The following is a 57671-nucleotide window of genomic DNA, read 5'->3' as shown; positions in this document are numbered from 1 at the left end:
CTGCTCTGCTGTTTCTCGTTTTTGGTTGGCAAGATATTGGTTTGATATTTCATTATATTGCTGAAAATAGTGTTGCCATAAGGGTAGATTTTCCGCAAGTTGTGCATGATAGGCGTGTTGTGTTAAGTCGTTATTTAATTGATTAACTTGTTGTTGTGTGGTGATTAATTTTTTCTCGGCTAACTGAGAATGTTGCAGATATTCAGCGCATATTTTTTCTAATTTATGCTTGTGTTGGTTATTAGTACTAATTTCTTGTTGTAACAGCACCAATTGATTATCTAAAGGCAGTACCTTCTCACGAATTAACTGTAAAGTGTGCTGTTTTTTCTCATGATGCGTTTTTAATTGTTCATGAAAGTCTGCCAATTTTTTATTGATAGGTAGGCTTTGTTGTTCAATAGCCTGTTTTTCTGTTTTTAAGCTTGTTAACTGTGTTGCTAAATAGTTTTGCTCTGTAAGACGACGATTTTTTTCATCATAAAGAGGGCGAATTTTTTCTGCTGGCTCATTTTTTTCTAAGCGTTGAATATCGGGTTGAGCAATAATTAATGCCTGTTGAGCCTCATTGAGTCCCGCTTGGGCTGATTGTTGTTGTTGCTGAATTTCTAGCGCTTTTTCTTGCCATTGCTTAGCAACTTGGTATTCCTGTTGTTCTTTTTGTAACCTTGTTACTTGTGCTTGAATATTGGCTTGTTGTGTTAATAGCTCTTGGCGTGTTGTTGCATCCAATAATGCCATCATTTGAGCTTGTTGTTTTAGCGTATTTAAAGCCTGCTCTTCTTCGCGCCAATGTTTAAAAATTGTTTGTGAAATATGGCGATAGATATCTGTACCAGTAAGCTCTTCAAGTAGCTCTGCACGAGATTTGTCATCAGCGTTGAGAAATGCAGCAAATTGCCCTTGTGATAACAACATGGATTTAGTGAAGCGATCGAAATCTAATCCGGTGATCGAGATTATTTTTTCTTTTACTTGGCTAATTTTATTGGCTAAAACTTTATCTTCACCGCCTAAACGATTAATTTTTGCTAACTCAGCCTGTGGGGCTTGTAAGTTTCCCTCTTCTTTATAATTAGCACGACGTTGTTCCCAAAATGCCCGATAGGCAACCCCTTTAACTTCAAATTCCACTTCAGCTAAACATTCTGCAGTGTGACGAGTCATTAATTCATTTTGAGATTGGGTTACTTTATCTAAGCGTGGCGTTCTGTGATATAAGGCTAAACTAATTGCATCTAAGAGCGTGGTTTTACCCGCACCTGTCGGGCCTGTAATGGCAAATAGCCCATTGCTAACAAAAGGCTCTTGATCAAAGTTAATTTTCCATTCGCCTTTGAGTGAGTTAATGTTTTTAAAGCGCAGACTTAAGATTTTCATCGTGCGTTGTTATCCTCTTGCTCTGCCATTTCAACCGCTTGCTTAAAGAGTGTGGTTAACCGTGTTTTGTCTTCCTCGGTTTCAAACTGGTGTTGAGCTAAGCGCCTTTCAAATACATCATATACAGTCAGTTCAGTTAGGGTTTCTTTCTCATTTTGCATCAGTGCTTGACGTTGTTTTCTCGCTCTTCTTAATACGATCACTTCAAAGAGTGGCGATTGAGTTAGCTCTTGAATACGGGTTTGAATATCACTGAGATAATCTTGAGTTGAAACTTCAATATCTAGCCAAATCGTGGTATCCATTTCATTATATTGTGTTGCTAACTTTTCGAGTTGTGTGGCAATTTCTTGTAACGAGCCTGAAAGAGTGCGTAATAGCTGAAACTCAGGGATGGGTAATAGTGTCATTTCCGCTAACTTATCTTGCTCAAAATCGATAAGACAAACACTTTTCTGTTGTGCACTTTCATCAAAACTTAATGGAATAGGTGAACCACTGTAGCGAATATGACCCGATTTATTGACGCGCTGTGGGCGATGAATATGACCAAGGGCGATATAGTCAAATGGAGGAAATAGGGTTGCGTTAAAGGCTTCTAATGTGCCGATATAAATTTCACGTACCGAATCGCTAACACTGGCGCCAATCGTTGTCAGATGCCCTGTGGCAATGATAGGGATGTTAACATTGAGTTGTTTTCGTAAGTCGAGCGCGGCTTGATATTGGCGTTGATAATAATCTGCGATCGCTTCTTTTAAAGCGCCCTGTTTGTCTGCTCCCGATTGCCCACTTTTGCTATTTATCATATCTCTAGGGCGTAAATAGGGGATTGCACAAAGTAATGCTCCAGGTGTGTGATTTTTTTGATAAAGAATAATAGGGGCTTGTGGGGTTTCAGTGTGAACATTAGCAATGACGGTGGTATTTAAACACGCTAACAGTGATTTAGATTCATTTAGCGTTGCCACAGAATCATGATTACCCCCTAAAATAATCAGTTGGCACTGAGTATCTCTTATTGCGACGACAAATCGATTATAAAGCTCTCGGGCATAACTGGGGGGGGAGCCAGTATCAAAGATATCCCCTGCAACAATAACTGCATCAACTTGTTGTTCACGGATTTGCGCTAATAGCCAATCGAGAAATTGTTGGTGCTCTTGGGCGCGAGTTTTTGTAAAAAAATATTGTCCTAAATGCCAATCTGAGGTGTGAATAATCCGCATTGCTATCCCTTAATGTTAACTGCCGTCAGTATAGCGCACCTTACTTTTTTAGTGAAAATCCACCTATGAGCTACGTATTTTGAGTGAAATTACACCAATTTTAGCCTTATTTACCTTAACAATGACACTGTATTCCAGTATTGTCATAGTCAGTCATAAATCTGTCATAAAAGTGCCTCATAATCATTATGACCCTCTATATAAATAACACAGGATAGAGTATGGCAAGGCGTATTCTTGTTGTTGAAGATGAAACCGCAATTCGAGAGATGATCTGTTTTGTATTAGAGCAAAATGGTTTTCAGCCTATTGAAGCTGAGGACTATGATACTGCATTGAGTTTTCTGATTGACCCTTACCCTGATCTGGTTTTATTAGATTGGATGATCCCCGGAGGCTCGGGTATCCAAGTGATTAAACAGATGAAGCGTGAAATTAATACCCGTGATATTCCTATTATTATGCTAACAGCAAAAGGGGAAGAAGAAGATAAAGTCAAAGGTCTCGAAACAGGCGCGGATGACTATGTGATTAAACCTTTTTCGCCTAAAGAGCTGGTGGCTCGGGTAAAGGCTATTTTACGACGATTGTCACCGATGTCGGCAGAAGATGTGATTGAATTTAATGGATTAAGTCTTGATCCTGTTTCACATCGAGTTACCAGTCAAGATAAACCCATTGATATGGGGCCTACCGAATTTAAACTTCTCCACTTTTTTATGACCCATCCCGAACGTGTATATAGCCGAGAGCAGTTGCTAAACTATGTTTGGGGCACCAATGTTTATGTCGAAGATCGTACTGTCGATGTACATATTCGTCGATTGCGTAAAGCTATAGAGCAAGATGGCCATGACCGAATGATACAAACGGTACGAGGAACGGGATATCGTTTCTCTGCTCGATTTTGAGTTGATAAGGGAGTAATTAACTGGTGTTAGAACGACTCTCATGGAAAGCCCTCGTGTGGGGGCTATTTCTATTTTGTTTACCTGCCTTTGTATTATCACTATTTATCGGCCACCTTCCTTGGTTGCTCGTGGTCTCATTACTGAGTGCCTTGATATGGCACGCCTATAATTTAATGAAATTATCTAAATGGTTATGGCTCGATAGATCGGTATTACCCCCAGAAGGAAAAGGGGGCTGGGAGCCTATTTTTTATGGTATACGACAAACACAGCAACGTAACCGTAAACGCCGTCGAGAATTAGGTGATTTAATTAAGCGTTTTCGTAGCGGGGCGGAGAGCCTACCAGATGCCGTTGTGATGATCACTAATGAAGGAAATATCTTTTGGTGTAATAGTCTTGCTCAGCATCTTCTAGGCTTTCGTTGGCCTGATGATAATGGACAAAATATTTTTAATTTATTGCGCTATCCCGATTTTTTACATTATTTCACCGTCGCCGATTTTAGCCGCCCTTTAACTATTGCATTAAATAATGGTGCTATTGTTGAATTTCGGGTGATGCCTTATGCGGATGATCAACGTTTAATGGTTGCTCGCGATGTTACCGAGAAGAATAAGTTAGAAAATTCGCGACGTGATTTTTTTGCTAATGTGAGCCATGAATTAAGAACACCTTTAACGGTTATTCAAGGCTATCTTGAGATGATGGAAGAGAATACCGCAGAAAACCCGGCTGAACATAAAGTGATTAAGACCATGCAAGAGCAAGCAAAGCGTATGGACTTATTAGTACAACAACTGTTACAGCTTTCACGTATTGAATCTGCGCCTCATATTGATTTGAACACGGTTGTCGATATGCCTGCGCTATTAAGCGTGCTTGAGCATGACGCGCACTCATTAAGCCAAGAACAACAAAATATCATCTTTGATATTGACCATAAATGGGCTGTTCGTGGTAATGAAGAGCAATTGCGTAGTGCCGTATCTAACCTTGTCTATAACGCCATAAATCATACCCCTGAGGGTACGACTATTCGCGTGAGTTGGAAAAAAGTACCACAAGGTATGTTGTTTAGTGTGTCAGATAATGGGCCGGGTATCAGTGCTGAACATTTAACGCGCTTAACTGAACGTTTTTATCGTGTAGATAAAGCGCGCTCCCGCCACACCGGTGGTACAGGGCTTGGATTGGCGATTGTCAAAAAGTCCTTACAACATCATCACTCAATACTGAATATTGAAAGTAAAGTCGGTGTAGGAAGCACTTTTTCTTTTATCATGCCGCAAACATTGTTAACAGAAAAAAAATAATTTCGTTTTTATCCTTATTTTATTAGTACCTTTATTACCTATTTTTAAAAGAGGTGATAAAGGTATTTTTGTCATATACCCATCAAATCAATATCAATAAAATCTAATATCGTAGCGTTAAATTTTAATATTATTAATTAATGGGAACTTTAATTGATGGCTAGATTACTGTTTGGTGAGTAAAAAATATACAAATCATATCGGGGATAATTGGCGATATATAACAGTTATCACTGGCCTGAAAAAATACTTTAGATGATTATTCTGCTTTTTAGATCAGCTATTGCCTTTTTTCATTATAAAAGTTTTACTTGTGAGCAGTTATCGGCGCTTTTTTCTATTTAATATGTAATTGCTCTGTGTAAAATGATTATTCTTAAATATTATTCTGAATAACCCATCATGAAGCAAAATAGATACTGCTGATATTTTTGTTGTATTTACTTTATATAGTAAATGTAAATTAACCATCCAATAACGATATATTAACAAATCTTATGGCACATCGATTAACTTCCAGAGACATTCTGGCATTAGGTTTTATGACTTTTGCTCTATTTGTTGGAGCAGGGAATATTATTTTTCCTCCGATGGTGGGGTTGCAATCAGGGGAGTTTGTTTGGACTGCGGCCATTGGTTTTTTGCTAACCGGAGTTGGCTTACCTGTGCTAACAGTGGTGGCATTAGCGAAAGTGGGAGGGGGAATTGAAGCATTAAGCACCCCCATTGGTAAATCTATGGGACTTTTATTAGCAATAGTCGCTTATCTTGCTGTCGGCCCTTTATTTGCCACCCCTCGAACCGCAACGGTCTCTTTTAAAGTTGGCATTGCCCCTTTAGTGGGTGATAGTGATATTGCCTTACTTATTTATAGTGTTATTTACTTTTTAATTGTTATCGGTATTTCACTGTATCCGGGAAAATTACTTGATAGTGTTGGTCACATTCTGGCACCGATTAAAATTTTAGCCTTAGCTGTATTAGGTTTAGCTGCGCTATTTTGGCCAGCAGGAACGCCGATCCCCGCTACACAAGCATATCAAGATATGGCATTTACCCAAGGTTTTATTAATGGCTATCTTACCATGGATACGTTAGGCGCGATGGTCTTTGGTATTGTTATTGTCAATGCGGCCCGCTCAAGAGGGATTGATAATTCGTCTTTATTAACACGTTATACTATGTGGGCGGGAATTATCGCGGGTGTGTTATTAACGGCGATTTATCTTAGTTTATTTAAGCTTGGTTCTGCTAGCGGCAGCATTATTCCAGAAGCAAAAGATGGCGCAGATATTTTACATGCTTATGTGCAACATACTTTCGGTAATTTTGGTAGTTTCTTTTTAGCTCTGCTTATTTTCTTAGCTTGTATGGTGACAGCGGTAGGTTTAACTTGTGCTTGTGCGGAGTTTTTTAGCCGCTATTTGCCTATTTCTTATCGTACATTAGTATTGATTTTGGCTGTATTTTCCGCGGTAGTCTCTAATCTTGGTTTAAGTAAACTGATTGCGTTCTCCATTCCTGTTCTGGTGATGATTTATCCTCCTTGTATTGTGATTATTCTGATGAGTTTCACTTTACGTTTTTGGCATAATCCAAGCCGCATTATTGCCCCTGCAATGGCAATAAGCTTATTTTTTGGCATTTTTGATGCCATTAAAGCATCTGATCATTTAAAACATTTATTACCGGATTGGGCGGCTAAATTACCATTAAGTGAGCAAGGATTAGCGTGGTTAATTCCTGTATTAGTGACTATTGTTGTATGCGCTATTTACGATAAAGTAGCTGGCTCACAACATAAAAAAGTGATCCACTCTGGGATAAACAAATAAGCTAAAATACATTAAATTAAAATCTAAAAGGGAAACTTCCGTTTCCCTTTTTTACGAAATTAAAGTAAGTGTTGATTTTCTTTTAGGCGATTAGTAAGCGTTTTATCAATATCAGCACGAACGGAATTTGAAACGCCATACTCTTTAGCTAACGATGAGAATTGACTAATAATATCAACAGTATGATGGATATACGTTTGTGCTTGTTGCCAACTTTCAAAACCAGCTATTTCTGCAAGATGTTTGATTATGTTTAATGGTGGTTGTTTACCATGTTAGCTTAAAATTCATCTTGTAATACCTCTTCAATGGTTCTTGGTATACGAGGCTTATTGGCTTTTTTAGGGTCAACAACGGCATAAAGGTTATTTAAATCATCAAGACACTGCCAAAGTAACAGTAGTTGTCGTAATGAAATTTTGCCTTGTAACTCAAATTTTTTAATTGTTGATGCAGGGACGGTACTGCGCTCGGCAAGATGTTCCCGAGACCATTTTTCTTTTTCTCGTCGTTTTCGTAAATGAGTAGCAAAAGCTCGACTAACATCAATATCGGTAAGTAATGAGAGTTTCATTATTAGCTCTAAACATAAAATGGACACTATAATGTCCAATTATAGCATAATATGGCATAATTGGACATTATAGTGTCCATTTTTACAAGCTAACTTCTGTGAGGATTTTTACTAATTATAAGCATTCAGTAAAATTATTCATTGCAACGGGGTGCTGTTTTTCATCTAAATAGTAGTAAGTACTCACCACAATATTATCTTCATCTATAAAAAGTTATATTAAACATAGAGAGTAATACCAGCGAATATATTTTATTGGTAAGTTGCTAAATAATCATCACCCATGTTGTTTCTAATACACTCCATTAATACCTATAGTAGGTTACTTGTATGTTTTTTTATCATAATACTATACTAGCAGTATTGCTTTAGAGTGTTTAAAACTGCTCATAATCAAGGTGAATTAATCATGGCTAATAATATTTACTTACGTTTAAATGGAAATAAACAGGGCTTAATTTCAGCAGGGTGCTCTACTTGGGACTCAATAGGAAATAAATATCAAGAAAACCATACTGATGAGATATTAGTAATAGCTTCTTCATTCAATATAAACAGAGCCCAAAATCTGAGCCACCATCCAATGTCAATTACCAAACATGTCGATAAATCAACGCCTTTACTCATTGTCGCCATCACAAATAATGAAATATTAAGATGTGAACTTGATTACTATCGAACCTCCGCTACTGGTTCACAAGAAAAATATATGACTGTTGTTTTAACTAATGCATCAATTGTTAATTATTCCCAGGTGAATGCCAGCACAATAACTCAAAGTGATTCATTACCCAGTGAAATAATTACAATACACTATGAAAGTATTACATGTAATCACATCATGGCTGGTACGTCGGGATATAGTATCTCAAGTACAATTTAAGAGTTTATACAAGGCAGAATTATGTCAGCGATAATTACTCCATTGGTTATATACCAAACTCAAAGACGTATGGATGATTACAGTGCAGATGATATGCGTTACGGAGATTTGAGTGGAGATCAGCTACGAAATCAATTTAATTTGCGTGATGTTTCAATGAGAGTAAATCCATACACTTTCCAAACAATAGAAAATGATGGATTTTTTAATAAAGTCTATGATGCGAATAATCATAACATAGTGATATCAAAAATAGGAAAAGCTGAATGTGCACAAATCTTGTTTGATGAATTTCGCCATTTATCATCAATGTTTGCCTTCCGTAGTCCTTATGCGATCCTTATTAATAAAATGATAACTCATATGCAATTTAATGATGGCGCACCTTATAATGATCCTTTATTAAACGATGCTATCAGAGAGCAAATTTTAGAAGATGATTCTGATAATAGTTCATTACTGAAAATAAGAGACGTTTTTAATAAATCTATTAATTGGAATACTCGAAGTATAAAAGACCGTATTGATATTCACTTGGTGCTAAAAAGTTATATAGGCGATAGCGTGCTTCCTAAATTCGATCGTCTTGAGGATAGAGTGAATGGATTGGGGATTACCGTACATGACACTTGGTCAACGACCATTACTTTACAAAAGCTAGAAATTTACAATGATTATTGTGATGCAATTATTCATTATAAAATTCAAGATCATTTTGGTTTAGATAGTAATGATATTATGTCTGCTCTTTATCATAATTTCAGATTTTTTAGAATTTGGTTTGTATTACAGCGATATGACAAATTAGGCTTTAAACCGTTTATGACCAATATGGAAGCGACTATTAATATAAAAATTCGGAGTCCAAAATAATGGCTTTTAAATATAAAATAACAATAATCATATTTTTGCTATCTTTTATTTTTTTTGTAGTGTATGAGTTTTTTATTCCCGTTAAAGTTATGGGAGTACATAAAGATACGTATACCACCTCTATTCTGGTTGAGGATTTTCCGATAACTGATTATGGAAAAATAATATGGTGGAAAAACAATCAAGATGTTTTAGATAAAAAGTATGATTTATTTAAGAATAAAAATAGTTTATTTTTGATTTCTATATGGAATTACGGTGATGGATATTTAGAAGAAGGAAAATACGATCGATTATGTTTTACTGAAATTAAAAGTAACAAAAAATGTATAGAAAAAGATAAAGTGATGTCAATAATGTATTCTTTAAATGAAGAGGAAATTAGGATCGGTAATTCTGCATATATTAAAGATAAAAATGGTTCTTTTATAAAGAAAGACAAGGATGCTAATACAACTATCACAGTAGTCCCTAATGCATAACTTGGTCACAAGTGGTGATAATAGCTTATTCACATTTTATGCTTAAAAATATATTTTGCTGTTTATATCAAAAATATAAAATATAACTCTAAATCTTTGTGAAACAATGCGACGTTATCGTGTTTCGTCTCCATATTTGCCCAATAGCTTCTATGAGAATTTTTTATTAATTATTGAGTTCAGTAATATTATCCATTGCAACAGGGCGCTGTTTTTCATCTAAGTAGTAGTGAATGCCGGCCTCAATATTATCTTCACCTTCATAGAAAACGTTAAAGCGGGTACGTTTTCCATCGTGATAGGCAATCACAGCGCTACCGCCTTTTCCTAAGCAAAATTGCTGAAGATGCCCTGTTGAGATACACACGCTGTTATCCCCAGATACAGAGAGTGTGCAGTTATCACCTGTGTTGATAGCAATGGCGTTATCGCCAGTAACAGTAATATGTGCTAAATCACCAGTATTGGTGACTTTTGTACGGGATTGAGTCGCATTAATAAAGTTTCTTATACCACTATTGGCAATATGCGCCCCTTGACCAGAAGCGTAAATTTTAACATCGTTGCCACTATTACAAATACGAGAGCGTCCTCCTAAGCTACCAATACGACATTGATCTGCCGTATTACTGATCTTTCCAGCAAATCCGCTGTTGATTAATTGGTTACTATAACCAGTGTTAGCAATACTGTTTTCATCACCGGAAAAGGCGACAATATTATCACGACCACATAATGCGAGGGCGGTATTAAATTGTTGGCTTTTGACAATCAGTTGATGCCATTCGGTAGAAAACTGAATGTTTTCGTCGCTAGATTGCGGTTGGTGATAGGGTAAACGTTGTAATGTCACACCGGTTTGTTTTTCATTGCCTAACAGGGACAAGATGTTTTCTATCACTTCTTGTTCCTGTTTGGCAAAAGAGGACTGACTAAAATGACGCAGATAAATATATTGAATTAAGCTTTCTATCCATTGTGTTTGACGTTGTTTTATCAATTCATTATGGATAGCACGGTAAGTACCTCCATGGGGAAAATAACGCAAAAACCAACGATAAAGTGAACTTGAAACATGCAGTTGGCGTAAGTCTTCTTTGGTTAGTGTGATATTTTCCTGTGAAGGGACTGACATATAAGCTCCTTGAACCATCTATTTATTAGTGTCTATGGTAGCCGTCAACCATACTGCGAAAGGTTTGGAATGGCGTTCTTCCGGTGGTACACAGGTAAAGGTGACCAAAGATAAAAAAGACACTACACACGGCTAGTATTTGGTGAATTATTAATAACCAAGCTTTAAATAGCACAGCATCAGCAGGGATAAACATGGGATTTTGCAGTAAGATCCCCGTGATTAAAAGTAATGGTACTAATGCATACATCACACCTAAATAAGCCATTTGTTGCAGTGGATTAAATTTAACCTTGGGAGTGGCTGGAAAAGGATGATCTTCCCCCTTAATAATGCCGTAAAGATAAAAACGTGTTTGCATTAATACTCGTTGCAACCAGTTTTTACTGTCAATACGGTAAAATTTACCATTGCCACCAACAAGATTAATTAATACAAAGGACAACCAGCATACTAAGAGTAGATAACCACAAATTTCATGCACATTGACGAGTAACGCCGTGTCATGTGCCGAGAGTAGGGCGAAATGGTTAATCCCGCCACTGAGAAGGAGTAAGATAAATAAAGTTGCATTACTCCAATGCCATAAACGTACCGCTTTTGAGTAAAGATAGAGTTTCTCTTCTTGATGATGCTCTCCATGGGGTGTGGCAAAGCGGTAACGTAAAAAACCATGAAGTGCGAGTACAAGTAGCATGCCGACAAATAATACGCCGGCAACAATTAACCAAAGTGGTAAATAGTCCGGTGTATAGATTAAGACATACTGTTTGAGTGAGGCTTGAAATTGTGCTGCATTTGGCATGATATTTATTGCACTCATACGTTATCTCCCCCTTGTACATGAGGTCCAACACGTCGATAAAGATGCGGTTTTCCTACTCCATCAAGTTGATAGAGATAGTAGTCATGTGTTTTTAGCCATTGCTGAATTTGTGGGCTATCTTCTCTACCAAAGAGTAGGGCGTTTTGTGGGCAAGCGCTGACACAAATCGGTGGGAACCCTTTTTGTAATCGAGACTCAAGACAAAAGTCACATTTATCAGCAACATGTGTTACGGGATTAAGATAACGAACTTGGTAAGGACAGGCTGATATGCAATAACTACAGCCAATACATTTCTCTTTATTAACGCGAACAATACCATTGCTTTCATCGCGCCAAGATGCGCCCGTAGGACAAACCGAGATACAAGGAGCATCTTCACACTGCTGACATGAGTGTCTAAAAAAATGGTACTTATCGTTATCTTCTTTTAAGCTTAATGGAATGTGTGCAATATCCATTCGCGCCATTCCGGTTGGTACTTTATTTAATCGACGGCACGCTGTGGCACAAATATTACAGCCATTACAGCGTGTTTCGTCATGGATCATGGCATAGCGTATCGGTTTTTTATCTGTGGCTGCCGCTAAGGCACTACCCAGTGGCGCACTGAAAAAGATCACAGTACCTATACCTGCTACAAATTTACGGCGAGAAACATGCATTATTTTTGCTCCTCAATCTGATGCTGTTGTAATACCCACAGAACATTTCGTCGACAGGGTGGAGCATTAAGGATTTTCATATTGTTCTACCTCCAGCCATTCTGTTAACCCTCTCGCCTTGCCATAACTCATTAGGGTGCTACTAAATAGGTAAGGGGCATTGTTAGAGGCGAATATTTGCTGAATATCTTGAAAATCAGGGTGAGTTTTCATCAGCGTCAATGCATCGTCTATTTCTGCAGCGGTGTAATAAAAAGGCTCCGACATCAACATGCTTTGCTTCAATGGACGAGGGTAGGTTTCGCATTCAAAGCGAACTAAACCTGCAATGGCAGTACAAATATCGGTATATCTATTGAGAAGCTGTAATTGTGCATAGTTATCTGACATAACAGTGTCAGAATAGAAATAATCCTCACCATTATGTGTTAAATAAGTAATATCAACGAAAGCGTCCTCGTTCAACGCGACTCTTAATTGCATTACCTCTTCTTCAGAGAGTGAATAAGGCGCATCATACAGCGTGGAAATAGCTAATAGTTCACCTTCTTTTGAACATTGACGGATTGCATTGGCTAGGTGTTGTTCAGCCGATAATTGCGCGATATCTTCAATTTGCTCTTCTGTGGTATCCGTTAAGGTGTGAGTACCATGCCCAATACCTCTCTCTGATAACGGCAATAGCCAACGACGAAGAGAAATATCCGGTTGTTCTAAAGTAATATCAGCATCATGAGCAATATCAGGTGGTATAGAGGCTGATGCATTCTGTTTATTCATCATGATCTCCTTTACCTATTAATTGGGTAATAAGCCACGTGATGCTAAATCGTCAGCAACATCTTGTAATCCAAGGCGTACTAAAGTTGCTTTTGTTGGACAGCCTAATTGTGGATCCCAGCCCATTTCTTCATAAAATAGGGTGAGAGAGAGTTGCATATCTTCTCTATCCATTTTGTCTGTCCCTTCCGTAAAGACAGGAATATCAGGATCTTTATCAAATACCCATGAACAGATTTGGTCATGCTCATTACGCATATCCATTGTGTTCATTAACTTAACCGTGTAAGCACGATGTAAAGTGAAGATGCGTTCTGAGGCTAAATCAAGATCTTGAGAAGTGGTTGGTTCACCGGTAATGGCAGTGAAAAATTTTGCTTCCATATCTAAATCGCCACGATAGTTGCGGCTTTTATGAGGTGATACGGTCATTGGCCATACCCAGTTACATAATGTCACGGCATCATGTAGGCAACTACGCAAAATGGTCCATTTGGTATAGGCGATTTTTGCTTTATTAATCGGCGTGTAGTTTTTGGTTTCATCAAAAGCATCACCAGAACCAAATAGTTCACCTGCAATCTCTTTTTGTAATTTTAGCGGTAAACCACTACCGATATAGTTGATATGAGTATGTGTCATCGCATCGCGGTTAAACATACAGTTGACGATGGAGCCTACTTGAGCAGAAGCCTCATTTGCATGGTGAATAGGGAAACCCATCGGTGACCAAAGTTTATTTTTCTTATTACCCCAATATTCCTCACCTAAATTCCAGCGTTGTGCAATTAAATAAGAGCCATCAGCAAGGTGACTAAATTCACCTTTACGATGGGCTAAGCGGTAATAGAAATCTTTGATAAATGCGGGATCACCTTCTTCAAGTTTATCCCAAGGAATATCGTTATACTCTTCTTCAGAAAGAACGCGTTTAAAAACTCCGTGGGTATAGCAATAAGTAAAGTCACGATGAAGCTGACCGTAGTTGCACCATAAGCCCATATCATCAAAAATATTGAGGCCGACAAGATTACCAACAACATTGGCATCGCCTTTTTTCTCAATATCTTTCGGGCCATTAGGGAAAATGGTGGTATGAACAAAGTTGGCGACACAAGTGTTTCCGCCTGTTTGAGGTACGCCAAATTTTTTCGCTTGCGGGACATTAAGTTGTGACATACAGCGAATAGGACATGAGTGGCATCCCCCCATTTTTACCGTGTATTGTTCTGCTTCAGGGCCAAGATCGAAGGTTGATTTCATGGTTCTAAAGCCGACAGTATTGGCATTGCCCGGTGGGATCTCCCCTGTTTCAATGGGGCCACCTTCAGCTGCTCCCCAATAAAGCCCTTTACGTGCAGTCCAACGTGAACCCGGATGTGAATACTCTGCCCAAGATTGTGGGGTACTTGGTACGACGTGATTATTATTTGCGCCAATAAGTTGTGTCATCATATAGTCGTTAAGCTCTTTTAACGCTTTACGATCGGCAACATTAACGCCACGGCTTCCTTCAACCACAATCGCTTTTAATTTTTTAGCACCAAGTACGGCACCAATTCCAGCACCACCACTGTGGTTACGACTATTGATAAGTCCTGAAAGAGGGACAAGGTTTTCACCCGCAGGGCCAATAGCAGCAACACACGCTTCTGGGCTTGTTTGAGCACAAAGTTCTTCTGTTGTTTGACGAGTTCCTTTTCCCCATAAAAAAGAGGCATCTTCAATGGAAACTTGGTCATCATCAATATGGATCCACACGGGGTTATCTGCCTGACCTTCAATGATCAACGCATCATAGCCGGCAAATTTCATCCATGCGGCAAAAAAGCCTCCCATATGGGCATCAACCACTAAATTACCGCGAGTAAAGGTTGAAAGAGAGGTGATATTGACGCGAGAGCTACAGGGTGCGCCTGATCCTGTTAGCGGGCCTACCGCAAATACCACTTTGTTTTCTTCATCAAAAGGTTTTACACCGGGTGCAACTTCTTCATACATAATTTTGTAGCCAAAGCCCATACCACCAATTAAGGATTTGTATTGGCTTGAGCTTTCGCGAGAGATGGCACCGGTAGTTAAATTAATTCTTAGTATATTGCCAGTCCAGCCGTTAATCATAATATTGCTTCCTAATCTAAAGAGGGGTCAATGAGGTGATTGCTAAGAAAAATCAAACGGTAATTTCTTTCCATTCAATAATGTGCAATGCCCCTGTTGGGCATGCTGAAGCGCATTCACCACATAAATTACATTTACCGGATTTTTTCGTTTGTGGATTGACGGTTGCCATCATCCACGGGCAAGCTGTTGTACAAGCGGCACAGCCGATACAACGACGAGTATCAACGACAATACAGCCAAACTCTTCTTGATAACGGATAGCTTTTACTGGGCAGACGTTCATACACTCGGGTGTTTTGCATTGGCGACAAGTATCAGTGGTAAAGTTTAAGTCGCCATATAAGCCCCCTCCAGAGCCAATGCCTTTATCACCAAAATAGAAATGACGATGGATTTTAGTACGGGAGAAGAAAGAGCCAACGCTACCATCATTCCATGTTGTACATGCTGTTTCACAACGATGACAGCCAGTGCAACGGGCACGATTAGTCACTAATACACCTTTAGGTGTGGTTGTCAGTTGAATAACGCCACTGTCTATTTCTTCTTGCTTACAACCTAAAAGAGAAAGTAGTGCGGGTGCTATGGTGATCCCTGCCAGCCCTTTACCGGATATTCGCAGAAACTCTAGTCTTGATAGTCCAATATCTAATATAGGACGATGATGTGTATCAGACATTAATATTTATCTCCGCTTAACTAATTTAAATAAGAAATAAGTTGTGATGATAAATGTGTTCTTTTCTCTACTTGTTTTTCGTTGTATATAAAATATAATAACGATTGGTTTAGAATAGATATAATAGTTATCAACACTTTTTATTACTGAAAATAGCTTGTGGTGAATTGTTAAATATTTGTATTTACAATATGTTACATTCGGTTTTTACGTATTTTTCATTAACCATTATGATATTGTGGTTATTAAAAAATTTATTCTGTGACTGCAATCATAGAAATAAAATTAATTATCGTTAGTTAAAAAATTAAATTAAGTGATTATTGTTCTTATCTGTAATTACGAAGGATAATTAATATTGTTTATATATATTCTATTATTTAAATAGAATATAAAGATATTTGTTCTTATATTACGTTTGAAATTATTGTTTTAATGATGAATTGATATTTAATATTAATTATTTATTTAATGAAAAATGAATCTTGATTATTATTAATAAAAAAAGATATTAATAAATTGTAAAACAGTGACGAGATCATTTTCATAAAAAAAGAAACCTTGTCTAATAAAGAGAAGGTTTCTTTTGCCAATGGTATTATATAATTTTATGGTTAGTAGCCCACGGCTTTACCTGCTGGACGTCGAACATCATTTGAACCATAAAGATAACCTTCGCGTATCGCCCCTGAAACAGCAGAATCATTACCTGACGAAGCAGGGATCACTCCTTGTTCTCCTGGAAGGCCGACCATAATCAATTCAGCCGCGCCCCATGGCGTTTGTTCGACCATTTTATATCCCATGGCAGAAAGTTTTTCTAAGGTATCTTTTGATAATCCTCGTTGTTCATAATAAACCTCATCAGGTAGCCATTGATGATGAATTCGAGGGCTATTGACGGCTTCTTGGGGGGACATACCAAACTCAATAATATTAAGTGCCGTTTGTAAGGTGATTGAGATAATACGAGAGCCTCCCGGTGAGCCTAATACAAGAAAGGGTTTGCCATCTTTAGTCACAATGGTTGGACTCATTGAGGACAGTGGACGTTTTAATGGGGCAATACTATTTCGTTCACCTTGTACTAAGCCATAAAGATTTTTCTCGCCAACTTTAGTTGTAAAATCATCCATCTCATTATTGAGGAAAAAGCCAGTCCCCGGTGCGATAACGACAGCACCAAAACGACCATTGATGGTGTAAGTGGTTGAAACGGCATTACCATCTTTATCAATCACCGAATAATGTGTGGTTTCAGGGCTTTCATGAGGTGCAATACCGGGTTGTACCTTTTCTGATGGGGTGGCTTTATTCGGTGTAATTTGTTGGCGAAGCTCTGCGGCGTAGGCTTTACTTAATAACTTTTCTGTTGGATTGTTTATAAATTGCGGATCGCCAAGAAAGGTGTTTCTATCCATATAAGCATGACGCATAGCTTCTGTGAGCGTGTGAACATATTCGGCAGAGTTAAAACCCATCGATTTCAGATCGTAGCCTTCTAAAATATTCAGTGTTTGGCAAATAGTGACGCCCCCTGAACTGGGAGGAGGAGCAGAGATAAATTCATAACCTCGATAAGTACAGGTAATGGGAGGTGTTTCGGTAATAGTGAAGTTCGCAAAATCTTCTTTGGTTAATAACCCATTATGCTGTTTTGAAGCTTGTTCTACTTTTTTAGGGATTTCCCCTTGATAGAAAGCATCAGCACCTTGGTTGGCGATAAGTTCAAGTGTATTGGCTAAGTCTGTTTGAATGAGGCGATCGCCAGGCTGCCATGGTGTTCCATCAGGCTTTAAGAAAATTTTTGCTGATTCAGGATCTTGTTTAAATCGCTCTGTGGTGGTGTCTAATACGTCAGTATCAGCACGGGTTAAAATATAGCCTTCTCTGGCTAGTTTAATAGCGGGAGCCATCACTTCTTGGCGTGAAAGAGTGCCATATTTTTCTAATGCTGCATCAAGTCCTTTCACTGTACCCGGCACCCCTGAGGCAAGATAGCCGTATAGGCTTGCCTCTTTAATCAAGTTACCGTCTTTATCTAAATACATATTTTTAGATGCTGCCGTAGGCGCCGTTTCTCGAAAATTAATAAAGGTATTGGTGCCATCAGCAAGGTGTATAGTCATAAAACCACCACCGCCAATATTTCCACAACAAGCATTTACCACAGCTTGTGCATAGCCAACAGCAACAGCTGCATCAATGGCATTCCCTCCTTTTTGCAAAATATCTTTTCCTACTTGTGAGGCTAAATGTTGTGAAGAGACCACCATACCTTGTTGTGCTTCAACCGCTGGCTCATAGGCGGCATAGAGTGCAGGTGAAAAAAGTGTGGTAAGTAACAGCAGGTGCGTTTTTTTTATAGTAATCATGATTATATCCATTAATAACAGTGGGTTAGTTTCAATAGAGATAAGTGAAAGTAGGTGTGTATACGCTAGTATTAATGTGGTTAACAATTACGTAACAATAAGTATAGAGAGAAGTTATTAATGACGAGAATTTTTTTTGAAGAGATGATCACAAAATCATCTTTAAGCGAATAAATAATAATGTTATGTACAAATAGTAATCTTAATAAATTGAGTTGAAAGGCAAAAGAATAGATGGAGTATTAATAAAAAAGCCTGTTTTCACAGGCTTTTAGCAAATATTTGTTTAGCTTACTGGAATATTACAGTTTGCCTGAGTTCGCTTTCAGATATTTAGCAACACCGTCTGGAGATGCGCCCATACCTTCTTGGCCTTTTTCCCATTGTGCAGGGCAAACATCACCGTGCTCTTCGTGGAATTGTAGTGCATCAACCATACGGATCATTTCGTCAATATTACGGCCTAATGGCAGGTCGTTTACCACTTGGTGACGAACGACACCTTCTTTGTCGATTAGGAATGAACCACGTAGTGCAACACCCGCTTCTGGATGTTCGATACCGTATGCTTTAATGATATCGTGTTTGATATCAGCAACCATTGGGTATCTTACTTCACCAATACCGCCATCATCGATAGCTGTTTTACGCCATGCGTTATGTACGAATTCTGAGTCCATAGAAACGCCGATGATTTCAACACCACGTTTTTGGAACTCTTCAAAACGGTGATCAAATGCAATCAGTTCTGAAGGGCAAACAAAAGTGAAGTCCATTGGCCAGAAGAAAATAACCGCAGGTTTGCCTTTGATAAATGAATGCAGGTTAAAATCATTAACAATTTCACCGTTACCTAAAACAGCAGCTGCTGTGAAATCTGGGGCTTTGCGAGTAACCAGAACCATAATGTACTCCTGTAAATTGAAAGAGTTTATACTCGTCATATTTCAAGTTGTCGCGTTGTTGACTGCGTTCACTCGAACTATTTAGAGTAAATTTAGGGGATACCCTGTTTTTAAATTTAGGGTGATGCCCTGTTTTTAAATGATGTATACAGCATAAATAATCAATCGTTATTGATAAAATCATACAGAACAATCTATTTGATAGGTTATAACGATGAACTTTATACAACAAAAATGACTTATTTATGACTCCTTGTATAACTATCTATTCTAATCAACTTTATAAATGAATACTACGCTTGTTAACGGATCGTTACCAATAAAAAGATAAATTGACGTAGTCTCTGTTTGCTCGATTCAATGTAATGCTTAACCATGACAAACAGATGAATAAAAAGAGCCTTAATGTATCAGTCATCCAGCTGATGATGTTGTGCTCTTTCTAACAATTGTGGATAAAATTGCCAAAAAATCTCACTTAACTCTTTATAATGCGTTTCTAGTGCAATATAAGAGCCTGCAAGCGCACTTAAACGCGGTCTTCTTTTTGCCATGCCTTTTAACGTCTGTGCTATATAAGTTTTATCAGCATAACGAGTCAACCACGCTTGGGGCCATAAATATTCATTGAGCTCTTGAAATTTTTCCGGAGTTCGCCATAAATCCGGTTCAATGGTATTGCGCACATAAGTAACAAATTCCAAGAGCGGTATGTCAGGTTCAAATTTATCCCAATGTAGTGAGAGAAAATGATCCCAAAATATATCCAAAGTAATGGGTGCAACGCGGCGGTATTCATTCGGAAAAAGTTGTCGAGCTTGTTTAACTAATGGATGAGTATCAGTCAGCACATCAATACGCCTATGCATGCGAATGCCGTCAATTACCGCTTGGCTGTAATCGTTACTCGGCGTACCTTTTACATAGTCCGCCATCATATTGCCTAATAAGGAGCTTTTCGCTCTAAAGGCGAGGTGTAAGTGAGCAAGATAGTTCATTGTACTATCATAGCGCTTTTTAAATAAAAAAGTGCTTCTTTGTTGCACTGATTAACATGCAGCACTAGACTAGTGCGCCTGTTTTTTATGAAAGTAGTCGTTTAATTATGCGTGTATCCGATTTTAGATTTGACCTGCCTGAGTCCTTAATTGCTCACTATCCTCACCCCCAACGTAGTGGGTGCCGATTATTATCCCTAGAGGGGAAAACGGGCAATTTATCTCACGGTGTCTTTACGGATGTATTAGATAAACTCAATGCCGGTGATTTACTTGTATTTAATAATACTAGAGTGATCCCCGCGCGTATTTATGGTCGTAAAGCCTCCGGTGGCAAGATAGAAGTATTAGTGGAGCGTATGCTAGATGAACATCGTGTGTTAGCCCATGTTCGTGCATCAAAATCACCCAAAGAGGGCGCATCACTGATTTTAGGGGAAGACGAAAGTGTACAAGCAACCATGATTGCACGCCATGATACACTATTTGAAATCCGTTTTGATGATGAAAGAGATGTGCTGACTATTTTAAATAGTATCGGTCATATGCCTCTTCCTCCTTATATTGATCGTCCAGATGAAAGATCCGATAAAGAGCTTTATCAAACGGTCTATAATGAGCGTCCCGGTGCAGTAGCTGCACCCACAGCCGGATTGCATTTTGATGAGCCGTTATTAGAAGCGTTACGTAACAAAGGCGTTGAGATGGCCTTTGTCACTTTGCATGTTGGTGCTGGCACTTTCCAGCCTGTTCGTGTGGATAATATCGAAGAACACACTATGCATTCCGAGTATGCAGAAGTCCCTCAAGAGGTGGTAGATGCCGTGCTTGCTTGTAAGGCACGAGGTAATCGAGTGATTGCCGTGGGTACAACGTCTGTTCGCTCTTTAGAGAGTGCGGCTAAAGCAGCCAAAGATGCATTAATTGCTCCTTTTTTTGATGATACGCAAATTTTTATTTATCCAGGTTACCAATATCAAGTTATTGATGCTTTGATAACTAACTTCCATTTGCCAGAATCAACCTTAATTATGCTGGTTTCTGCATTTGCTGGTTATAAAAATACCATGAATGCTTATAACGTAGCGGTTGAACAGAAGTATCGTTTTTTCAGTTATGGTGATGCGATGTTTATTACGCGTAATCCTTTAGCTATCAATGAAAAAGTGGGTGAAGAGTAGGGCTTTATTCTATTTTTTAACGTTTTTTTTCATTTTATGACCGGTTATGTCAACTTTGCTGCTTGATCTCTTTGACTAAGCACAGCTTTTGTTGATGTAACATATACAGCCGTCTAACAAATGATTAGAATGTGCTGTTTTTATTATGCATTGGACTGTTTTTCTGATGCTTGGAGGATGAGTGAAATACGAATTAGATAAAACAGATGGTCATGCCCGTCGTGGTCGTCTTAAGTTTGAACGCGGTGTCGTTGAAACACCTGCATTTATGCCTGTAGGGACATACGGTACAGTTAAAGGGATGACACCTGAAGAAGTTGAAGCCACAGGTGCACAAATCCTTTTAGGCAATACTTTCCATTTATGGTTACGTCCTGGTCAAGAGATCATGAAATTACACGGTGATTTGCATGACTTTATGCAGTGGAAAGGGCCAATTCTAACCGATTCAGGTGGTTTCCAAGTCTTTAGTTTAGGCGCAATGCGTAAAATTAAAGAAGAAGGTGTGCATTTCCGTAACCCAATTAATGGTGAAAAGATTTTCTTAAGCCCAGAAAAATCAATGGAAATTCAGTACGATCTTGGATCAGATATTGTGATGATCTTCGATGAGTGTACGCCATATCCATCAGATTGGGATTATGCTAAAAATTCCATGGAGATGTCATTACGCTGGGCTAAACGTAGTCGTCAACGCTTTGATGAATTAAACAACAAAAATGCATTATTCGGTATTATTCAAGGCGGCGTTTACGAAGATTTACGTGATATCTCAGTGAAAGGGCTAGTGGAAATCGGCTTTGACGGTTACGCTGTTGGGGGCCTAGCTGTTGGTGAACCTAAAGAAGATATGCACCGTATTTTAGAACATGTTTGTCCACAAATCCCTGCGGATAAACCTCGTTATTTAATGGGTGTAGGTAAACCTGAAGATTTAGTTGAAGGTGTTCGTCGTGGTATCGATATGTTTGACTGTGTGATGCCAACACGAAATGCACGTAATGGACATCTGTTTGTAACAAATGGTGTCATTAAAATTCGTAATGCTAAACATCGTTCAGATACATCAACTCTGGATGAACATTGTGATTGCTACACCTGTAAAAATTATAGTCGCGCTTACCTACATCATCTTGATCGCTGTAACGAAATTTTAGGTGCAAGGCTGAATACCATCCATAATTTACGCTATTATCAGCGTCTAATGGCTGAAATTCGTCAAGCAATTGATGAGTCACGTTTCGAAGATTTCGTGCATGAGTTCTACGAACGTATTGGTAAACCAGTTCCACCGCTAAATAGCAGTGCGAGTAAGTGCGATTAATGTATACGAGAAAGCCCAATTCTGTGTATGATATTGGGCTTATAACTTGAGTATCGTCGATATCGACAACAATGAGGAAAAAGTGAATGAGTTTTTTCATTTCTGATGCTGTTGCTTCTGCTGGACAAGCAGCACCTGAAGCAAGCTTTATGTCTATTTTACCGATGTTAGTGATCTTTATTTTAATTTTCTATTTTATGATCCTACGTCCTCAGCAAAAACGTACTAAAGAACACCGTAAACTGATGGAATCTATCGGTAAAGGTGATGAAGTGTTAACTACTGGTGGTTTAATCGGCCGCGTTGTTAAAGTTTCAGATAACGGCTATATCGTTGTTGCTCTGAATGAAACAACTGAAGTAACTATCAAACGTGACTTTGTTGCCGCTGTATTACCAAAAGGCACAATGAAAGCTATTTAATTTGATTTCCCCAAAGGGAAAAGGGAACTGCCGTGCTAAACCGTTATCCTTTGTGGAAGTATCTGATGTTGATATTCGCTATCCTCATCGGTCTGCTTTACGCACTTCCTAACCTATATGGTGAGGATCCGGCTGTTCAAATCACTGGCGCGCGGGGAACCGCCGCCAATGAGCAAACACTGGATCAAGTTCGATCTTTATTAGATAAAGAAAAAATTGAAGCGAAATCAATCGCCCTTGAAAATGGTGCGATTTTGGCTCGTTTCAGTAACCCTGACATTCAGTTACGTGCCCGTGAAGCGTTGTTACCTGCGTTAGGTGACAAGTTCGTTGTTGCACTTAACCTTGCACCAGCTACGCCAAAATGGTTAGAAGCCATTGGCGGTGAGCCGATGAAATTAGGGTTAGACTTACGTGGTGGTGTTCACTTCTTAATGGAAGTTGATATGGAAACCGCGTTAGGTAAACTTCAAGAACAAAATGTTGATAGTTTACGTACTTTATTACGTGACGAAGGCATTCCATATTCTTCTATCCGCAAAACGGATAATTATGGTGTTGAAATCCGTTTCCGCAACGCTGATGACCGTTCTAAAGCATCAGATTATCTTGCGCGTCGTAACCAAGATCTCATTTTTAGAAATGGGGATAATAACTCGTTAAAAGCTATTTTTACCGACGAGCGTTTACGTGATGCGCGTACTTATGCGGTACAACAAAATATCACCATCCTACGTAACCGTGTCAACCAATTAGGGGTTGCTGAGCCATTAGTTCAACGCCAAGGTGCTGACCGCATTGTTGTTGAATTACCGGGTATTCAAGATACGGCTCGTGCGAAAGAAATCCTAGGTGCAACAGCAACATTAGAATTCCGTTTAGTGAATACTAATGTTGATCCTTCCGCCTTAGAAACAGGACGCATCCCGGGTGACTCAGAAGTGAAATACACTCGAGATGGTAGACCAACCATTCTTTATAAACGTGTTGTATTGACGGGTGACCATATTACCGATTCAACGTCACAAGCCGATGAGTACGGCCAGCCTCAAGTAAGTATTTCACTTGATAGTGCTGGTGGCTCTATTATGTCTAACTTTACCAAAGATAACGTCGGTAAACCGATGGCTACTCTTTTTGTAGAGTATAAAGACAGCGGTAAACGTGATGAAAACGATCGCGCAATTTTGGTAAAAAATGAAGAAGTTATTAATGTGGCTAATATTCAAACCCGTTTAGGTAATAACTTCCGCATTACTGGTATCTCTAATGCGAATGAAGCACGTCAATTATCTCTGTTATTACGTGCTGGGGCATTGATTGCACCTATTCAAATCGTTGAAGAGAGAACCATTGGGCCAACATTAGGTCTTCAGAACATAACTCAAGGTTTAGAAGCTTGTTTATGGGGTCTGATAGCCTCTGTTGCCTTTATGATTATTTATTATCGTAAATTTGGTGTGATCGCGAGTACGGCGCTATTAGCAAACTTGGTGTTAATTGTGGGGGTCATGTCATTATTACCCGGTGCAACGTTAACCATGCCTGGTATTGCGGGTATTGTCTTAACCCTTGCGGTTGCGGTCGATGCTAACGTACTGATCAACGAGCGTATTAAAGAAGAGTTACGTAATGGTCGCTCAGTACAACAAGCTATCCATGAAGGTTATAAAGGTGCCTTCTCCAGTATTATTGATGCGAACTTAACCACGTTAATTACTGCCGTGATCCTTTATGCAGTCGGTACTGGCTCCATTAAAGGGTTTGCTATCACAACTGCTATCGGGGTTGCGACATCCATGTTTACCGCTATTGTGGGTACACGTGCGATTGTAAACCTGCTGTATGGCGGTAAACGCATCAAGAAACTGTCTATTTAAGGAGCACGTTGTGGCACAGGATTATACTGTTGAACAATTAAACCATGGTCGTAAAGTCATTGACTTTATGCGTTGGGACAACGTCGCCTTTACTATTTCGTTTCTGCTTTTGGTAGCATCTATTGCTATCATTTCCGTGAAAGGATTTAACTGGGGATTAGATTTTACTGGAGGAACGGTTATTGAGATCAATCTCAGTCAACCGGCCGATCTAGATAAAATGCGTGATAGCTTGGCAGCCGCCGGCTATAAAGATCCTCTGTTACAAAACTTTGGTAGCAGCCGCGATATTATGGTGCGTATGCCTCCTGTTGAAGGACAGGCTGGTCAAGAATTAGGTAAGAAAGTCATCGATATTATCAATGTTGAAATTGATAATGATGCAACAGTCAAACGTATTGAATTTGTTGGGCCAAGTGTCGGGAGTGAATTGGCTCAAACAGGGGCAATGGCGTTACTTTCTGCACTTATCTGTATTCTGATCTATGTTGGATTCCGTTTTGAGTGGCGTCTAGCATTAGGGGCTGTTATTTCACTTGCCCATGACGTGGTGATCACTTTGGGTATTTTATCACTCTTCCAAATTGAGGTTGATTTAACCATTGTCGCGTCATTGATGTCTGTTATCGGTTATTCCTTGAATGATAGTATCGTGGTATCAGATCGTATTCGTGAGAATTTCCGTAAAATTCGTCGTGGTACCTCTTATGAGATCATGAACGTTTCACTAACACAGACATTAAGCCGTACCATCATGACATCAGCAACAACATTATTAGTTGTGTTGATGCTCTATATCTTTGGTGGTTCAATGCTTAAAGGCTTCTCTTTAGTGATGTTAATCGGTGTTTCATTCGGTACTGTTTCATCTATTTATGTGGCTTCTGCATTAGCACTGAAAATGGGCATGAAACGCGAACACCTGATTGTTCAAAAAGTGGAAAAAGAGGGTGCAGATCAGACAACACTCTTACCTTAATAGAGCGTTTTTCTGACATAAACATCGCAAACACCCTGCCAGTTAATGACTGACAGGGTGTTTTTTGTTCACTGAACAGGTACACTGTTTAGGAGTTTTGTCAACAGTAGGAATAACTATGCATTGTCCATTTTGCACAGCCGTAGATACCAAAGTAATTGATTCGAGACTTGTTGGTGATGGCTCACAAGTGCGCCGTCGTCGTCAATGCCTTGTTTGCCATGAGCGCTTTACTACCTTTGAAGTCGCAGAGCTTGTGATGCCTCGTGTTGTGAAAAGTGATGAAATCCGTGAGCCTTTTGATGAAGAAAAGCTACGTAGAGGAATGCTCAAAGCATTAGAAAAACGCCCTGTGAGTTCTGATGATGTTGAAGCTGCTATTAATCATATCAAATCACAATTAAGGGCTACGGGCGAAAGAGAGATACCTTCCAAACAGATCGGTAATTTTGTTATGGAACAACTAAAGAAACTGGATAAAGTTGCTTATATCCGTTTTGCTTCGGTTTATCGCAGTTTTGAAGATGTGCGCGATTTTGGCGAAGAAATTGCAAAATTACAAGATTAATCATTCGCTTCACACGACTATTTGAAAATAACGATAAATAATAAATCTATGATGACAATTAACAACAGCAACAATCCTACGAGCAATGAGCCGGCTAATGATGAAACCTATATGCGTCGAGCGATAGAGTTAGCTGCATTAGGACGTTTTACAACATCACCTAACCCAAATGTGGGATGCGTGATTGTGAAAGAAGGGAAGATTATAGGTGAAGGTTATCACCATCATGCAGGTGGTCCACATGCCGAAGTGAATGCATTAAATATGGCGGGTGAAAATGCCAAAGGTGCTACCGTCTATGTTACGCTTGAGCCATGTAGCCACTTTGGTAAAACGCCTCCTTGTGCTGATGCTTTAATCAACGCCGGGGTAAAACGTGTTGTTGCTGCAATGCAAGATCCCAATCCTCAAGTGGCAGGACGTGGTTTACATAAATTAGTCGCTGCAGGTATTGATGTTTCTCATGGCGTATTAATGCAAGAAGCTGAAAAATTGAATATCGGCTTTTTTAAACGTATGAGAACAGGGTTTCCTTATATCCAATTAAAACTGGCCGCCTCTTTAGACGGTAAAACGGCATTAGCATCAGGGGAAAGTCAATGGATAACCTCTAACGCTTCGCGACAAGATGTGCAAAACTTTCGCGCGCAAGCTAGTGCTATTTTAACAACGAGTGCCACTGTTTTAGCCGATGATCCTGCAATGAATGTGCGTTGGGAAGTATTATCCGATGAGATAAAAGCGATTTATCCACTAGAGTCATTACGCCAGCCTATTCGCATTATTACCGATAGCCAAAATAGGGTAACTCCCGACTATAAAATTACACAACTTGCAGGTGAGTGCTTGCTTGCTCGGACTCACTCTCAGCAAGAAGATTGGCAAGGTGATGTCTCAGAAATTTTGCTTCCTACTAATGGCAAAAATAGTAGTGTCGATTTAGTGTTATTAATGATGCAGTTAGGTAAACGCAATATTAATAGTATATGGGTTGAGAGTGGCGCACATTTTGCTGGCGCACTATTAGAGCTTGGTCTTGTTGATGAGCTTATCATTTATATTGCTCCGAAAATTTTAGGCGATGATGCTCGAGGTTTATTATCCATTTCACCACTGTCGTCATTATCTGAATCCCCTGAATTTACAATAGATTCTCTTCAACAAATCGGCCCTGATATCCGCGTTTGTTTAAAACCTCGTTATTAATAGATGCAAATATGTGTGTCTATGGCGCTATTTGTAGTAAAATAGCGCCGTGTGTGTTATTCCCTGTCGTTACGACATTGTTATCAGCCAACTAACTACCTTGATTTATCAAGGATTTTTGGCTCCTTTGCTGTGTTATCATAAAACTGAGCGCAGTAAAGGAAAGAATGTGATAAAATCCGCGCCCCGCGGATAGGAGAAAAAGGTAACCTATGAACGTAATCAAAGGTGTTGTCGCGGCGCCAAACGCACGTGTGGCGATTGCAATTGCCCGTTTTAATAATTTTATTAATGATAGCTTGTTAGAAGGTGCCGTTGATGCACTTGAGCGTATCGGACAAGTTTCCTCAGAAAATATTACCGTCGTTTGGGTTCCTGGCGCTTATGAGTTGCCATTAACTGTAAAAGCATTAGCAGAAAGCGACAAATATGATGCAGTTATCGCGTTAGGCACTGTTATCCGTGGTGGAACCGCACATTTTGAATACGTTGCTGGCGAATGCAGCTCTGGCCTTTCTCATGTTGCAATGCAAAGTGAGATCCCTGTGACTTTTGGTGTATTAACCACTGAAAGCATTGAGCAGGCAATTGAACGAGCTGGTACTAAAGCGGGCAATAAAGGTGCTGAAGCTGCAATGACAGCACTTGAAATGATCAATGTACTTAAAGCCATTAAAGGCTAATCATCTGTTTTAACTAAAGGGGAATTTTGTGAAACCTGCTGCTCGTCGTCGTGCTCGTGAGTGTGCTGTACAAGCTATCTACTCATGGCAATTATCCGGAAATGACATCGCGGATGTGGAATTGGAGTTTTTATCCGAGCAGGATACCCAAGGTGTAGATATTGCTTATTTCCGTGAGCTTTTAGTGGGTGTTGCAATCAATGCAGCACGTTTAGATAAGGCGATGGAGCCTTATTTATCACGTCAACTGGAAGAGCTAGGCCAAGTTGAAAAAGCGATTTTACGTTTAGCTATGTTTGAACTCAGCTTCCGTGAAGATGTTCCTTATAAAGTAGCCATTAACGAAGCGATTGAATTGGCTAAGGTGTTTGGTGCTGATGACAGCCATAAATTTGTCAATGGCGTGTTGGATAAAGCTGCACCAACTGTACGTAAAAAATAACGTTCTTCACGTTTCCTCTATGGTAAATTAATAATCCAAGGCCGGTTACTCCGGCCTTTTATTTAATAAGCATTGCTTCATAGGAAATTGATAATGCCTTGTGGTGAATTCTCCCTCATTAAACAATATTTCACTTCTCAGCCAGTTAAACGCAAAGATGTGAGTACGGGAATTGGGGATGACTGTGCAATATTGACTGTACCTGAAAAGCAACAAGTGGCAATTAGTACTGATACCTTAGTCAGTGGAATACACTTCCTACCAACCATTTCCCCTGAAGATTTAGCGTATAAAGCATTAGCGGTTAATATTAGTGATTTAGCCGCGGTGGGGGCAGATCCTGCTTGGGCCTCATTAGCTTTAACATTGCCAAAAGTCGATAATGATTGGCTTGAGGCCTTTAGTCGCTCTCTATTTGCATTAGCAGAGTATTATTCTATTCAATTGATTGGTGGGGATACAACCAAAGGGCCATTGAGCTTAACCATCACAATACAAGGTTTAGTTCCTCAAGGTATGGCACTATTACGCTCAGGGGCAAAAATTGGTGACTGGATTTATGTTACAGGCTTTTTAGGTGATAGCGCGGCAGGACTCGCGGTTTTACAAAATAGATTACAACCTAGTCAACCAGAAAGCCGAGACTATTTTATTACTAGGCATTTGCGTCCGCAGCCTCGTCTTTTACAGGGGCAAGCATTAAGATCTTTAGCAAGTGCTGCTATTGATATTTCTGATGGTCTTATTTCAGATCTAAACCATATTTTAACGGCAAGTGGTTGTGGTGCTCGTATTAACTTAGATGCGTTGCCTTATTCTGCGGCAATGAAATCACAGGTGAGTAAAGAGCAAGCTGAAGTTTGGGCATTAAGTGGTGGCGAAGACTATGAACTATGCTTTACCGTGCCTGAAATAAATCGTGGGGCTTTAGATATTGCTTTAGCCCATACGGGCGCTGACTTTCATTGCATAGGGCAAATTATGCCAATTGCAGAAGGTATACGTTATTTACGTGAAGGTAAAGAAGTGCACCCTAATCTGAAAGGGTTTGATCACTTTGGTGATAATAAATAAATCATATCGCTATAAACAAAAGGCGCTTAATGAGCGCCTCTGAAATCAAAATAATGTTATTAATCATTTTAATGATAATTCAAGATTAGCTTTTCTTCACAAATTCAGATTTTAATTTCATTTGTCCAAAGCCATCAATTTTACAATCAATATTATGATCGCCTTCCACTAAACGTATCCCTTTAACTTTTGTACCAATTTTGAGTGGCGTTGAGCTACCTTTTACTTTTAGATCTTTAATGACTGTCACTGAATCCCCATCGGCTAATAAATTACCATGGGCATCTTTAACAATCAGCTCATCGCTATCAGTTGTTGGCTCAGCATCGTTCCATTCGTGGGCACATTCAGGGCAGACATACATTGCCCCATCTTCATAGGTATACTCTGAGTTGCATTTAGGACAAGAAGGTAATGACATAATAATACTCTCAAATTTTTTCAAAATGGGAAGTGATTAATCGTCACAAAGAGGATAACACTTGCCCGATAAACAAAAGGACACATTATCGTTTCAGCGTAAAAAGTCTAATATGATGACCCAAATGACCAAAAATAGTATTGCCACAGATAATGCGAAAGAATAAGAGTATAATAGATCTGATAGAGTTTTGCATCTTTCATGGATTATTGGATAAAAGATGAGAAAAAGTAGATTAAATATAGAAGGTAATACACAAAATAATAAGAAATAATATCATTTAAAAATATAAATTAACTTATTGATTTTATAATGCTTTATTTTGTTAACTTAGATAAAATAACTACTCTCTCTTTAAAAGAGAGTATCAGTAATAATAGTGTTAATCTTCTTGTTGTTATTTTATAAAATTTATCACCGGCCTCGTTCAATCAGTTTGGGGGTCTGAGTTAATAACGGTCCAATCCTCAATTCTTAAACCATCAACTCTTTCAAATTCTCGAGTATTATTGGTAACGACTATTAGCCCCTTACTTCTAGCATGTGCTGCTATATGTAAGTCGTTATCACCAATGCGTTTTCCCTGTTTTTCTAGTGTTGCTCTAATGTCTCCATAATGAAAAGCTGCTAAGTCATCGTAAGATAAAACAGTCAGTCGAGAAACAAAGTCGTTAACCGTAGCTAAGTTTTTGGCTGGATTTACACTTTTTTCAGCACCAAAAATGAGCTCAGCGAGTGTAATTGTAGAAATAGCTAATTGTTCAGCATGTTGGTTGAATTTTGGTAATAAAAACTCAGGCTTGCGTTTAATAGTGAATATAACAATATTTGTATCTAATAGGTATTTAATCATCAAAGGATTCTCTTTCACTTGTGGCTTGATCAGGCCTTTCAGATAAGAAATCATCTGTTACAGACTTTTCTGATAAGAAAAAGCTATCCCATGCATTTTGTATAGGTGTGATTATTCTCTCTTTGCCTTTGACGCGAACAAAAACTTCTTTTACATCATCCGGAAATCGAGTCTCAGCGGGTAATCGAACATTTTGTGTTCTATTGCTCATAAATACTTTGCCATACTGGATCATAGTAATAGCTCCTATAAAAACTGCTATATAGCATAAGTATATAGCAGTTTTTATAGGATACCAAATAGGTTGTGTGAAATATATACACAACCTATTAACCTATTAATGTAAAAGATTATTTCCTATGAGCTATCACCGAGCCTCGTTCAATCAGTTTGGGTGTTAACACTAATAGATTGGCTTGTGCTTCAATATCTTCCATACGACGTAATAATTGGCTTACAGCAAGTTTGCCCAATTCATCTTTGGGTTGATGAATAGTCGTTAAAGGGGGGATCATATAAGAGGCTAAATCGATGTCATCATAACCGACGATAGAAATATCATCAGGTACACGTAGTCCTTTTTGATAAATCGCTTGGTAAGCACCGACCGCCATTGCATCATTACAGGTAAATACGGCCTGTGGTTGTATAGGGAGTGAGAGCAGTGTTTGCATTGCACTAAAGCCACCTGCAAACTCAAAATCACTGGTTAAAACTAGCTCTTTACGAATGGGTAACCCAGCTTGTTGCATCGCATTATAGTAGCCTTGTAGGCGATGTTTAGCGGGAAGTTTATCTTGGGGACCCGCAATACAGGCGATGTCAGTAAAACCTTTTTCAATTAAATAATTCGTGGCTAATTCTCCCCCTAATAGGGAGTTATCTTGAATAATATCGCTACTGTATTCAAATGGAGACCAATCCATCATCACCATGGGTAACCGTGGATAACGATTTAATACTTCACTTGATGGTGCGCGGGCTTCAGTACACATTAATAACAGCCCATCGACACGCTTTTGTAGCAAGGTTTCAAGGCTAGTATCCATGCGCTCATAGTCGCCTTCGGTGTTGCATAAAATGAGGCTATAGCCTTGTTCATAGCAACTTCGTTCAACACCTCGAACGACTTCAGCATAAAAGGGGTTATTACTGGCGGTAACTAACATCCCTATGGTACGTGTGCAGTTCATTTTTAAACTACGAGCTAATGCTGAAGGGGCGTAATTTAAGGTTGCTATTGCATGATTAACCTTTGCGCGGATACCTTCACTCACATAACGATTGTTATTGATAACATGGGAAACGGTGGATGTTGAAACACCCGCTAAACGGGCGACATCTTTCATTGTTGCCAAAATATTATGCTCGCTCTGCTAAAAATGACTTAATTTCATCACGCCAAGGGACGGAGGATTGCGCGCCATGACGTGTCACTGCAATTGCCGCGGCTGCATGGGCGAAACGGATCGCATCATGAGCTGATTTACCTTCTAATATCGCTGTAACAAATGCACCGTTAAAGGTATCACCTGCGGCAATAGTATCAACTGCTTCAACACGAAAACCGGGAATGATCATACCGGTGCCTTGTTCACTAAACCATACGCCACGACTGCCTAAAGTGATTAAAACGTGTTTTATGCCTTTACTGTGCAAAATATTAGCCGCTTTAGCTGCACCCACTTCATCATGCACAGAAATACCGGTTAATATTTCGGCTTCTGTCTCATTTGGCGTAATAATATCAATAAAACTCAGAAATTCATCAGATAACGGCTGTGCAGGAGCGGGATTTAAAATCACTTTTGTTTGATGTGCTTTGGCTTGTTTTGCTGCCTCAAAGACAGTGTCTAGAGGGGATTCTAATTGCATTAATAAAGCATCTGCTTGTTCAATAATATGACGATACTGATGCAAATGGCTTGGAGTGAGAGCACTATTTGCTCCGGCAACAATGCTAATGACATTTTCGCCTTGTTCATTAACTAGGATCATTGCTACACCTGTAGGTGTCTTGGGAATAATACGAATTGCATCAGTATCAATATTATCTGTTTTTAATTGAGCGATGATTTCGCGACCAATAGCATCATCTCCCACACAGGCTATAAACGTGATATCGGCACCACTACGTCCACAAGCGACGGCTTGATTTGCCCCTTTACCACCAAATGCTATTTTATAGTCATGACCAATCACGGTTTCTCCGGGCTTGGGAAATTGTGCAATATTCATAATATGGTCAACATTGATGCTACCTAAAACAGCAAGGCGGGGAGTTGTCATAGCCTTTTATCCTTTGAAAACCTAGTTTATAACGAAACTAACCACGCAGCGAAAGTACTACGTGGTTAGATGGGTGATTATTTTTGAGTGACTAATTCAAGCTCAACAGGAATAGTGGGAGCCACTTTTTCCCCTTTCAGAATTTTATCAGCGGTTTGAATACCAATAATACCAATTTGATCGGGGCGTTGTGCAATAGTCGCACCTAAAACACCTCGGTTAACCGCTTTAATGCCATCATTTGTGCCATCAAAGCCAACGACTAAGACATCGGTACGACCTGCTGTTTGTAATGCACGCAATGCCCCTAATGCCATTTCATCGTTTTGAGCAAATACCGCTTGCACTGAAGGATTAGCGGTTAATAGATTTTGCATAACATTAAGGCCTTTAGTACGGTCAAAGTCAGCAGGTTGGCTTGCTAATATATTAAGTTTGTGAGCATCAACAGCTTGTTTAAAGCCTTCTCCACGCTCACGAGAAGCGGAGGTTCCGGCGATCCCTTCTAGTTGGATCACTTTGGCATCATTACCCACTTTTTCCGCAATATAATCTCCCGCCATTTTTCCTCCTAGGCGGTTATCAGAAGCAACATGGCTAACAACCTCACCTTTATTGGCTACTCTATCTAGGGTTACTACAGGAATTTTAGCTTTATTTGCCATTAACACGGCATTACCTACAGCATCAGAATCCGTTGGATTAATGAGCATTAAACGGGTGCCTTTTACGGTTAAGTCCTGCACATTTGCCAATTCTTTGGCTGGATTATCCATTGAATCAAGTACGACTAAGTCATAACCTAATTTATCCGCCTCTTTTTGTGCACTGTCTTTCATGGTGACAAAGAAAGGATTATTGAGCGTTGAAATAACGAGGGCGATAGACTCTTTTGCTAATGCATTGGCACTTATGGTAGCGCTTAGAGCAACCACTGAGAGAAGCGTTGCTATTTTTTTTAGTTTCATAATATATTCCTGTCGGGGTTCGGATTAAGAGAAAGCGTATTATTTTTTGTTATCAACCAGCACGGCAAGTAAGATGACAACAGCTTTGACTATCATTTGATAATTGGATGATATGCCTAATAAATTGAGTGCATTATTGAGAAAGCCTAAAATTAACGCACCAATAAGTGTGCCCATTATGCGTCCTTTACCGCCAGCAAGACTGGTACCACCTAAGACGACAGCGGCGATAGCATCCAGTTCATAACCATTGCCAGCCATTGGTTGGGCGGAAGAAAGACGAGCAACTTCAATGACACTGGCAAGGGCCGCTAATAAACCGCAAAGCGCATAAACAATAATTTTGATTTTATCGACACTAATACCAGATAAACGGGTTGCTGCTTCGTTTCCTCCAAGGGCATAGATATAGCGACCCAAGCGTGTGTGATGCAATACATACCACGCGCTTAAAAAGACAATCATCATCAGCCAAATAGGGGTGGGGATCCCAAAGGGGCGTCCAATACCAAACCAGCTAAACAGGTCGGCATTATCGCTAAATCCTGTATTTATTGGACTGCCATCAGTATAAACACGCGTGACACCACGCAATAACAGCATCATCACTAATGTGGCAATAAATGCCTGCACTTTACCTTTAGCGATAATGACACCTGTAACGCCACCAATAGCGGCTCCTAATGCTAAAGCACCGACAACAGCCACTAACGCATTAACATCAGCCCCTACCATAGAAGCAGCAACAGCACCGGTTAAAGCGAGTAATGAACCTACCGATAAATCGATACCAGAGGTTAAAATGACTAATGTCATACCTACAGCCATAATTGCGTTAACAGAGGTTTGTTGTAGAATGTTAAAAATATTATTTAAGGTAAAAAAATTCGGGCTGAGTGTTGAAACCACGACAATAAGCAACAATAAGGCAATGAGTGATTTTTGTTCTAATAACCAAGCCTTAGAGAACCATCGTTTTGACGCTGGTATTGATTTTGTACTCATCTCAAACTCCTACTGTAGCACCATATTGTTTACCAACAGCCGCCGCCATTAGCATCTCTTGTGTGACATTATTGGCAGAAAACTCACCGCTGATACGACCTTCATGCATAACTAAAATGCGGTCACTCATTCCCATTACCTCTGGCATTTCTGAAGAGATCAAAATGATGCTTAATCCCTCTTGTTTAAACTTATTAATTAATTGGTAAATCTCTTTTTTCGCCCCCACATCGACACCGCGGGTAGGCTCATCAAGAATAAGCACTTTAGGACGAGTCATTAGTCCGCGAGCAATAGCGACTTTTTGCTGATTACCGCCTGATAAAAAACCAATGATCTGATTGATGGACGGGGTTTTTATGTTGAACAATTTAATAAAGTCACTGACAGTTAATTGCTCTTCTTTATGATTTAAGATCCCCATAGTGCGACTAAAATAAGGTAGCGCCGTCAGTGACATATTCTCTTTTACTGACATACCTAGCACTAAACCATCGCGTTTTCTGTCTTCAGAGATATAAACAATACCTTGGGCAAGTGCATCTGCAGGCTTTTTGATCTGACAAATTTTACCTTCTAACGCCACGCTACCTTGTGTTTTTGGCAATGCACCGTAAATCATTTTCATTAATTCAGTACGGCCTGCGCCCATTAACCCTGAAATACCTAAAATTTCATTTTCATATAGGGAGAAGCTGACATCATGTATATCTGCACCACTTAAGTGAGAGACATTAAGTTTAGTTTTTCCTGCAGGAATATGGATGCGAGGGTATTGATCTTCTAATTTACGGCCTACCATCATTTCAATAAGAGTCTCTTCTTGTAATGAAGAAACGGGCTTTTCGCCAATAAATTGACCATCGCGCAACACAGTTACATCATCACAAATATCAAAAATTTCTTTTAATCGATGTGAGATATAGACAATGCCACAACCTTGATTTCTTAATTCAGTTATCACACTAAACAGAGAGCGAGTTTCGGTGTCTGTCAATGCATCTGTCGGTTCATCCATAATAATCACTTTAGAGCCAAAACTGAGTACTTTGGCAATTTCAACCATTTGCTGATCACCAATGGATAATTCAGAAACTAAGCGATGACTGCGATAAGGAAGGTTTAAGCGAGCAAGTAATTTATCCGCTTCTGCATACATTTTTTTCCAATCAATGGCACCAAATGCACGGGTAAACTCGCGACCTAAAAAGATATTTTCTGCAATGGTTAATTCAGGGATAAGATTGAGTTCTTGATGGATAATACCTATTCCGGCTTCTTGAGAAGACTTAGGACCATTAAAAGAGCAACGTTCCCCTTGATAAATAATTTCACCTGCGTCTTTTTGGTAGATACCTGTTAGCACTTTCATTAGTGTGGATTTACCTGCGCCATTTTCACCAACAAGTGCCATCACTCGGCCAGGATAAATTCGTAACGTCGCACCAGATAATGCTTTTACGCCTGGAAATGATTTATCAATATTTTTTAATTCAAGTAATGCTTCCATATTGGCCTCAGAAAGTCACACCAGAAAACAGCACGATATTGGCATAAGGAGAGCATTCACCTGTTCTTATCACCGCTTTATTATCTGGAAGTTGTGTTTTAAATTCTTCATGAGTGACATAAATGATCTCGATAGGTTTTTTTTGTTGTTGTTCTAATAAATGCAAATAACGGGTTATCTCACTAAAAAGAAGTGGGTTTATATTTTTAATTTCTATGGCAAGCATAACGGCTTCGACTTGCATTTCATGGGTGATCGTTTGTAACACTGACATAAAGTCAGGGATCCCCTGAGTTAAAGCAAGATCGATACGCTCAACAGAGGAGGGTATGGGTAATCCAGCATCTGCAATCGTTATTTTGTCAGTATGTCCTAAACGTGCAATTACGCTAGAAATTGAACTATTAAGTAATACACCTTTTTTCATCTTTGCCTCCTCAGCGAAACGTTTCGCTGTTCTACATAGTAGGAAATGAAAATAGGAAAACAAGTTGGATTTATTTATATTGTGAGGGTGATCGAAACGTTTCGTTAAAGGAAAGAAAAAAGGAAAAATCTAACTGATTGAATCAATTAACGCTGAATGGATTCAATTTTAAAATTGATAAATTACAGTTAATTTCATTAAAAAGTGATCTTTAACAAGATTTGAAAATAATTAAAAAAGAAAAGAAATAAGGGCAGTTTTTACAAGAAAATAAAGTCAGAATTTATTAACCTTATCAAAAGTCTCTCCGGCTTTACAAGCAAGAGAGACTTTTGGAATATTAGCTCAAAGAATGAGCCTGATAAGCTTTAATCGATTTTTCAATGCCTGTTGCATCAAGTCCTAAATCGGCTCTGATCTCTTCTTGTCCACCTTGTGGCACAAAAAGATCAGGTAACCCTAAATTGAGTACGGGCACTAAACAACGCTCTTGCATTAATAACTCGTTAACGCCGCTACCTGCGCCACCCATAATGGCATTTTCTTCTAAGGTGACCAGTATGTCGTGTTGTTTGGCAAGAGAAAGGATCAGTTCTTTATCTAGTGGTTTGATAAAGCGCATGTCTGCAACTGTTGCATCCAGTTTTTCTGCAACATCTAAGGCTTCGGGTAATAAGGTTCCGAAGTTTAAAATTGCAATACTTTTACCTTGGCGACGAATAATACCTTTTCCTATAGGAAGTTCGCTCAGCGGTTGTAATGGCGCACCAACCCCTGATCCTCTAGGATAACGTACAGCGACAGGCCCTTCTTGATAATGGTAACCTGTGTGCAACATTTGGCGACACTCATTTTCATCGCTAGGTGCCATAATAATCATATTAGGGATACAGCGTAAGAAAGAGAGATCAAAAGCTCCTTGGTGGGTCTGACCATCCGCACCAACAATGCCACCACGATCGATAGCAAAGAGTACCGGGAGTTTTTGGATAGCCACATCGTGGATCACTTGATCATAAGCGCGTTGTAAGAAGGTAGAGTAAATAGCCACGATCGGCTTATAACCACCAATGGCTAATCCAGCAGCGAAGGTGACGGCGTGTTGCTCCGCAATTGCGACATCAAAGTATTGTGCGGGGTACTCTTTAGAAAAGCGCACCATACCAGAGCCTTCACGCATAGCAGGGGTGATTGCCATTAATTTTTCATCAGTGGCGGCTTCTTCACATAACCAGTCCCCAAAAATTTTTGAAAACGTCGGGCGTGCATTCGGGCTTTTAGGTAAAGTACCGGTCTTCGGATCAAATTTAGGTACCGCATGCCAACTGATTGGATCTTGCTCTGCGGGAGCGTAACCCCGACCTTTTTTGGTCATAATATGTAAAAGTTGCGGCCCTTTTAGATCGCGCATATTCGTGAGCGTTTGTACTAAAGCAATAACATCGTGACCATCAACTGGACCAATATAGTTAAAACCTAACTCTTCAAACATGGTGCCGGGCACAACCATGCCTTTAATATGTTCTTCTGTCTTTTTCAGTAATTCTTTAATTGGGGGAATACCAGAAAAGACTTTTTTGCCACCTTCACGTAGCGTGGTATACAGTTTGCCAGATAGAAGTTGTGCAAGGTGGTTATTTAGTGCCCCGACATTTTCTGAAATCGACATTTCATTATCGTTAAGTACCACTAGCATATCTGGATTAATATCACCGGCATGATTCATGGCTTCAAATGCCATTCCTGCAGTAATTGCACCGTCACCAATCACACAAACAGTCTTTCTGCCTAGGTTTTCTTGCTCTGCAGCAACAGCCATACCCAGTCCAGCACTGATAGAGGTGGATGAATGACCAACACAGAGTTTGTCATATTCACTCTCATCACGCCAAGGGAAGGGATGTAAGCCGTTTTTTTGACGAATAGTATCAATGCGATCACGACGACCCGTTAATATTTTATGAGGATAAGCCTGATGGCCCACATCCCAAATCAGATTGTCAAAGGGAGTTTTATAAACGTAATGAAGCGCAACCGTTAACTCAATAGCACCTAAACCTGAGGCGAAGTGACCACTTGAGCGGCTGACACTGTTAAGAAGATATAGCCTTAGCTCATCACAGAGTTTAGGTAAACTCTCTTTTGGTAATAGGCGTAAATCTTCGGGTGTTTCAACCAACGCCAATGTGGGATATTTTTCGATATCAATGCTCATGTGATGCCTATTAATTAATGACTTGTAATAGGGAAAGAGCAGGTAAGCTGCTCTTTTTATTTTTTATTAGTTTTTCCGTTCTACGATAAAATTCGCTAATTGTTTTAGCGTAGAGGTATCGTACTCGTATTGTTCAAGAAACGCTAAGGCATCCAATGCTTCGTTATACAATTCCTGTGCTTTCTTTTGTGCTTGTGCTAAACCAAGTAGAGCCGGATAAGTACTTTTTCCAGCTTCTTGATCACTTCCCTGTCGCTTTCCAGTCTCTTCAGTGCTCCCAATAACATCTAAAATGTCATCCTGAACTTGGAAAGCCAAGCCTATAGAGTGGGCATATTTATCCAGTGCAGGTAACACATCGTGCCCTTTTTGCCCTGCGCTAAGTGCCCCTAGGCGAACCGCTGCACGAATTAATGCACCTGTTTTATGTAAATGAATTTTCTCAAGAGCGACAAGATCAATTGATTTATCTTCGGCATCAAGATCAAGTGCCTGTCCACCACACATACCCGCTAAACCACTGGCTGTGGCTAATTCAGCAATCATGGCTACGCGATCGGCAATGGCGACATCAGGCATCGCATTTTTGGCTAAAATTTCAAAGGCCAAGGTTTGTAATGCATCACCCGCTAAAATGGCATTGGCTTCGCCAAACTCAATATGACAAGTGGGTTTTCCTCGACGTAAATCATCATTGTCCATTGCCGGTAAGTCGTCATGGATCAGTGAATATGCATGAATGCACTCAATAGCGGCTGCTGGCACATCAAGATTAGCAACAGGTACGTTAAACATTTCTCCTACCGCATAAACGAGAAATGGGCGTAAACGTTTCCCCCCCAAGAGTGCTCCGTAGCGCATTGCTTGGCTGAGTGGCATATCAGAAAAAGGCAACGTTTGTAGCGCTTGGTTGAGTGCTTCATCAACACGCTGATGTGCAGAATGTAATTTTTGACGGAACGCATCCGTACATAAAGTTGCGTTACTCAATTATTCAGCCTCTTGGATAAAATCATCAGGTGTAGCGTCATCATCCTCTTTGAGTAAGATGCGAACACGTTGTTCAGCATCTTGTAATGTTTTTTGTCCCACACGAGCTAAACGAACACCATGTTCGAACTCATTAAGGGCCTCTTCTAAAGGTAATTCACCTGATTCTAAGCGGTTAACTATTTGCTCAAGTTCTTGCATCGAAGCTTCAAAACTTGGAGTTTGCGTGGTGTCTTGGTTAATTGATGTCGTTTTTTTAGCCATAATATTTTTGATGAAAAGCATGTTAGCTGAATAATAGTGATCATCTTACTACAATTGAGAAGAAAATTTCTTATTCAGTCAGCGATTTTTGCGGGTGAGGCCTAAATATTGGTGATATACTTTGTGACTTTTATAAACTCCAGTCAATTAATATCACTGTAGTTTATGTCTCTACTTAATAACCTATGACCATTGACTATGAAGTTTATTATTAAATTATTCCCCGAAATCACGATCAAAAGCCAATCTGTTCGTATACGTTTTATCAAAATTCTGACCAGTAATATTCGCAATGTATTAAGTACATTAGGTGATGATATCACGGTTGTTCGCCACTGGGACAACATTGTGGTTGTCAGTAAAGACGAAAGTAAAAGCGAAGCGGTGTGTGATGCGCTAACTCGTATCCCAGGTATTCATCACTTTTTACAAGTTGAAGAGCATAGCTATACCGATTTACATAATATTTTTGAACAGACCTTTGCTGCCTTTGGTCATTTAGTTGAAAACAAAACGTTTTGCGTAAGAGCTAAACGCCGTGGTAAACACAGTTTTACTTCTAATGAAGTAGAGCGTTATGTGGGTGGTGGTTTTAACCAACACGTTGAAAGTGCAAAAGTAAAATTAACTCGTCCGGATGTGACCATTAATCTAGAAATTGAAGATGATAAGCTGATCCTAGTTAATGCTCGCTATGAAGGTATTGGTGGTTTCCCTATTGGTACACAAGAAGATGTATTATCACTTATCTCTGGTGGTTATGATTCTGGTGTATCAAGTTATATGTTGATGCGCCGCGGTAGTCGTGTTCATTACTGCTTTTTTAATCTTGGTGGTTCAGCCCACGAAATTGGCGTTAAACAAGTTGCACATTATCTTTGGAACCGCTTTGGACGCTCTCATAAAGTACATTTTGTTGCCGTTGATTTTGAACCCGTTGTGGCAGAAATTTTAGAGAAAATTGATGATGGCCAGATGGGGGTTGTTCTGAAACGTATGATGGTGCGTGCGGCATCTCGTGTTGCTGAGCGTTATGGCGTACAAGCTATTGTAACAGGTGAAGCATTAGGGCAGGTTTCTAGCCAAACATTAACCAATCTACGTTTAATTGATAATGCGACGGATACCTTAATTCTGCGTCCTCTTATCACACACGATAAAGAAAATATCATTAATATCGCTCGCCAAATTGGTACGGAAGATTTTGCTCGTACTATGCCAGAGTTTTGTGGTGTTATCTCCAAGAATCCTACAGTAAAAGCGGTTAAAGCCAAAATCGAAGCTGAAGAAGAAAAATTTGATTTTTCTATTCTCGATAGTGTTGTTGAAAATGCTAAGAATATGGATATTCGCCGTATTGCTGAAGAGACGGTACAGCAAGTAACAGAAGTTGAAATGGTCTCTGAGTTTGCAACGAATGACGTTGTACTGGATATCCGCTCTCCAGAAGAACAAGAAAACTCACCTCTAAAATTAGAGGGTGTAGATGTTAAAGAATTACCATTTTATAAATTAAGTACACAATTTGGTGATTTAGATAACAGCAAAACTTATTTGCTCTATTGTGAGCGAGGTATGATGAGTCGTTTACAAGCACTATATTTACGTGAACAAGGCTTTAATAACGTAAAAGTGTATCGTAAGAAGTAATATAGTTATTTTTTATGAAAGTCGTATTAATAATATAATAGAGATACCCCCCCAATAATTAGGATGCTAATATGATTTTGGGGGGATATATTAAAATACAGTGTTTATTAAAAATTATTTTGAAATTCTTCAGCCCTTTTTTCCAACTCTGCTAGGAATGATGTTTTTGCTAACTCGTGTGCATTAGGTGACATAATAGCAATAATTTGATATCTATTTGGGTAAAGCCAATGTTGACAATAAACTAAGTAATGATTTGATTTTCTTTGTATTTGAGGCATATTTTCATGCCACTTAGGTTCATTAGGTATTCTAATATGTATTTTAGAAATGAGAGATTGACATAATTTCGCACTATTTTCCCATTTACCATCAGCACCTAAATAACAAGATAATACTTTTTTTTCTTTCCAAAGTTTTAATAATTTAGCGTATTCATTAGCAATAGTTTTATTTTCAATATCAGGATGTATTGAAATTTCGATCATATTTATTAATGGTTATTAAATTTAGGTTTACTTAGACCTAACTTTTTATGCTCTGTTTGTATTAATCTTTGCATATCAGCACTTATTATATTAGGTTTCTTATTAGTTGTTTTTGATGGTTGATGAGTTTGTTCTATAAATGAAATAAACTCTGTTAATACACTCCGATAATGAGCTAAAGAACGACCAAATAAGAGTACACTTTGTTTTTTTTGTGTATCACTCTTTGGTAATGAAAGAAGAATATTTTTGATATCAGTTAAAGAATTATCTAAACGTTTTATACTTTTGTTTATTTGATAATAATCATCTTCATTAATAAAATAATGAGGAGGATTTATCCATTTCTCTTTTAAATGAATTAAATGTTTATTAATTGATTCGGCTAAAATATTCATTTTTTCAGTAGCTTCATCAATAGGGATAGCAACGAATTGGTTAAATTGCGCTGAACTGAAAGAATATTGGATATCCGGTGTAAATGATAGTTGGTTATGTTTGAAGCTTTCTGCTGGCACTGAGGCTAATCCCATAGAAATTAAAGTAACAAGTTTGGGTAAGTTCTTGTGATATTGGAGAGTTTTCATTATGCCTTATCCTCCAGAAGTTATTTTACATTTTAACCTGTTAGTATGTTTTTTGAAATCAAAAACAAGAAACAAACATTGAAATAAGTCTTAAAAATAGATTTATAACTATTAAATAATATGTTTATTAATAAGATTAGGTGTTAAGTAAGAGATCCTATATATGGTATTTACCTATCCCCAAGCCCAGTAAATTCATCTTGATAATTATAAATACCTGGTGGTAATACAAGTTGTTTAGCGACATCAGCTGCAACTGCTTTACCTTTTAGGCGCTCAATAATTTTAAGTGCGAAATCTATAGTGGTAGCAGGGGCTTGGCTAGTAATCAGATTGACTCTTTCGTCAAAGTAAACCCGATAATCAACCCATTTTTTAGGTTCGATTTTATCTTTTAAGCCGGGGAAACCTGTCATATTGCCTATTGGAAAGAGGTTATGAGACTCTAAGATGATCGCAGGAGCTGCGCAAATAGCGGCAACTAGTCTATTTTCACTGTGCATGCGGCGTACTTTTTCAACAACAAGAGGACTATCTCGTAAGGTTTCTGCACCTATTAATCCTCCGGGTAAAATAATGGCATCATAATGGTGATCAACAACACGAACTAATGGGACATCAGCAATTAATTTGATCCCTCGTGAGCAGGTGATCACTAAGTCATCAACATCATCTTCAGCACTAGCAAGTATGACCTTAATTCCAGCTCTAACGAGTAAATCAGCGGTGGTAACAACCTCTGTTTCTTCACTACCATTAGCTAGACAGATGAGTGCGGATATGGTCATAATTGCCTTCCTTCTGTTTTATAAATTGAAAAAGTCGCTTATTTTCGGGTAACACGAGTCCTTGCCCTGATGCCCTACGTAATAGATAGCCTGTAATATAATCGATTTCGGTATGGCGTTGATATTTCACATCTTGATACATAGATGAGTAATTATTAGCAGTTTGCTCTATGGTATCGATAATATAACCATGTAAATGTGATCTAGAGGTAGGTATAACACCTTCTCGCTCCATTACCTGATAAACTTCATCACAGACTTTCTGGATATGCTCAGGGTATTTTAATAAATCACCATTGCGACATTGATAAAACACCGTTAAAGGGTTGATAACACAATTTACGGCTAATTTTAGCCAGCTAATAGTATGAATATCATTGTGCCAAGCTACATCCGGTAAAGCTTGATGTAAAATTTCAGCTAAATAACCGTATTGACGTGCTGTTGTATTTAGTGGACCAATGTGGGTGATCCCTTCTGCTGTATGGAGCACTTTTTGATCTTGTTGATAAGCACCATGAGTGATTATACCTTGTAATATCGCTCTTTTAGTCGGTGTTTCAGGTAGGGTGAGCTCATCTAGTGTTCCCATACCATTATGGATCAGTAAAATCGGGCAATCAGCAGAGAGGTGAGGGATAAGTGCATTAACCGCGTCTGAAACTTGCCAAGACTTTAAGCAAACAAGCAGTAACTCACTGTGTTGTAGCCATGTTTTTTGGTTGGCTATAATGCGTTGTTGAAATGGGATACCATTAATGGAGTCAACGTTAACGTCAAAATCAGGTTGAGGTATTCTTAACCATCCTTGTACTTCATGGGCTTGTTGCGTTAATCCTGCAATCCAAAGTTTACCAATTGAACCACATCCTAATACGGTTATTTTCATCATTTTTCTCCTGCTAAATGGTAAACAGGCGCTCCATATTATTCATCTAACATTAACCTAATATTATTAACAGTTCGGTAATTTTATCAATGCAAATTGAGAGCTATATCAAATTATAACATCGTTTATCTTCACTTGCTGAAGCTATCTCTGCTTTGTTATATGGAAAGTCAAGAGTAATGACATGAGTATGGCTTTTTTGCTGAGTGAAAAACAGCTATTATTCAGGTTTGTTTTTATTTATTGAGGAAGAACGAATGCCATCTTTTGATATCGTATCTGAAGTTGACTTGCATGAAGTGCGCAATGCGGTAGAGAACGCACAACGTGAACTGACTACTCGTTGGGATTTTCGTAATGTTGAAGCAAGTTTTGAGTTAAACGAAAAAACTGAGTCAGTAAAAACAACTAGTGTATCTGAATTTCAGGTGCAGCAGTTATTAGATATTCTGCGTGAGAAAATGGCAAAAAGAGGGATTGATGGTGCTGTTTTAAATATCCCTGAAGAGATGACTCACAGCGGAAAAACATACAGTGTAGAAGCGACCTTAAAACAAGGTATTGATACTCCTTTAGCGAAAAAAATCGTTAAAATGATCAAAGACAGCAAATTAAAAGTACAAGCACAGATCCAAGGTGAGCAAGTACGAGTAACAGGTAAATCACGTGATGATTTGCAAGCTGTGATGAAATTAGTTAGAGAGGGTGAATTAGGTCAGCCTTTCCAATTTACCAATTTTCGTGATTAATGACGAAAGTATAAAAAAATGCGCTGTTTGGTTTATTCAGCGCATTTACAGGGTATATGAGGTTTAAACACCGAGCACTAACGATTCTAATGTCGCTCTTGGTGTCTGCTTGGTATCCACTTTAATATAAGCACTTTGTTCGTGTGCCATAATTACCACTTCATTAACACCAGGTTGTTGCTTAAATTTCTGCTCTAATTGTTGTTGTTGAGCATTTGATAAATGTGCCGGCAATTCTATACGTAAGCTACTAACATAAGGTGGTTGACGTAATGTTAAGCTAATGGCAAACCAAACTAAGCCAATCAATAAACATCCAGCAAAGACTGCTTGAGCATCGTAATGTTGGTAGAGCCATCCACCTAAAATACCACCTAATGCTACACCTAGAAATTGGCTGGTGGAATAAATCCCCATTGCTGTGCCTTTATAACCTGCTGGTGCTTCTTTACTAATTAATGAAGGTAGCAGTGCCTCCATAATATTAAAACCAATAAAGAATATCTGAATACCTAAAATAATTAGCCACAAGCTGGTTCCTGAAATCATAAAAATAGCTTGAGCAATAATCAGCAGAAAGATACACAGTAAGAACACTTGTTTCATTTTACGTTTTTTTTCTGCATAGATAATAAAGGGTAATACTGAAATAAAGGCAATCAGCATAGTGACTAGATAAACAACCCAATGTTTCTCATTAACTAATCCGGCATTATGCATGATCAAAGGAAGTGCGACAAAAGCGGCCATCAATAAAGTGTGTAGTGAAAAAATCCCGACATTAAGCTTTAATAATTGCGCATCAAATAAAACTTTTTTGACACTTCCTCGTACAAAACTTGATTCTCGATTAAGTATATGATGTTCGCTATTCGGTACGGTAATGAGGGTGATCATAATCCCGCCGAAAGCGAGTAGGGCAATGCCCCAAAATAGGCCTTGTAAGCCAAAAATATGTGTGAGTATTGGCCCTAAAACAAGGGCTAAGGCAAACGTAATACCAAAGCTAATGCCAATAAAGGCCATTGCTTTGGTTCTATTTTGTTCGCGGGTTAGATCAGATAACAGAGCCATCACTGCGGCAGATATAGCTCCAGCACCTTGTAATGCTCGCCCGATGATAATGCCATAAATGCTGTCACTTAAAGCAGCAATAATGCTACCAACAATAAAAATAATTAAGCCGAAAACAATCATTGATTTTCGGCCAAATTTGTCTGAGAAAAATCCAAAAGGAATTTGGAAGATTGCTTGAGTTAATCCATAAATACCAATAGCTAATCCAATTAGCGATTCTGTCGCATGTTGTAGTTGCAGTCCGTAGGTGGTTAAAACGGGAAGTACCATAAACATGCCAAGCATGCGAAGAGAGAAAACAGCTCCTAGTCCCCATGTCGCTTTGCGCTCTAATGGAGTCATTTTATTATCATTCATGGATTACCTCGTATTACTGATACCTCATTGTAATAGTATTTTGTCACGAGGTTAATCAATAAATGGGATACAAAAAAAGACGAAATTGTACTGATAAGGCTGAATGTGGCATTTAAACTAAAAATGCCAGTCATGATTGACTGGCATTAGCATTTTTTGCAATTGAAATTACATTATCTCAGATAAGCGAGAACCGTTTCTGTTGAACTGGTGGGATCAACAGACATCATTACACTTAATGATGTAATGGCAATGATAGAAAATATAAATAATTTTCTTGCCCACACTTTATCATTGGTTGCTTTATAACCAGATAATGCCATGCCCAACCACCAGATACTGACTGCAGAGGCAACAATCAGGTATTTATACCCTGCATATCCCACTAAAGTTAGCATCAGCGTTGCAATCATAAAGGCCAGAATATAGAGAATAATATGGCGCTTAGCGACTGAGATCCCTTTAATAACAGGTAATACGGGGATATTGGCTGCTTGGTAGTCTTTAAAACGGAAAATCGCAATGGCATAAGAGTGAGGCATTTGCCACAAACTAAAGATAAGTAATAAAATTGCTGCACCCGCATCAAATTCACCGCTAACAGCACAGTAGCCGATAACCGGTGGTGCAGAGCCTGATAAACTACCAATCAGTGTGCCATAAACAGATTTACGTTTCATATAGAGGCTATAAACCCCAACATAAATAATAAAGCCGAATACAGCGATAAACATTGCAAGTGGGTTGGCTGCTACATAGAGCAGCACAACACCTGCAATACCTAATACTGAGGCATAAATAAGGCTAATTTGCGGGTCGATTAATCCTTGAACTAATGGACGATTCTTCGTTCTTTCCATGATACGGTCAATATCACGGTCAATATAGTTGTTAAAAACACAACCAGAAGCAACGACCAGAGACACCCCAAGTAGAGTCGCGAAAAATAGGGGGTAGTCAATCTCGCCTTTTGAGGCGAGAAGGAAACCACCTATCACAGAAATTAAATTTCCGAAAATAATTCCTGGTTTGGTGACTTGTAGGTATTGCTTAATCATAGCGACAACTCTTAATCCATCATCATATTGATGTTCAGGTTGTACATAATCCACAGTGAGCCAATCACAACAATGCCGATAATCAACAAGGTGAATAGGAATGCGATAACGTTCCAGCGCTCTTCTGAGGACGTGTTCATATGTAAGAAACAGACTAAATGAACAACAATCTGTACGACGGCCATACCAACGACTGTCCATAAGATAGTTGAGGTTGTAGCTGTTCCTTCCATCACCATCCAAAATGGGATCACGGTGAGGATAACGGACAGAATAAAGCCAATCAGATAGGACTTCATGCTGCCGTGGCTTGCGCCTGAAGGAGAAGTATTTGGATGACTCATTACATCGCTCCCATCAGATAAACTACGGTGAACACACAGATCCAGACAACATCAAGGAAGTGCCAGAACAGGCTTAAGCAACTTAAACGAGTGCGATTAACATCAGTTAAACCACGGCGTGATACTTGGATCATCATAATAATAATCCAAACTAATCCCGCTGTTACGTGCAGACCGTGTGTTGATACTAAGGCAAAGAATGCCGATAAGAATGCACTGCGATCTGGGCCATAACCTTCAGCGATAAGTTCATGGAACTCATACACTTCCATTACCACGAAGCCTAAACCGAATAAGAAGGTAACGAATAGCCACAGATTGACTTGGCTAACACTACCTTTATTCATGCTAAGCATGGCGAAACCAAAAGTGATACTACTAAACAGTAGTAAGAAGGTTTCAACTAAAACAAAAGGCAGGCTAAAGATTTCTTTACCTGAAGGACCATCAGCAATCCCGTTAACAAGCACCGCATAAGTGGCGAATAAGCTGGCAAACAGGATAAGGTCGCTCATTAGATAGATCCAGAAGCCGAAAACTTTCGTCGCTCCTGCATCGTGGTGCCCATGATGCTCATGGGCGTTTGCGTTATTTAAAGTTTGAGTTGACATTATTTCACACCTGCTTTTTTCAGTTCTTCATAATGCTTATTCTCGATGGTTTCAATTTCAGGTACTTGGACATAGTAATCAACATCTGTATCGAAGCTTTTCGCGATCCAAGTGACTATCATTCCTGCGAAACCAACAATCGCTAACCACCAGATATGCCAGATCATGGCAAAGCCAAACACTAAGCTAAATGCAGAGATAATGACGCCTGCTGCGGTATTTTTTGGCATATGGATAGGTTCATATTTTGCAGGGCGCTGATAAGCAGTACCTTTTTCTTTCTGATCCCACCACTCATCACGAGCTTTCACTTGCGGTTCAACGGCAAAGTTATAGAAAGGTGCAGGAGAAGAAATTGACCATTCCAGAGTACGTCCACCCCATGGATCACCTGTTAAATCACGGTTTAAGTGGCGGTCGCGGATACTGACGTAAATTTGGATAACTTGGCAAACAATACCAAGAGCAATCAGAGCGGCACCACCAGCAGCAACCATCAGCATTGGGTGGAATTCTGGGTTGATATTTTGGCTTAAACGGCGAGTCATACCCATAAAGCCAAGGATATACAGTGGCATAAAGGCCATAAAGAAACCGATAAACCAGAACCAGAATGCGCGGATACCCCATTTTTCATTAAGCGTGAAGCCAAATGCTTTAGGGAACCAGTAAGTCATACCAGCAAAACAACCGAACACCACACCACCGATAATGACGTTGTGGAAGTGAGCGATTAAGAACAAGCTGTTATGTAATACAAAGTTTGCGCCAGGAACCGCTAATAGTACCCCAGTCATCCCCCCTACTGAGAAGGTGACTAAGAAACCGATTGTCCATAGCATAGGGCTTTTATACTCGATACGGCCCTGATACATGGTAAACAGCCAGTTAAAGATTTTAACCCCTGTGGGTATAGCGATGATCATGGTGGCTATACCGAAGAAGGCATTAACGTTGGCACCTGAGCCCATGGTAAAGAAGTGGTGTAACCAAACGATAAATGATAAGACGGTGATAACAACGGTCGCACCGACTAAAGAGGTATAACCGAATAGACGTTTTTTAGAGAACGTCGCGGTAACTTCAGAGAACACACCAAAGACTGGCAGAATAAGAATATAAACTTCTGGATGACCCCAAGCCCAAACAAGGTTGATGTACATCATCATGTTACCGCCCATATCATTGGTAAAGAAGTGTGTACCAAGATAGCGGTCTAACGTCAGTAGTGTGATAGTGACGGTTAAAATTGGGAATGCAGCGATAATCAGTACGTTAGTACATAATGCAGCCCATGAGAACACTGGCATTTTCATCATTGTCATGCCTGGTGCACGCATACGCAGGATAGTGGCGAAGAAGTTAACCCCCGTCAGAAGCGTACCAATACCGGATATCTGTAAACTCCATATCCAATAGTCGACCCCGACCCCAGGATTGTACTCCAAGCCCGAAAGTGGTGGGTAAGCTAACCAACCTGTTTGTGCGAATTCACCAATACCTAAAGAGATATTGATAAGCAGTACACCGACGACAAAGAACCAGAAACTCAGTGAGTTTAGGAATGGGAATGCCACATCACGCGCACCAATTTGTAAAGGTACAACAAGGTTCATCAGACCGACAACGAAAGGTGTTGCCATGAAGAAAATCATGATAACGCCGTGTGCGGTAAAAATCTGATCGTAGTGATGAGGTGGTAAGAAACCGGCTTCACCCGCTGAGGCGAGTGCCTGTTGGCTTCTCATCATAATGGCATCGGCAAAGCCACGGAACATCATGACCATTGCAACGATGATATACATAATACCAATTTTTTTATGGTCAACACTGGTTAACCATTCGCTCCATAGCCATTTCCACTTACGGAAATAGGTTAAAGCGCCAACAACAGCAAGACCGCCAAGAATGATGCCGATTAGGGTTACGACAACAATGGGTTCTTGTAGCGGGATTGCATCGAGAGTTAATTTTCCGAACATGCCTTTATTCCTCTGCTCCTGCATGTGCCGCGTGGCTCATGTTCATATTCATTGTTGCATCAGAGTGTTCAGTCTGATTGCTACCGGTGTGAGCGCCATGACCTGTATGACCAAATTTAGAGATGGTCTCTTGGAATAACATCGGCTTCACGCTTGAATAGTAGGTCACTGGATTTTTCTGGCTTGGTTTAGCAAGTTCATCAAATGCAGCGGTGGTATTTAACGTATCTGATGACTGTTTTACTTTTGCAACCCATGCATCAAAGCCTGCACGATCAGGTGTCGCAATGGCGGTAAACTTCATGTCAGAGAAACCGTGTCCGCTATAACTTGCTGACATACCTTGGTATTCACCTGGTTCATTAGCAATTAAGTGAAGTTTGGTTTGCATTCCAGCCATGGCATAGATTTGTCCACCTAAGCGCGGGATAAAGAATGAGTTCATGACAGAATCAGAGGTAATTTTGAAATTAACAGGAACATTGGTTGGGAAAGCCAGTTCGTTAACGGTTGCAATACCTTGTTCTGGATAGATAAACAACCATTTCCAGTCCATTGAAACCACTTCAATGGTAACCGGTTTCTCATCTGAAACTAGTGGTTTATAGGGATCAAGTTCATGGGTTGTTTTCCATGTGATGGTTGCCAATATCACGATAATGATAATCGGCACGGTCCACACGACAAGCTCAATTTTATTTGAGTGAGCCCAATTAGGGCGATAAGTTGCTTTAGTATTGGATTCACGGTAGCGATAAGCGAAAACAATCACCATCAGAATTACCGGTATCACAACAATCAACATTAAACCAAGCGCAATGAGGATTAATGTTTTTTGCTCAGCGCCGATAGCGCCTTTGGGATTCATTAACGCCATATCGCAACCACTTAAAAGAACAGCGGCTGCTAATAGCGAGAGTGTCCCAATACTTTTTATGTATTTCATAAGTCTCATCCAACGACCCAAATGATAAAGGTTCTATTGTTGTTTCATCAGTATCAGTAAGGACATTTTACGGTAAGGTTGCTACAGTGTAAACAATTGTAATGGTAAGTAAGTGATTGGTTAGTCTTTTGTGTTAATGTGATCACAAGTAATTAAACTATTAAATAAATGTTAATTTAATTATTGTGAATTAACTATAATTTCATAAAGTAGCATGTTTTTAAAATAAATACATATTTTTACAAAAAAAATTACAGCAAAAAGTGTAAGAAAACGTTTTTTGTCTAAAAAGTAAACACAGTACAGGTCTGAGGAGTATTAGAAAGCAAATTTCGTTTTATCTTGATGTTTCGTATCTTTATTTAATCGCTATATGATTTTTTATATCGCAGATTGATTGTTTGTTGAATATTTCTATTATAGAAGAAATTTTTTTATTAACTGCTAAAAATGACAAACAGCGAATAAAAAGTGATTCGCTGTCACAAAAATTAACAATTAGCCATCAGAAGTTATATTTTAAGCTATAGATCACACCATCTTGTAAAAAGTTTTCTCCTAACTTTTTATAAGCATAGCGGTATTGAATGCCTGTAGTAATGGAAGCCGTGGGGTGCCACCAAATAGCGACAGCTCCATTAAAGCCATTTTTTCCGCCATTGCCATAACGTTTATTACGATTAAACTCCATCTCATGCCAATTTGTGATGCTAAACTTTTGATTTACCAGGTTAAAATCGTAACCGGCAACCCAACCAACCACATAGCCATTATTTCCTGAATAATAAGTTTGATCGACATAATGTAAAGCTATAAAAGGTTTAAACCAGATATCTGCTAATTGTGTGTTATACCCAATACCATAAAGTGTATTAACCTCATGGAAATTACCGCCATATTCTTTTCCGGGCAGTGACCAAGTACCATATACATGGCCATAAAGGTTTAATCCACTGTCAGCTAAATAAATACGGCTAGTTCCTTTGACGGTATAGCGCTGATTATCGCCGGGCTGTGTTTGTCGATTATTAAAAGGATTTTCTAAGTCAAAAAAGCCATAAAACTCACCCCATGAAAAGTGGGCTCCCCCTTCAAGTTCTAAATAAGCAAAATCATCTTTATGGGAAGTTTGGCCTGTTTTATGGGTGGTATGTGTCGTCCAGTCAAGATAATTGATACTGATATTAGCAAATCCACCGAGATAATTAGCCTGTGCAGGTAAAGTGCATGTTGTTGTAATAAACAATAAAATTGATTTTCTTATCATAACGTATAATTAGTTTTTCTGTTGTATTGTTTGTGGTGTGAATTATTCTCACTGTTTGTTTTGATACTATAATTTATAAAGTGTTTTTTTATAGTGCTTTGTATCTAAAATATGATCATATTCTAGAATATTGATCTGGGTTTTCTTTATCGGAAGTTTAGTATTGATTAGTTTGTTTTTATTATTTTGGTATGTTAATGAAAAGAATATAGAGTGAGAGAAGAAGAATAATGATGGCAATAAGTTTTAATTAACAGAAATGACGAAGGTGAGGTGAAATATCTCACGACACCATAAAAAAGGGATAGTATCATGGCAGATAACTGTTTTTTTCTTATTAATTCGGAATTTTATTGTGACCTCATTTGCTGATCTTCATGCACTTCCTGCTGAGCAACTTACTAATCTTAATGAGCTTGGCTATTTAACGATGACTCCCGTCCAAGAAGCGTCTTTACCTGCTATTCTTGCCGGGAAAGATGTTCGAGCCCAAGCAAAAACCGGAAGTGGCAAAACAGCAGCTTTTGGTTTAGGTTTATTGCAACGTATTGATGCAAAACAATTTAATACTCAATCATTAGTATTATGTCCAACTCGAGAATTAGCTGATCAAGTCGCTAATGAGTTACGTCGACTGGCTCGTTTTCTGCCTAACATTAAAATTCTGACTCTGTGTGGTGGGGTGCCTTTTAGCATTCAACGGGATTCATTAATTCATGCTGCTCATATTATTGTCGCGACTCCGGGGCGTTTATTAGATCATTTAAACAAGCAGACTGTCACACTTGCTGATGTAAAAACATTGGTACTTGATGAGGCAGATAGAATGCTGGATATGGGATTTTTTGATGATATTAGCGACATCATTTCTCAAATGTCGGCACAACGTCAAACTTTGCTCTTTTCTGCAACTTGGCCGGATGAAATCGCTAAAATTAGTCGAAAAATTCAACAAGATCCTGTCACTATTGAGATTAATTCACCGGATGAATTGCCAGCGGTTGAACAACAATTTTATGAGATCTCCCGTTATGGCAAATTGGGATTATTACAAAAGCTTTTGAGTCATCATCAACCTAATTCTTGTGTGGTATTTTGTAATACCAAAAGAGATTGCCAAGATGTGTATGAAGCTTTGACCGAAAGCAACCAAAGTGTCCTTGCGTTACATGGCGATATGGAGCAAAAAGAGCGCGACCAAACATTGATCCGTTTTGCTAATGGTAGCTGTCGAGTGTTAGTCGCCACAGATGTCGCTGCGCGAGGCTTAGATATCAAAGCGCTAGAAATGGTGATTAATTATGAATTATCACACGATCCGGAAGTTCATATACATCGAATTGGACGAACAGCCAGAGCGGGAGAAAGTGGTTTAGCGATTAGTTTTTGCGCACCAGAAGAGATCCCTCGCGCCAATGCTCTGGAAGAAATGTTGAATATAAAACTGGATTGGCAATCAGCCCCTTCAGGTTTATCAATCACACCATTGGTTGCGACAATGGCAACACTATGTATTGATGGCGGTAAAAAAGCAAAAATGCGTCCAGGGGACATCCTTGGTGCATTAACTGGAGATTTAGGGTTTAGTGGAGAAGATATTGGTAAGATAAATATCCATCCAACTCATGCCTATGTAGCGGTAAAACAGTCCATTGCTAAACAGGTATGGAAAAGCCTTCAACAAGGTAAAATTAAAGGTAAATCAGTAAAAGTCAGACTGTTTAGATAATTTGTTATATCACCTATTATTTTCTGTTTGAGCATAAAGAGATAACATAGAAAAAGGACAGCCTAGGCTGTCCTTGAATAGATGATTGATTGAGGCAACTTAATTAGCTGTTTTTTTCAGTGCCAAGTAATCTAAAATAGTCCCGATAATTAAGCTAACGGCGCCAATAATGACACCATATAAGAAGAGTGTAGAAGTAAGCTCGCTTAATAATTCACTATTAATAGATTGTATAAAATCAACTGACTGAAACATCTCTAAATTTGGTAACGAATTAATAATAAGTAATATTAAGCTACACAAAAATAGTAATACGGCAAAGAGTAAACCATAAATCGCTAAACGGTATTGTTTAATAAATAATGTTCGTTGTAAAAATTCGCCAGTTTTTTGCGTATAAGTGAGTGTATTTTTAGCGATCATCAGCAAAATAATACCGGGAACAGAGGCAACAATAGAGAAAAGATAGAACGCTTCCCAGCCATGGGATTCTACATACCAGCCTGCAACAGGACCAACATAGACACGGCCGATAGCCGCTAAGGCGGAAAGAAGGGCGAATTGTGTTGCTGAAAAAGATTGATGGCATAGTGTCATTAGTAGAGCAACGAAAGCCGCCGTTCCCATACCACCACAAATATTTTCGAAAGCGATTACCGCTCCCATGCTATAAATATTTTGCTCAGAGATAGCTAAATACCAATAGCCGATATTTGACCCCCCTTGCAAAATACCAAAGATCATCAGCGCTTTGAATAAAGTCCAACGGCGCATTAATAAACCGCCTAATAAGGCTCCGACAATGGTTGCTGCCAATCCAAGCGTTTTATTGACTAATCCCACTTCACCTGCATCAAATCCGGCGCCACGAATAAGGAATGTGGTACTTAAGCTTAACGCAAAGGCATCTCCCATTTTGTATAGCACAATAAGTAGTAAAATTAACCATGCATTATTACGAGAGAAAAACTCATATAAAGGCTCTATAACGGCTTCATAGAGTGTACGTGGAGGTTTGACGGCGGTTTCTGGCTCCTGAGCTAATAGCGTGGCGATAATACCAATGCCCATTAAGGCAGCCATTAGCCAGTACATGTTTTGCCAGCCAATATATTTATCTGCAAGCCATAGCGCCATGCCCCCAGAAACCAGCATCGCTATTCGATAGCCCAGCACAGAGACTGCTGCACCTGTGCCTCGTTCATCGGCTTTTAGGATATCGGTTTTATAGGCATCAAAGACGATGTCTTGTGAGGCAGAACAGAAAGCGACGATGACGGCTAACGAGGCTAACCACCATAAATGATGGCTAGGGTTTAAAAAGCCCATACCCGCAATACCTAACACAAGACCGATTTGTGTTAATAACATCCATCCCCGGCGGCGGCCTAAGAATGAAGGTGTATAGCGATCCATAAACGGCGACCAGAGGAATTTAAACACGTAAGCTTGGCCAACCAATGAGAAAAAACCAATCGTTTTTAAATCGATATTTTCTACTGTCATCCATGCTTGTAAGGTTCCTGCTGTTAATGCAAGGGGTAAGCCCGAAGTGAAACCAAGTAACAGTAAAATAAAAGATTTATACCAAGTGGTCTGTTTAAAGGCGGCTTGAAGCATGCAAAATTCCTTTTAACGGCTTGTTTCTTGCTATCTTTACAAGCCGTTTTTTATTAATTAACGAGCGTTAGATTTGATGTATTGGCTGACGGAAGGATCTTTTGCCATATCACTGACAAGCTCAGATAAAACATTATTAATCGCTGCCGCTATTTTATCATTGGATGCGCCAAATGGGCCTTGTACATTGTAGCTAGTACGATAGGTTTTAGTGTTTGTGCTACCATTAGGCATGCTGACAACAACGGAAATATCTGCTTTAGCACTAATATTATGGCGTAGACTTCCTTCACTAATATCTGCGTTCAGTTTATTTATCACCACAATTACGTCAGCTGCGGCTGGAGAGCCAAAAGTATAGCCACGTGCCATCATCTGTTTTTGAACGATTTCTTGCATTAGAAAAGCTAAATCACGTGTGGGGACTAAAACCTCTAACTTACCATTACGACTCATTTCCGCTAAGTTTTTCGAAGGTCGTTTATCTTGGCTGGTGATACTAAGTGTAATTGGGCGCATAGTTGGATCTGATGGTGGTACAGACATCACTGGCTCAATCGATAATTTATTGCTTGGTGTTGCACATCCTGCCAGCAGTGTCAGCGCAAACACGGCACAAAGTAAATTTTTTATCATGATAGTGTCTCGATTAAGTAATTCTGCCGTTTTCTCAGCAGATAAGGGTGGCTATTTTGCCTATCATACCACTGCAAAAGCGTAGCTAATATCCCTTTAATGAACGAAATTATCTGATTTTTATCAATACGTTTTATCCAAAGCACCGTAAAACCCCGTCCTTCAGGTCGGGGATATAAGGCGCGGTTTTTTAACTAACTCGGTGTTTCCTGTCGCTCAATA

The 57671-nt window shown here is 39.2% G+C and carries 56 protein-coding genes (1 of these 56 only partly in view); 19 read left to right on the top strand and 37 right to left on the bottom strand.

Annotation, left to right across the window (positions count from 1 at the left end):
- Together HMPREF0693_RS09870 and sbcD are read right to left on the bottom strand one after the other, a co-directional pair.
- Positions 1 to 1380, bottom strand: the beginning of a protein-coding gene (locus HMPREF0693_RS09870; RefSeq protein ID WP_004245164.1) for an AAA family ATPase. 2346 nt of this gene lie to the left of the window's left edge; the window shows 1380 of its 3726 coding nt (coding positions 1-1380); the start codon lies at positions 1378 to 1380; the stop codon falls past the left edge of the window.
- Entirely contained in the window at positions 1377 to 2609 is a 1233-nt protein-coding gene (gene sbcD, locus HMPREF0693_RS09865) for an exonuclease subunit SbcD (protein WP_004245162.1), read from the bottom strand. Before sbcD ends, HMPREF0693_RS09870 begins: the two co-directional genes overlap by 4 nt.
- A gap of 221 nt (positions 2610 to 2830) precedes the next feature.
- Between sbcD and phoB the strand changes: the two genes are divergently transcribed.
- The 3 genes from phoB (at position 2831) to brnQ (ending at position 6671) form a co-directional block, all read left to right on the top strand.
- The gene (phoB, locus tag HMPREF0693_RS09860; RefSeq protein WP_004245161.1) at positions 2831 to 3520 is read left to right on the top strand and encodes a phosphate regulon transcriptional regulator PhoB; all 690 of its coding nucleotides are present in this window, start codon (positions 2831 to 2833) and stop codon (positions 3518 to 3520) included.
- Positions 3521 to 3543: 23 nt separating this feature from the next.
- Positions 3544 to 4836 (top strand): phosphate regulon sensor histidine kinase PhoR, encoded by a 1293-nt coding sequence (gene phoR / locus HMPREF0693_RS09855; protein ID WP_004245160.1) that lies wholly within the window; start codon positions 3544 to 3546, stop codon positions 4834 to 4836.
- Between the two features lie 497 nt (positions 4837 to 5333).
- Positions 5334 to 6671 carry a branched-chain amino acid transport system II carrier protein gene (brnQ, locus tag HMPREF0693_RS09850; RefSeq protein WP_004245159.1) on the top strand — a complete coding sequence of 446 codons (1338 nt, stop codon included), beginning with the start codon at positions 5334 to 5336 and terminating at the stop codon, positions 6669 to 6671.
- Between the two features lie 280 nt (positions 6672 to 6951).
- Here the strand turns inward: brnQ and HMPREF0693_RS09845 are convergent, their stop codons facing one another.
- Positions 6952 to 7245: a helix-turn-helix domain-containing protein gene (locus HMPREF0693_RS09845; protein ID WP_004245158.1), complete on the bottom strand. Its 294-nt coding sequence runs from the start codon at positions 7243 to 7245 to the stop codon at positions 6952 to 6954.
- A gap of 409 nt (positions 7246 to 7654) precedes the next feature.
- On the opposite strand from HMPREF0693_RS09845, the gene HMPREF0693_RS09840 reads away from it, so the two are divergent.
- Genes HMPREF0693_RS09840 through HMPREF0693_RS09830 form a run of 3 tightly spaced genes read left to right on the top strand, consistent with a single transcriptional unit; the run spans position 7655 to position 9483 of the window.
- Positions 7655 to 8128, top strand: coding sequence for an Hcp family type VI secretion system effector (locus HMPREF0693_RS09840; protein WP_004252601.1), 474 nt, complete (start codon positions 7655 to 7657; stop codon positions 8126 to 8128).
- 21 nt (positions 8129 to 8149) lie between these two features.
- The gene (locus HMPREF0693_RS09835) at positions 8150 to 9001 is read left to right on the top strand and encodes a DUF3289 family protein (protein WP_004245156.1); all 852 of its coding nucleotides are present in this window, start codon (positions 8150 to 8152) and stop codon (positions 8999 to 9001) included.
- Positions 9001 to 9483, top strand: a complete 483-nt coding sequence (locus tag HMPREF0693_RS09830) for a DUF943 family protein (protein ID WP_004245155.1) — start codon at positions 9001 to 9003, stop codon at positions 9481 to 9483. The genes HMPREF0693_RS09835 and HMPREF0693_RS09830 overlap by 1 nt, the downstream gene beginning before the upstream one ends.
- 166 nt (positions 9484 to 9649) lie before the next feature.
- On the opposite strand, the gene ydhT is transcribed toward HMPREF0693_RS09830, so the two are convergent.
- The 9 genes from ydhT to HMPREF0693_RS09785 form a co-directional block, all read right to left on the bottom strand.
- On the bottom strand, positions 9650 to 10636 hold the full coding sequence (ydhT, locus tag HMPREF0693_RS09825) for a protein YdhT (RefSeq protein WP_004245154.1): 987 nt from the start codon (positions 10634 to 10636) through the stop codon (positions 9650 to 9652).
- Positions 10637 to 10643: 7 nt separating this feature from the next.
- The gene (gene phsC, locus HMPREF0693_RS09820) at positions 10644 to 11441 is read right to left on the bottom strand and encodes a thiosulfate reductase cytochrome B subunit (protein WP_004245153.1); all 798 of its coding nucleotides are present in this window, start codon (positions 11439 to 11441) and stop codon (positions 10644 to 10646) included.
- On the bottom strand, positions 11438 to 12109 hold the full coding sequence (locus HMPREF0693_RS09815; RefSeq protein ID WP_004245152.1) for a 4Fe-4S dicluster domain-containing protein: 672 nt from the start codon (positions 12107 to 12109) through the stop codon (positions 11438 to 11440). The genes phsC and HMPREF0693_RS09815 overlap by 4 nt, the downstream gene beginning before the upstream one ends.
- 66 nt (positions 12110 to 12175) lie before the next feature.
- Positions 12176 to 12889: a YdhW family putative oxidoreductase system protein gene (locus HMPREF0693_RS09810; protein WP_223293421.1), complete on the bottom strand. Its 714-nt coding sequence runs from the start codon at positions 12887 to 12889 to the stop codon at positions 12176 to 12178.
- Between the two features lie 18 nt (positions 12890 to 12907).
- Entirely contained in the window at positions 12908 to 15010 is a 2103-nt protein-coding gene (locus HMPREF0693_RS09805) for an aldehyde ferredoxin oxidoreductase (RefSeq protein WP_004245150.1), read from the bottom strand.
- 52 nt (positions 15011 to 15062) lie between these two features.
- The gene (locus tag HMPREF0693_RS09800) at positions 15063 to 15692 is read right to left on the bottom strand and encodes a ferredoxin-like protein (protein WP_004245149.1); all 630 of its coding nucleotides are present in this window, start codon (positions 15690 to 15692) and stop codon (positions 15063 to 15065) included.
- A 614-nt stretch (positions 15693 to 16306) separates the two neighbouring features.
- Entirely contained in the window at positions 16307 to 18067 is a 1761-nt protein-coding gene (gene ggt / locus HMPREF0693_RS09795; RefSeq protein ID WP_036894229.1) for a gamma-glutamyltransferase, read from the bottom strand.
- 302 nt (positions 18068 to 18369) lie between these two features.
- A complete protein-coding gene (locus HMPREF0693_RS09790; RefSeq protein ID WP_004247207.1) occupies positions 18370 to 18972 on the bottom strand; it encodes a peroxiredoxin C in 603 nt (200 codons plus the stop codon).
- Positions 18973 to 19382: 410 nt separating this feature from the next.
- A complete protein-coding gene (locus HMPREF0693_RS09785; RefSeq protein WP_004245145.1) occupies positions 19383 to 19970 on the bottom strand; it encodes an acyl carrier protein phosphodiesterase in 588 nt (195 codons plus the stop codon).
- Positions 19971 to 20077: 107 nt separating this feature from the next.
- On the opposite strand from HMPREF0693_RS09785, the gene queA reads away from it, so the two are divergent.
- The 10 genes from queA (at position 20078) to thiL (ending at position 29729) form a co-directional block, all read left to right on the top strand.
- Positions 20078 to 21151, top strand: a complete 1074-nt coding sequence (gene queA, locus HMPREF0693_RS09780; protein WP_004245144.1) for a tRNA preQ1(34) S-adenosylmethionine ribosyltransferase-isomerase QueA — start codon at positions 20078 to 20080, stop codon at positions 21149 to 21151.
- Between the two features lie 181 nt (positions 21152 to 21332).
- The gene (tgt, locus tag HMPREF0693_RS09775; protein ID WP_004245143.1) at positions 21333 to 22475 is read left to right on the top strand and encodes a tRNA guanosine(34) transglycosylase Tgt; all 1143 of its coding nucleotides are present in this window, start codon (positions 21333 to 21335) and stop codon (positions 22473 to 22475) included.
- 86 nt (positions 22476 to 22561) lie between these two features.
- Complete coding sequence (gene yajC, locus HMPREF0693_RS09770; RefSeq protein ID WP_004245142.1) at positions 22562 to 22897, top strand: preprotein translocase subunit YajC; 336 nt, start codon at positions 22562 to 22564, stop codon at positions 22895 to 22897.
- A 32-nt stretch (positions 22898 to 22929) separates the two neighbouring features.
- Positions 22930 to 24777, top strand: a complete 1848-nt coding sequence (gene secD, locus HMPREF0693_RS09765) for a protein translocase subunit SecD (RefSeq protein WP_012367466.1) — start codon at positions 22930 to 22932, stop codon at positions 24775 to 24777.
- Positions 24778 to 24787: 10 nt separating this feature from the next.
- Positions 24788 to 25756 (top strand): protein translocase subunit SecF, encoded by a 969-nt coding sequence (gene secF / locus HMPREF0693_RS09760; protein ID WP_004247209.1) that lies wholly within the window; start codon positions 24788 to 24790, stop codon positions 25754 to 25756.
- A 118-nt stretch (positions 25757 to 25874) separates the two neighbouring features.
- On the top strand, positions 25875 to 26324 hold the full coding sequence (nrdR, locus tag HMPREF0693_RS09755) for a transcriptional regulator NrdR (RefSeq protein WP_004245139.1): 450 nt from the start codon (positions 25875 to 25877) through the stop codon (positions 26322 to 26324).
- Between the two features lie 48 nt (positions 26325 to 26372).
- Positions 26373 to 27530: a bifunctional diaminohydroxyphosphoribosylaminopyrimidine deaminase/5-amino-6-(5-phosphoribosylamino)uracil reductase RibD gene (gene ribD / locus HMPREF0693_RS09750; protein ID WP_004245138.1), complete on the top strand. Its 1158-nt coding sequence runs from the start codon at positions 26373 to 26375 to the stop codon at positions 27528 to 27530.
- A gap of 212 nt (positions 27531 to 27742) precedes the next feature.
- The gene (ribH, locus tag HMPREF0693_RS09745; RefSeq protein WP_004245137.1) at positions 27743 to 28213 is read left to right on the top strand and encodes a 6,7-dimethyl-8-ribityllumazine synthase; all 471 of its coding nucleotides are present in this window, start codon (positions 27743 to 27745) and stop codon (positions 28211 to 28213) included.
- Between the two features lie 28 nt (positions 28214 to 28241).
- The gene (gene nusB, locus HMPREF0693_RS09740) at positions 28242 to 28655 is read left to right on the top strand and encodes a transcription antitermination factor NusB (protein ID WP_004245136.1); all 414 of its coding nucleotides are present in this window, start codon (positions 28242 to 28244) and stop codon (positions 28653 to 28655) included.
- 93 nt (positions 28656 to 28748) lie between these two features.
- Complete coding sequence (gene thiL / locus HMPREF0693_RS09735; protein ID WP_004245135.1) at positions 28749 to 29729, top strand: thiamine-phosphate kinase; 981 nt, start codon at positions 28749 to 28751, stop codon at positions 29727 to 29729.
- An 85-nt stretch (positions 29730 to 29814) separates the two neighbouring features.
- Here thiL and HMPREF0693_RS09730 read toward each other — a convergent pair whose 3' ends face one another.
- The 12 genes from HMPREF0693_RS09730 to xseB all read right to left on the bottom strand — a co-directional run bounded on the left by HMPREF0693_RS09730 (position 29815) and on the right by xseB (position 40671).
- Positions 29815 to 30150, bottom strand: a complete 336-nt coding sequence (locus HMPREF0693_RS09730) for a zinc ribbon domain-containing protein YjdM (RefSeq protein ID WP_004245134.1) — start codon at positions 30148 to 30150, stop codon at positions 29815 to 29817.
- A gap of 427 nt (positions 30151 to 30577) precedes the next feature.
- Complete coding sequence (vapC, locus tag HMPREF0693_RS09725; protein WP_004245133.1) at positions 30578 to 31003, bottom strand: type II toxin-antitoxin system tRNA(fMet)-specific endonuclease VapC; 426 nt, start codon at positions 31001 to 31003, stop codon at positions 30578 to 30580.
- Complete coding sequence (gene vapB, locus HMPREF0693_RS09720) at positions 30996 to 31238, bottom strand: type II toxin-antitoxin system VapB family antitoxin (protein ID WP_004245128.1); 243 nt, start codon at positions 31236 to 31238, stop codon at positions 30996 to 30998. Before vapB ends, vapC begins: the two co-directional genes overlap by 8 nt.
- 115 nt (positions 31239 to 31353) lie before the next feature.
- Positions 31354 to 32361 carry a ribose operon transcriptional repressor RbsR gene (gene rbsR / locus HMPREF0693_RS09715; RefSeq protein ID WP_012367471.1) on the bottom strand — a complete coding sequence of 336 codons (1008 nt, stop codon included), beginning with the start codon at positions 32359 to 32361 and terminating at the stop codon, positions 31354 to 31356.
- A gap of 4 nt (positions 32362 to 32365) precedes the next feature.
- The gene (gene rbsK / locus HMPREF0693_RS09710) at positions 32366 to 33292 is read right to left on the bottom strand and encodes a ribokinase (RefSeq protein ID WP_004245126.1); all 927 of its coding nucleotides are present in this window, start codon (positions 33290 to 33292) and stop codon (positions 32366 to 32368) included.
- Positions 33293 to 33369: 77 nt separating this feature from the next.
- Entirely contained in the window at positions 33370 to 34260 is an 891-nt protein-coding gene (gene rbsB, locus HMPREF0693_RS09705) for a ribose ABC transporter substrate-binding protein RbsB (RefSeq protein ID WP_004245125.1), read from the bottom strand.
- 39 nt (positions 34261 to 34299) lie between these two features.
- Positions 34300 to 35265 carry a ribose ABC transporter permease gene (gene rbsC, locus HMPREF0693_RS09700; RefSeq protein WP_004245124.1) on the bottom strand — a complete coding sequence of 322 codons (966 nt, stop codon included), beginning with the start codon at positions 35263 to 35265 and terminating at the stop codon, positions 34300 to 34302.
- Between the two features lies 1 nt (position 35266).
- Positions 35267 to 36775 (bottom strand): ribose ABC transporter ATP-binding protein RbsA, encoded by a 1509-nt coding sequence (rbsA, locus tag HMPREF0693_RS09695; RefSeq protein WP_004245123.1) that lies wholly within the window; start codon positions 36773 to 36775, stop codon positions 35267 to 35269.
- Between the two features lie 7 nt (positions 36776 to 36782).
- Entirely contained in the window at positions 36783 to 37202 is a 420-nt protein-coding gene (gene rbsD / locus HMPREF0693_RS09690) for a D-ribose pyranase (RefSeq protein ID WP_004245122.1), read from the bottom strand.
- Between the two features lie 340 nt (positions 37203 to 37542).
- Entirely contained in the window at positions 37543 to 39417 is a 1875-nt protein-coding gene (gene dxs, locus HMPREF0693_RS09685) for a 1-deoxy-D-xylulose-5-phosphate synthase (RefSeq protein ID WP_004245121.1), read from the bottom strand.
- 66 nt (positions 39418 to 39483) lie between these two features.
- Positions 39484 to 40407: a (2E,6E)-farnesyl diphosphate synthase gene (ispA, locus tag HMPREF0693_RS09680; protein ID WP_004245120.1), complete on the bottom strand. Its 924-nt coding sequence runs from the start codon at positions 40405 to 40407 to the stop codon at positions 39484 to 39486.
- Positions 40408 to 40671 (bottom strand): exodeoxyribonuclease VII small subunit, encoded by a 264-nt coding sequence (gene xseB, locus HMPREF0693_RS09675; RefSeq protein WP_004247215.1) that lies wholly within the window; start codon positions 40669 to 40671, stop codon positions 40408 to 40410.
- Positions 40672 to 40869: 198 nt separating this feature from the next.
- Here xseB and thiI point away from each other — a divergent pair, with 198 nt between their 5' ends.
- Entirely contained in the window at positions 40870 to 42321 is a 1452-nt protein-coding gene (thiI, locus tag HMPREF0693_RS09670; RefSeq protein WP_004245118.1) for a tRNA uracil 4-sulfurtransferase ThiI, read from the top strand.
- A gap of 107 nt (positions 42322 to 42428) precedes the next feature.
- On the opposite strand, the gene HMPREF0693_RS09665 is transcribed toward thiI, so the two are convergent.
- The 4 genes from HMPREF0693_RS09665 to panE all read right to left on the bottom strand — a co-directional run bounded on the left by HMPREF0693_RS09665 (position 42429) and on the right by panE (position 45073).
- Positions 42429 to 42809: a type II toxin-antitoxin system YafO family toxin gene (locus HMPREF0693_RS09665; protein WP_004245116.1), complete on the bottom strand. Its 381-nt coding sequence runs from the start codon at positions 42807 to 42809 to the stop codon at positions 42429 to 42431.
- 5 nt (positions 42810 to 42814) lie between these two features.
- Positions 42815 to 43396: a hypothetical protein gene (locus HMPREF0693_RS09660; protein WP_004245114.1), complete on the bottom strand. Its 582-nt coding sequence runs from the start codon at positions 43394 to 43396 to the stop codon at positions 42815 to 42817.
- A gap of 170 nt (positions 43397 to 43566) precedes the next feature.
- Positions 43567 to 44184 carry a protein deglycase YajL gene (yajL, locus tag HMPREF0693_RS09655; RefSeq protein WP_004245113.1) on the bottom strand — a complete coding sequence of 206 codons (618 nt, stop codon included), beginning with the start codon at positions 44182 to 44184 and terminating at the stop codon, positions 43567 to 43569.
- Positions 44153 to 45073, bottom strand: coding sequence for a 2-dehydropantoate 2-reductase (panE, locus tag HMPREF0693_RS09650; RefSeq protein ID WP_026164680.1), 921 nt, complete (start codon positions 45071 to 45073; stop codon positions 44153 to 44155). The genes yajL and panE overlap by 32 nt, the downstream gene beginning before the upstream one ends.
- A gap of 257 nt (positions 45074 to 45330) precedes the next feature.
- On the opposite strand from panE, the gene HMPREF0693_RS09645 reads away from it, so the two are divergent.
- On the top strand, positions 45331 to 45822 hold the full coding sequence (locus tag HMPREF0693_RS09645; protein ID WP_004245110.1) for a YajQ family cyclic di-GMP-binding protein: 492 nt from the start codon (positions 45331 to 45333) through the stop codon (positions 45820 to 45822).
- 63 nt (positions 45823 to 45885) lie between these two features.
- Here HMPREF0693_RS09645 and HMPREF0693_RS09640 read toward each other — a convergent pair whose 3' ends face one another.
- The 7 genes from HMPREF0693_RS09640 to HMPREF0693_RS09610 all read right to left on the bottom strand — a co-directional run bounded on the left by HMPREF0693_RS09640 (position 45886) and on the right by HMPREF0693_RS09610 (position 53464).
- The gene (locus tag HMPREF0693_RS09640; protein ID WP_004245109.1) at positions 45886 to 47256 is read right to left on the bottom strand and encodes an MFS transporter; all 1371 of its coding nucleotides are present in this window, start codon (positions 47254 to 47256) and stop codon (positions 45886 to 45888) included.
- 173 nt (positions 47257 to 47429) lie between these two features.
- Entirely contained in the window at positions 47430 to 48314 is an 885-nt protein-coding gene (gene cyoE, locus HMPREF0693_RS09635) for a heme o synthase (protein WP_017827760.1), read from the bottom strand.
- Positions 48315 to 48325: 11 nt separating this feature from the next.
- A complete protein-coding gene (locus HMPREF0693_RS09630) occupies positions 48326 to 48658 on the bottom strand; it encodes a cytochrome o ubiquinol oxidase subunit IV (RefSeq protein WP_004245105.1) in 333 nt (110 codons plus the stop codon).
- Positions 48658 to 49269 (bottom strand): cytochrome o ubiquinol oxidase subunit III, encoded by a 612-nt coding sequence (locus HMPREF0693_RS09625; protein WP_004245104.1) that lies wholly within the window; start codon positions 49267 to 49269, stop codon positions 48658 to 48660. Before HMPREF0693_RS09625 ends, HMPREF0693_RS09630 begins: the two co-directional genes overlap by 1 nt.
- Positions 49269 to 51251: a cytochrome o ubiquinol oxidase subunit I gene (cyoB, locus tag HMPREF0693_RS09620; RefSeq protein ID WP_012367478.1), complete on the bottom strand. Its 1983-nt coding sequence runs from the start codon at positions 51249 to 51251 to the stop codon at positions 49269 to 49271. Before cyoB ends, HMPREF0693_RS09625 begins: the two co-directional genes overlap by 1 nt.
- A 4-nt stretch (positions 51252 to 51255) precedes the next feature.
- Positions 51256 to 52206 (bottom strand): cytochrome o ubiquinol oxidase subunit II, encoded by a 951-nt coding sequence (cyoA, locus tag HMPREF0693_RS09615; RefSeq protein WP_004245101.1) that lies wholly within the window; start codon positions 52204 to 52206, stop codon positions 51256 to 51258.
- A gap of 496 nt (positions 52207 to 52702) precedes the next feature.
- The gene (locus tag HMPREF0693_RS09610) at positions 52703 to 53464 is read right to left on the bottom strand and encodes a nucleoside-specific channel-forming Tsx family protein (RefSeq protein WP_004245098.1); all 762 of its coding nucleotides are present in this window, start codon (positions 53462 to 53464) and stop codon (positions 52703 to 52705) included.
- A gap of 355 nt (positions 53465 to 53819) precedes the next feature.
- Here HMPREF0693_RS09610 and dbpA point away from each other — a divergent pair, with 355 nt between their 5' ends.
- The gene (gene dbpA, locus HMPREF0693_RS09605) at positions 53820 to 55193 is read left to right on the top strand and encodes an ATP-dependent RNA helicase DbpA (protein ID WP_004245097.1); all 1374 of its coding nucleotides are present in this window, start codon (positions 53820 to 53822) and stop codon (positions 55191 to 55193) included.
- Positions 55194 to 55292: 99 nt separating this feature from the next.
- Here the strand turns inward: dbpA and ampG are convergent, their stop codons facing one another.
- Positions 55293 to 56813 carry a muropeptide MFS transporter AmpG gene (gene ampG / locus HMPREF0693_RS09600; protein ID WP_004245096.1) on the bottom strand — a complete coding sequence of 507 codons (1521 nt, stop codon included), beginning with the start codon at positions 56811 to 56813 and terminating at the stop codon, positions 55293 to 55295.
- Positions 56814 to 56870: 57 nt separating this feature from the next.
- Entirely contained in the window at positions 56871 to 57449 is a 579-nt protein-coding gene (locus tag HMPREF0693_RS09595; RefSeq protein ID WP_004245091.1) for a YajG family lipoprotein, read from the bottom strand.
- Positions 57450 to 57671: the final 222 nt, after the last annotated feature.

It is taken from the genome of Proteus mirabilis ATCC 29906, assembly GCF_000160755.1.
Classification (GTDB): Bacteria; Pseudomonadota; Gammaproteobacteria; order Enterobacterales; family Enterobacteriaceae; genus Proteus; species Proteus mirabilis.
This window is presented reverse-complemented; position numbering and strand designations above follow the sequence as displayed.

Coding starts and splice junctions, on each gene's coding strand:
- sbcD (WP_004245162.1), bottom strand. CDS start 2,609: ATGCGGATTATTCACACCTCAGATTGGCATTTAGGACAATATTTTTTT.
- phoB (WP_004245161.1), top strand. CDS start 2,831: ATGGCAAGGCGTATTCTTGTTGTTGAAGATGAAACCGCAATTCGAGAG.
- brnQ (WP_004245159.1), top strand. CDS start 5,334: ATGGCACATCGATTAACTTCCAGAGACATTCTGGCATTAGGTTTTATG.
- HMPREF0693_RS09845 (WP_004245158.1), bottom strand. CDS start 7,245: ATGAAACTCTCATTACTTACCGATATTGATGTTAGTCGAGCTTTTGCT.
- HMPREF0693_RS09840 (WP_004252601.1), top strand. CDS start 7,655: ATGGCTAATAATATTTACTTACGTTTAAATGGAAATAAACAGGGCTTA.
- HMPREF0693_RS09835 (WP_004245156.1), top strand. CDS start 8,150: ATGTCAGCGATAATTACTCCATTGGTTATATACCAAACTCAAAGACGT.
- HMPREF0693_RS09830 (WP_004245155.1), top strand. CDS start 9,001: ATGGCTTTTAAATATAAAATAACAATAATCATATTTTTGCTATCTTTT.
- ydhT (WP_004245154.1), bottom strand. CDS start 10,636: ATGGTTCAAGGAGCTTATATGTCAGTCCCTTCACAGGAAAATATCACA.
- phsC (WP_004245153.1), bottom strand. CDS start 11,441: ATGAGTGCAATAAATATCATGCCAAATGCAGCACAATTTCAAGCCTCA.
- HMPREF0693_RS09815 (WP_004245152.1), bottom strand. CDS start 12,109: ATGCATGTTTCTCGCCGTAAATTTGTAGCAGGTATAGGTACTGTGATC.
- HMPREF0693_RS09810 (WP_223293421.1), bottom strand. CDS start 12,889: ATGAATAAACAGAATGCATCAGCCTCTATACCACCTGATATTGCTCAT.
- HMPREF0693_RS09805 (WP_004245150.1), bottom strand. CDS start 15,010: ATGATTAACGGCTGGACTGGCAATATACTAAGAATTAATTTAACTACC.
- HMPREF0693_RS09800 (WP_004245149.1), bottom strand. CDS start 15,692: ATGTCTGATACACATCATCGTCCTATATTAGATATTGGACTATCAAGA.
- ggt (WP_036894229.1), bottom strand. CDS start 18,067: ATGATTACTATAAAAAAAACGCACCTGCTGTTACTTACCACACTTTTT.
- HMPREF0693_RS09790 (WP_004247207.1), bottom strand. CDS start 18,972: ATGGTTCTGGTTACTCGCAAAGCCCCAGATTTCACAGCAGCTGCTGTT.
- HMPREF0693_RS09785 (WP_004245145.1), bottom strand. CDS start 19,970: ATGAACTATCTTGCTCACTTACACCTCGCCTTTAGAGCGAAAAGCTCC.
- queA (WP_004245144.1), top strand. CDS start 20,078: ATGCGTGTATCCGATTTTAGATTTGACCTGCCTGAGTCCTTAATTGCT.
- yajC (WP_004245142.1), top strand. CDS start 22,562: ATGAGTTTTTTCATTTCTGATGCTGTTGCTTCTGCTGGACAAGCAGCA.
- nrdR (WP_004245139.1), top strand. CDS start 25,875: ATGCATTGTCCATTTTGCACAGCCGTAGATACCAAAGTAATTGATTCG.
- ribD (WP_004245138.1), top strand. CDS start 26,373: ATGATGACAATTAACAACAGCAACAATCCTACGAGCAATGAGCCGGCT.
- ribH (WP_004245137.1), top strand. CDS start 27,743: ATGAACGTAATCAAAGGTGTTGTCGCGGCGCCAAACGCACGTGTGGCG.
- thiL (WP_004245135.1), top strand. CDS start 28,749: ATGCCTTGTGGTGAATTCTCCCTCATTAAACAATATTTCACTTCTCAG.
- HMPREF0693_RS09730 (WP_004245134.1), bottom strand. CDS start 30,150: ATGTCATTACCTTCTTGTCCTAAATGCAACTCAGAGTATACCTATGAA.
- vapC (WP_004245133.1), bottom strand. CDS start 31,003: ATGATTAAATACCTATTAGATACAAATATTGTTATATTCACTATTAAA.
- vapB (WP_004245128.1), bottom strand. CDS start 31,238: ATGATCCAGTATGGCAAAGTATTTATGAGCAATAGAACACAAAATGTT.
- rbsK (WP_004245126.1), bottom strand. CDS start 33,292: ATGACAACTCCCCGCCTTGCTGTTTTAGGTAGCATCAATGTTGACCAT.
- rbsB (WP_004245125.1), bottom strand. CDS start 34,260: ATGAAACTAAAAAAAATAGCAACGCTTCTCTCAGTGGTTGCTCTAAGC.
- rbsC (WP_004245124.1), bottom strand. CDS start 35,265: ATGAGTACAAAATCAATACCAGCGTCAAAACGATGGTTCTCTAAGGCT.
- rbsA (WP_004245123.1), bottom strand. CDS start 36,775: ATGGAAGCATTACTTGAATTAAAAAATATTGATAAATCATTTCCAGGC.
- rbsD (WP_004245122.1), bottom strand. CDS start 37,202: ATGAAAAAAGGTGTATTACTTAATAGTTCAATTTCTAGCGTAATTGCA.
- dxs (WP_004245121.1), bottom strand. CDS start 39,417: ATGAGCATTGATATCGAAAAATATCCCACATTGGCGTTGGTTGAAACA.
- xseB (WP_004247215.1), bottom strand. CDS start 40,671: ATGGCTAAAAAAACGACATCAATTAACCAAGACACCACGCAAACTCCA.
- thiI (WP_004245118.1), top strand. CDS start 40,870: ATGAAGTTTATTATTAAATTATTCCCCGAAATCACGATCAAAAGCCAA.
- HMPREF0693_RS09665 (WP_004245116.1), bottom strand. CDS start 42,809: ATGATCGAAATTTCAATACATCCTGATATTGAAAATAAAACTATTGCT.
- HMPREF0693_RS09660 (WP_004245114.1), bottom strand. CDS start 43,396: ATGAAAACTCTCCAATATCACAAGAACTTACCCAAACTTGTTACTTTA.
- yajL (WP_004245113.1), bottom strand. CDS start 44,184: ATGACCATATCCGCACTCATCTGTCTAGCTAATGGTAGTGAAGAAACA.
- panE (WP_026164680.1), bottom strand. CDS start 45,073: ATGAAAATAACCGTATTAGGATGTGGTTCAATTGGTAAACTTTGGATT.
- HMPREF0693_RS09645 (WP_004245110.1), top strand. CDS start 45,331: ATGCCATCTTTTGATATCGTATCTGAAGTTGACTTGCATGAAGTGCGC.
- HMPREF0693_RS09640 (WP_004245109.1), bottom strand. CDS start 47,256: ATGAATGATAATAAAATGACTCCATTAGAGCGCAAAGCGACATGGGGA.
- cyoE (WP_017827760.1), bottom strand. CDS start 48,314: ATGATTAAGCAATACCTACAAGTCACCAAACCAGGAATTATTTTCGGA.
- HMPREF0693_RS09630 (WP_004245105.1), bottom strand. CDS start 48,658: ATGAGTCATCCAAATACTTCTCCTTCAGGCGCAAGCCACGGCAGCATG.
- HMPREF0693_RS09625 (WP_004245104.1), bottom strand. CDS start 49,269: ATGTCAACTCAAACTTTAAATAACGCAAACGCCCATGAGCATCATGGG.
- cyoB (WP_012367478.1), bottom strand. CDS start 51,251: ATGTTCGGAAAATTAACTCTCGATGCAATCCCGCTACAAGAACCCATT.
- cyoA (WP_004245101.1), bottom strand. CDS start 52,206: ATGAGACTTATGAAATACATAAAAAGTATTGGGACACTCTCGCTATTA.
- HMPREF0693_RS09610 (WP_004245098.1), bottom strand. CDS start 53,464: ATGATAAGAAAATCAATTTTATTGTTTATTACAACAACATGCACTTTA.
- ampG (WP_004245096.1), bottom strand. CDS start 56,813: ATGCTTCAAGCCGCCTTTAAACAGACCACTTGGTATAAATCTTTTATT.
- HMPREF0693_RS09595 (WP_004245091.1), bottom strand. CDS start 57,449: ATGATAAAAAATTTACTTTGTGCCGTGTTTGCGCTGACACTGCTGGCA.